At 48.4% G+C, this 57,671-nt stretch carries 56 protein-coding genes (1 of these 56 cut by a window edge); 12 read left to right on the forward strand and 44 right to left on the reverse strand.

Going from position 1 to position 57,671, the window contains the following annotated elements; all coding sequences use genetic code 11:
• From BUE76_RS23975 to BUE76_RS10535, 10 genes are all read right to left on the reverse strand, one after another.
• Window positions 1–1,453 (reverse strand): recombinase family protein (locus BUE76_RS23975; RefSeq protein ID WP_216820656.1); only part of this gene is annotated, 1,453 nt, incomplete at its 3' end.
• Between the two features lie 372 nt (window positions 1,454–1,825).
• The gene (locus BUE76_RS10485) at window positions 1,826–2,062 is read right to left on the reverse strand and encodes a hypothetical protein (RefSeq protein WP_073045906.1); all 237 of its coding nucleotides are present in this window, start codon (window positions 2,060–2,062) and stop codon (window positions 1,826–1,828) included.
• Complete coding sequence (locus tag BUE76_RS10490) at window positions 2,059–2,472, reverse strand: hypothetical protein (RefSeq protein WP_073045909.1); 414 nt, start codon at window positions 2,470–2,472, stop codon at window positions 2,059–2,061. The genes BUE76_RS10485 and BUE76_RS10490 overlap by 4 nt, the downstream gene beginning before the upstream one ends.
• Before the next feature lie 62 nt (window positions 2,473–2,534).
• Window positions 2,535–2,783: a hypothetical protein gene (locus BUE76_RS24475; RefSeq protein ID WP_158069951.1), complete on the reverse strand. Its 249-nt coding sequence runs from the start codon at window positions 2,781–2,783 to the stop codon at window positions 2,535–2,537.
• 688 nt (window positions 2,784–3,471) lie between these two features.
• Complete coding sequence (locus tag BUE76_RS10505) at window positions 3,472–5,910, reverse strand: primase-helicase family protein (RefSeq protein ID WP_073045916.1); 2,439 nt, start codon at window positions 5,908–5,910, stop codon at window positions 3,472–3,474.
• Between the two features lies 1 nt (window position 5,911).
• Window positions 5,912–6,277 (reverse strand): hypothetical protein, encoded by a 366-nt coding sequence (locus tag BUE76_RS10510; RefSeq protein ID WP_073045919.1) that lies wholly within the window; start codon window positions 6,275–6,277, stop codon window positions 5,912–5,914.
• 20 nt (window positions 6,278–6,297) lie between these two features.
• The gene (locus BUE76_RS10515; protein WP_073045922.1) at window positions 6,298–6,558 is read right to left on the reverse strand and encodes a hypothetical protein; all 261 of its coding nucleotides are present in this window, start codon (window positions 6,556–6,558) and stop codon (window positions 6,298–6,300) included.
• On the reverse strand, window positions 6,548–6,946 hold the full coding sequence (locus BUE76_RS10520) for a hypothetical protein (protein ID WP_073045925.1): 399 nt from the start codon (window positions 6,944–6,946) through the stop codon (window positions 6,548–6,550). Before BUE76_RS10520 ends, BUE76_RS10515 begins: the two co-directional genes overlap by 11 nt.
• A gap of 28 nt (window positions 6,947–6,974) precedes the next feature.
• Window positions 6,975–7,187 carry a hypothetical protein gene (locus tag BUE76_RS10525; RefSeq protein ID WP_073045927.1) on the reverse strand — a complete coding sequence of 71 codons (213 nt, stop codon included), beginning with the start codon at window positions 7,185–7,187 and terminating at the stop codon, window positions 6,975–6,977.
• 299 nt (window positions 7,188–7,486) lie between these two features.
• Window positions 7,487–7,729, reverse strand: coding sequence for a hypothetical protein (locus BUE76_RS10535; RefSeq protein WP_143157397.1), 243 nt, complete (start codon window positions 7,727–7,729; stop codon window positions 7,487–7,489).
• A gap of 126 nt (window positions 7,730–7,855) precedes the next feature.
• Between BUE76_RS10535 and BUE76_RS10540 the strand changes: the two genes are divergently transcribed.
• The 3 genes from BUE76_RS10540 (at window position 7,856) to BUE76_RS10555 (ending at window position 10,531) form a co-directional block, all read left to right on the forward strand.
• Window positions 7,856–8,323, forward strand: coding sequence for a helix-turn-helix domain-containing protein (locus tag BUE76_RS10540; protein ID WP_073045935.1), 468 nt, complete (start codon window positions 7,856–7,858; stop codon window positions 8,321–8,323).
• 355 nt (window positions 8,324–8,678) lie between these two features.
• On the forward strand, window positions 8,679–9,680 hold the full coding sequence (locus BUE76_RS10550; protein WP_073045939.1) for a serine protease: 1,002 nt from the start codon (window positions 8,679–8,681) through the stop codon (window positions 9,678–9,680).
• Between the two features lie 89 nt (window positions 9,681–9,769).
• The gene (locus BUE76_RS10555; protein ID WP_073045941.1) at window positions 9,770–10,531 is read left to right on the forward strand and encodes a hypothetical protein; all 762 of its coding nucleotides are present in this window, start codon (window positions 9,770–9,772) and stop codon (window positions 10,529–10,531) included.
• A gap of 433 nt (window positions 10,532–10,964) precedes the next feature.
• Here BUE76_RS10555 and BUE76_RS10560 read toward each other — a convergent pair whose 3' ends face one another.
• From BUE76_RS10560 to BUE76_RS10570, 3 genes are read right to left on the reverse strand one after another with little or no spacing between them, the layout of a single operon-like run.
• Window positions 10,965–12,554, reverse strand: coding sequence for a hypothetical protein (locus BUE76_RS10560; protein ID WP_073045944.1), 1,590 nt, complete (start codon window positions 12,552–12,554; stop codon window positions 10,965–10,967).
• On the reverse strand, window positions 12,535–13,158 hold the full coding sequence (locus BUE76_RS10565) for a hypothetical protein (protein ID WP_073045945.1): 624 nt from the start codon (window positions 13,156–13,158) through the stop codon (window positions 12,535–12,537). The genes BUE76_RS10560 and BUE76_RS10565 overlap by 20 nt, the downstream gene beginning before the upstream one ends.
• Entirely contained in the window at window positions 13,136–13,792 is a 657-nt protein-coding gene (locus BUE76_RS10570; RefSeq protein ID WP_143157398.1) for a hypothetical protein, read from the reverse strand. The genes BUE76_RS10565 and BUE76_RS10570 overlap by 23 nt, the downstream gene beginning before the upstream one ends.
• Before the next feature lie 60 nt (window positions 13,793–13,852).
• On the opposite strand from BUE76_RS10570, the gene BUE76_RS10575 reads away from it, so the two are divergent.
• Both BUE76_RS10575 and BUE76_RS10580 read left to right on the forward strand, forming a co-directional pair.
• Window positions 13,853–14,596: a hypothetical protein gene (locus tag BUE76_RS10575; RefSeq protein ID WP_143157399.1), complete on the forward strand. Its 744-nt coding sequence runs from the start codon at window positions 13,853–13,855 to the stop codon at window positions 14,594–14,596.
• The gene (locus BUE76_RS10580) at window positions 14,593–14,820 is read left to right on the forward strand and encodes a hypothetical protein (RefSeq protein ID WP_073045953.1); all 228 of its coding nucleotides are present in this window, start codon (window positions 14,593–14,595) and stop codon (window positions 14,818–14,820) included. Before BUE76_RS10575 ends, BUE76_RS10580 begins: the two co-directional genes overlap by 4 nt.
• Here BUE76_RS10580 and BUE76_RS10585 read toward each other — a convergent pair.
• From BUE76_RS10585 to BUE76_RS24200, 28 genes are all read right to left on the reverse strand, one after another.
• Window positions 14,817–16,604, reverse strand: a complete 1,788-nt coding sequence (locus BUE76_RS10585) for a hypothetical protein (RefSeq protein WP_073045956.1) — start codon at window positions 16,602–16,604, stop codon at window positions 14,817–14,819. The genes BUE76_RS10580 and BUE76_RS10585 overlap by 4 nt on opposite strands.
• A 2-nt stretch (window positions 16,605–16,606) precedes the next feature.
• Window positions 16,607–18,748: a hypothetical protein gene (locus BUE76_RS10590; RefSeq protein ID WP_073045959.1), complete on the reverse strand. Its 2,142-nt coding sequence runs from the start codon at window positions 18,746–18,748 to the stop codon at window positions 16,607–16,609.
• 3 nt (window positions 18,749–18,751) lie between these two features.
• Window positions 18,752–19,270, reverse strand: coding sequence for a hypothetical protein (locus tag BUE76_RS10595; RefSeq protein ID WP_073045962.1), 519 nt, complete (start codon window positions 19,268–19,270; stop codon window positions 18,752–18,754).
• Window positions 19,270–20,064 carry a hypothetical protein gene (locus BUE76_RS10600; protein WP_073045964.1) on the reverse strand — a complete coding sequence of 265 codons (795 nt, stop codon included), beginning with the start codon at window positions 20,062–20,064 and terminating at the stop codon, window positions 19,270–19,272. Before BUE76_RS10600 ends, BUE76_RS10595 begins: the two co-directional genes overlap by 1 nt.
• Window positions 20,061–21,071 carry a DUF6712 family protein gene (locus BUE76_RS10605; protein ID WP_073045967.1) on the reverse strand — a complete coding sequence of 337 codons (1,011 nt, stop codon included), beginning with the start codon at window positions 21,069–21,071 and terminating at the stop codon, window positions 20,061–20,063. The genes BUE76_RS10600 and BUE76_RS10605 overlap by 4 nt, the downstream gene beginning before the upstream one ends.
• Window positions 21,071–22,483 carry a hypothetical protein gene (locus tag BUE76_RS10610; protein ID WP_073045969.1) on the reverse strand — a complete coding sequence of 471 codons (1,413 nt, stop codon included), beginning with the start codon at window positions 22,481–22,483 and terminating at the stop codon, window positions 21,071–21,073. Before BUE76_RS10610 ends, BUE76_RS10605 begins: the two co-directional genes overlap by 1 nt.
• The gene (locus BUE76_RS10615; protein ID WP_073045972.1) at window positions 22,480–22,803 is read right to left on the reverse strand and encodes a hypothetical protein; all 324 of its coding nucleotides are present in this window, start codon (window positions 22,801–22,803) and stop codon (window positions 22,480–22,482) included. Before BUE76_RS10615 ends, BUE76_RS10610 begins: the two co-directional genes overlap by 4 nt.
• A gap of 146 nt (window positions 22,804–22,949) precedes the next feature.
• Window positions 22,950–25,973 carry a hypothetical protein gene (locus BUE76_RS10620; protein ID WP_073045974.1) on the reverse strand — a complete coding sequence of 1,008 codons (3,024 nt, stop codon included), beginning with the start codon at window positions 25,971–25,973 and terminating at the stop codon, window positions 22,950–22,952.
• A 1-nt stretch (window position 25,974) separates the two neighbouring features.
• A complete protein-coding gene (locus tag BUE76_RS10625; RefSeq protein WP_073045979.1) occupies window positions 25,975–26,364 on the reverse strand; it encodes a hypothetical protein in 390 nt (129 codons plus the stop codon).
• A 91-nt stretch (window positions 26,365–26,455) separates the two neighbouring features.
• Window positions 26,456–26,644, reverse strand: coding sequence for a hypothetical protein (locus BUE76_RS10630; RefSeq protein ID WP_073045982.1), 189 nt, complete (start codon window positions 26,642–26,644; stop codon window positions 26,456–26,458).
• Between the two features lie 58 nt (window positions 26,645–26,702).
• Window positions 26,703–27,248, reverse strand: a complete 546-nt coding sequence (locus BUE76_RS10635) for a hypothetical protein (RefSeq protein WP_073045985.1) — start codon at window positions 27,246–27,248, stop codon at window positions 26,703–26,705.
• A gap of 63 nt (window positions 27,249–27,311) precedes the next feature.
• The gene (locus tag BUE76_RS10640) at window positions 27,312–27,827 is read right to left on the reverse strand and encodes a hypothetical protein (protein WP_073045988.1); all 516 of its coding nucleotides are present in this window, start codon (window positions 27,825–27,827) and stop codon (window positions 27,312–27,314) included.
• Between the two features lie 96 nt (window positions 27,828–27,923).
• On the reverse strand, window positions 27,924–28,898 hold the full coding sequence (locus tag BUE76_RS10645; RefSeq protein ID WP_073045991.1) for a hypothetical protein: 975 nt from the start codon (window positions 28,896–28,898) through the stop codon (window positions 27,924–27,926).
• A gap of 68 nt (window positions 28,899–28,966) precedes the next feature.
• Entirely contained in the window at window positions 28,967–30,256 is a 1,290-nt protein-coding gene (locus BUE76_RS10650) for a S49 family peptidase (RefSeq protein ID WP_073045994.1), read from the reverse strand.
• Between the two features lie 112 nt (window positions 30,257–30,368).
• The gene (locus BUE76_RS10655; protein WP_073045996.1) at window positions 30,369–30,935 is read right to left on the reverse strand and encodes a glycoside hydrolase family 108 protein; all 567 of its coding nucleotides are present in this window, start codon (window positions 30,933–30,935) and stop codon (window positions 30,369–30,371) included.
• Entirely contained in the window at window positions 30,935–31,447 is a 513-nt protein-coding gene (locus BUE76_RS10660; RefSeq protein WP_143157400.1) for a hypothetical protein, read from the reverse strand. Before BUE76_RS10660 ends, BUE76_RS10655 begins: the two co-directional genes overlap by 1 nt.
• Window positions 31,448–31,569: 122 nt before the next feature.
• Window positions 31,570–32,037, reverse strand: coding sequence for a phage holin family protein (locus tag BUE76_RS10665; protein ID WP_073046001.1), 468 nt, complete (start codon window positions 32,035–32,037; stop codon window positions 31,570–31,572).
• Window positions 32,038–32,159: 122 nt separating this feature from the next.
• The gene (locus BUE76_RS10670) at window positions 32,160–35,063 is read right to left on the reverse strand and encodes a phage head spike fiber domain-containing protein (RefSeq protein WP_073046004.1); all 2,904 of its coding nucleotides are present in this window, start codon (window positions 35,061–35,063) and stop codon (window positions 32,160–32,162) included.
• A complete protein-coding gene (locus BUE76_RS10675) occupies window positions 35,051–35,986 on the reverse strand; it encodes a hypothetical protein (protein WP_073046007.1) in 936 nt (311 codons plus the stop codon). The genes BUE76_RS10670 and BUE76_RS10675 overlap by 13 nt, the downstream gene beginning before the upstream one ends.
• Window positions 35,983–36,525, reverse strand: a complete 543-nt coding sequence (locus tag BUE76_RS10680) for a hypothetical protein (RefSeq protein WP_073046010.1) — start codon at window positions 36,523–36,525, stop codon at window positions 35,983–35,985. The genes BUE76_RS10675 and BUE76_RS10680 overlap by 4 nt, the downstream gene beginning before the upstream one ends.
• The gene (locus BUE76_RS10685) at window positions 36,522–37,046 is read right to left on the reverse strand and encodes a hypothetical protein (RefSeq protein ID WP_143157401.1); all 525 of its coding nucleotides are present in this window, start codon (window positions 37,044–37,046) and stop codon (window positions 36,522–36,524) included. Before BUE76_RS10685 ends, BUE76_RS10680 begins: the two co-directional genes overlap by 4 nt.
• A 20-nt stretch (window positions 37,047–37,066) precedes the next feature.
• Entirely contained in the window at window positions 37,067–39,142 is a 2,076-nt protein-coding gene (locus tag BUE76_RS10690) for a hypothetical protein (protein ID WP_073046015.1), read from the reverse strand.
• 14 nt (window positions 39,143–39,156) lie between these two features.
• Entirely contained in the window at window positions 39,157–39,975 is an 819-nt protein-coding gene (locus BUE76_RS10695) for a hypothetical protein (protein ID WP_073046018.1), read from the reverse strand.
• Window positions 39,976–40,032: 57 nt separating this feature from the next.
• Window positions 40,033–40,578 carry a hypothetical protein gene (locus BUE76_RS10700; protein ID WP_073046021.1) on the reverse strand — a complete coding sequence of 182 codons (546 nt, stop codon included), beginning with the start codon at window positions 40,576–40,578 and terminating at the stop codon, window positions 40,033–40,035.
• A gap of 261 nt (window positions 40,579–40,839) precedes the next feature.
• Window positions 40,840–41,610 (reverse strand): hypothetical protein, encoded by a 771-nt coding sequence (locus BUE76_RS10705; protein ID WP_073046023.1) that lies wholly within the window; start codon window positions 41,608–41,610, stop codon window positions 40,840–40,842.
• Between the two features lie 191 nt (window positions 41,611–41,801).
• Window positions 41,802–43,142 carry a hypothetical protein gene (locus BUE76_RS10710; RefSeq protein ID WP_073046026.1) on the reverse strand — a complete coding sequence of 447 codons (1,341 nt, stop codon included), beginning with the start codon at window positions 43,140–43,142 and terminating at the stop codon, window positions 41,802–41,804.
• A gap of 492 nt (window positions 43,143–43,634) precedes the next feature.
• On the reverse strand, window positions 43,635–44,612 hold the full coding sequence (locus BUE76_RS10715; protein WP_073046029.1) for a hypothetical protein: 978 nt from the start codon (window positions 44,610–44,612) through the stop codon (window positions 43,635–43,637).
• A gap of 208 nt (window positions 44,613–44,820) precedes the next feature.
• Complete coding sequence (locus BUE76_RS24200) at window positions 44,821–45,120, reverse strand: hypothetical protein (RefSeq protein ID WP_143157402.1); 300 nt, start codon at window positions 45,118–45,120, stop codon at window positions 44,821–44,823.
• 116 nt (window positions 45,121–45,236) lie between these two features.
• On the opposite strand from BUE76_RS24200, the gene BUE76_RS10725 reads away from it, so the two are divergent.
• Complete coding sequence (locus tag BUE76_RS10725) at window positions 45,237–47,735, forward strand: PAS domain-containing sensor histidine kinase (protein WP_073046034.1); 2,499 nt, start codon at window positions 45,237–45,239, stop codon at window positions 47,733–47,735.
• Window positions 47,736–47,930: 195 nt separating this feature from the next.
• Here BUE76_RS10725 and BUE76_RS10730 read toward each other — a convergent pair whose 3' ends face one another.
• A complete protein-coding gene (locus tag BUE76_RS10730) occupies window positions 47,931–48,764 on the reverse strand; it encodes an MBL fold metallo-hydrolase (RefSeq protein ID WP_073046035.1) in 834 nt (277 codons plus the stop codon).
• 264 nt (window positions 48,765–49,028) lie between these two features.
• On the opposite strand from BUE76_RS10730, the gene BUE76_RS10735 reads away from it, so the two are divergent.
• The 4 genes from BUE76_RS10735 (at window position 49,029) to BUE76_RS10750 (ending at window position 52,847) form a co-directional block, all read left to right on the forward strand.
• Window positions 49,029–49,460: a MerC domain-containing protein gene (locus BUE76_RS10735; RefSeq protein ID WP_073046038.1), complete on the forward strand. Its 432-nt coding sequence runs from the start codon at window positions 49,029–49,031 to the stop codon at window positions 49,458–49,460.
• 77 nt (window positions 49,461–49,537) lie between these two features.
• Window positions 49,538–49,825, forward strand: coding sequence for a hypothetical protein (locus tag BUE76_RS10740; RefSeq protein ID WP_073046041.1), 288 nt, complete (start codon window positions 49,538–49,540; stop codon window positions 49,823–49,825).
• Window positions 49,826–49,871: 46 nt separating this feature from the next.
• The gene (locus BUE76_RS10745) at window positions 49,872–52,190 is read left to right on the forward strand and encodes a TonB-dependent receptor (RefSeq protein WP_073046043.1); all 2,319 of its coding nucleotides are present in this window, start codon (window positions 49,872–49,874) and stop codon (window positions 52,188–52,190) included.
• Between the two features lie 87 nt (window positions 52,191–52,277).
• The gene (locus BUE76_RS10750) at window positions 52,278–52,847 is read left to right on the forward strand and encodes a hypothetical protein (protein ID WP_073046046.1); all 570 of its coding nucleotides are present in this window, start codon (window positions 52,278–52,280) and stop codon (window positions 52,845–52,847) included.
• Window positions 52,848–53,163: 316 nt separating this feature from the next.
• Here the strand turns inward: BUE76_RS10750 and BUE76_RS10755 are convergent, their stop codons facing one another.
• Window positions 53,164–53,934, reverse strand: a complete 771-nt coding sequence (locus BUE76_RS10755; protein ID WP_073046049.1) for a response regulator transcription factor — start codon at window positions 53,932–53,934, stop codon at window positions 53,164–53,166.
• Window positions 53,931–57,092, reverse strand: coding sequence for a ligand-binding sensor domain-containing protein (locus BUE76_RS10760; RefSeq protein WP_073046051.1), 3,162 nt, complete (start codon window positions 57,090–57,092; stop codon window positions 53,931–53,933). The genes BUE76_RS10755 and BUE76_RS10760 overlap by 4 nt, the downstream gene beginning before the upstream one ends.
• 233 nt (window positions 57,093–57,325) lie before the next feature.
• Here BUE76_RS10760 and BUE76_RS10765 point away from each other — a divergent pair, with 233 nt between their 5' ends.
• Window positions 57,326–57,508, forward strand: coding sequence for a hypothetical protein (locus BUE76_RS10765; protein WP_073046054.1), 183 nt, complete (start codon window positions 57,326–57,328; stop codon window positions 57,506–57,508).
• Window positions 57,505–57,671: the 5' portion of a 3-keto-disaccharide hydrolase gene (locus BUE76_RS10770; protein WP_073046056.1), read on the forward strand. The gene runs 1,663 nt beyond the window's last position; 167 of the gene's 1,830 nt are visible here — the first part of the coding sequence; the start codon lies at window positions 57,505–57,507; its stop codon lies off the right edge, out of view. Before BUE76_RS10765 ends, BUE76_RS10770 begins: the two co-directional genes overlap by 4 nt.

The following is a 57,671-nucleotide window of genomic DNA, read 5'->3' on the forward strand; positions in this document are numbered from 1 at the left end:
GTGTCAACAAGTTATGTTCAAATATCGGTAACACAAAAGGGGTTCGATAGGTCTTGTCTTCATAGTACAACTCGTTATCGAACCCCAATCGGATCAATTCCTGTTTCTTGAGGGTATCAGCTTGGTTATAAACGTATTGTAGGTCAGTAAGCTTTGAGAGGTGATCAGAAAGCAATTTCCAGGTACTATCCCCATTCTTACTGAACCGCTCTATTCGGGACTTAACCTCAACACGGCGTCTGGTAAGGTCTTTCAACCAGCGGTGGTAGGTTTCCGCTGCCATTTGGTTTTTGATATACTTTTCTTCAACTGAATAAAGTTGCTGCTCCAATTCTTCCATATCACGTTTTGACCTGGAAAGATTAGCGCGGTTATCCTTCATCCGTTCTTGTAACATCTTTTCGCTTTGGTCCTTAATAGCAGCAACCAATCGCTGTGGGAGGCTCATGTACTTCAGAATTTCATGAAGCTGCTCATGTGCCTTGGTAGCACTTATGTTGTTGTGTCCTTTGTGGCGGCATTTATAATACAGGTAGTACTTGCCATGCCGACCACGGGAAGGTGCTCCAGTCAATGGTTTTTGACAATGGCATTTCAACACTCCCCTGAGGGGAAGGTTGTCATCAATGATCACTCTTTCCATCCCACCTCCCTTCAACCTTTGCTGAATCATTGACCAGGTCTCCATATCAACAATCCCTTTGTGCAGCGCTGGGAAAATACCACCAGGAAGATCCTTGTATGGCTTCACAACTTGGTGACCAGCATAAATGGGGTTGGTAAGGAAATCTTTTACCACACTATTCCCCTTGTGCTTTAGTCCCATATGGGCGGCTCTTTCCCTTATGATGTAGTCCGGGGTATTGGTTAGGTAAGCATTGAAGATGTATGTAACAACCTTTGCCTGTTCTTCATTTATTACTAAATGGCGGCTTTTACCTTGCCCTTCGAACTTGTAGCCAAATGGTGCATGCCCATATATATACCTTCCTTCTTTTGCTTTAGCCGTGTAGATACCCGCATTTATTTTTGACGCCCTATTAATATTGTCCTCTTCAGCCAGTAAAAATTGGAGGCCAGCCCGAAAAAAGGAACCAGGTGTGTGGTAATCGAAAGTGATACCCTCAGTTGCTGATACCACCTGTATGCTGTATTTAGACTGAAGTTTTTTGATCATGGACAACGCTTCACCGGCATCGCGGCTGAAACGGTCCATCTGGTCAACAATTAAGTAATCAACCGATCGGTGATGCTGCTTGATGAAATCCTGAAGCTTTTGAAAGTCAGGTCGGTCAAAGGTTTTTGCAGAATGTCCAGCATCTGCGAAAGTATCAGTTATCTCCACATTCATCCTTTCAGCCCATTGGCTTGTAATAAGCTCTTGCCGTTCGATGGATGAATTGGATTGCCCTTCATGACTGAACCGTAGGTATGATATTGCTTTTTTCTGCATGCTGTTGGATGGTGGAATCGACAATAATGTTGGCAATCAAATCTACGAGGAGTTTTTCCGTAGGGGAAAGCAAAGCCTTCACCGGTGCCGGCTCTTGTGCCGGTACCAGGTGAAGGGGTGATATTTTCTGCTTTGCTTTCAATGGAATGTGATTTGAGTTGATGCTGTTGCTTTTTAAAGGCTAAAAGGGCAGTTCGCCGTTCATGATCATTCTTTTGGTTTCATTATCCGTTTTAACACGCCACATGATTCCCCTAACGATGGTGCGTGATCTTCTTTGGCTAGGTGGGTGCCTGTGGGCAAGCCTAAAACGCTTATCTGTATTGTGCAGATTTCTATCCACTGACCGGTGGTCACGACTATTCCAATTTTTCATGCTGCTGATTTGAGTTGATTAGGAGTTTTGATTTCTGAGGCAAATTGGTTGATGTTGCCATTCATCTTGCTTTGAAGCACCAGTACTATTTCCCAGGGTTTGTACCCAATGGAGTACTTATATGCTGTGTACAGGCTTTGCGATACTGCTGCAATTGTGGAAGGCCTTGGAGGTTCCTTGCGCTTCCGTTCGGCATGCAGCTTTCCGTCTATCCACAATTGCAGGGTAATCATGATTGCAGGTTGAAAAGTGAAGCCTGTTGATATACCTGGTTAGGCTGGTATTGGAAAGGGGTCCAGTGTAGAATTTTCCCTTTGTAGTTGCAATTGAACCAGGCAAAGAAGTCGCTGGTGGTGAGAAAGCCATCATTGTGCACCAGCTGCTTGAGCATCACCAGTGTTTTAATGGGGTCTTCGTCAATGGCTACAATCTTCTTTCCCTTTGGATAGTGCCTGATTTCCACCTTCTGAATGCTCCGTACAACTTCAAGGTTGAACTGCTCATAATCCCGGGTCCGTACACCGGTTGCCATGTGCATCTTCATCCCCTGGCGCCACCGGTTGTGAGGATCGGTGCGGATCGTGTGGATCTTTATTCCGGAAAGGATATAAGGCACAAATTGTTGTTTGAATCCTATTACCATCTTTGTAGTGCTTTTTTGGATTTTTGATTGGCCTGGCTGTTGACGCAGCCAGGCTTTTTGTATCAATCTTCTTCAGTGAAGGCAGCCATTTCGAAGTACCATTCACCATCCTTGCCTCGGCGGATCACTCTGGAGGGGGTGGCTCTATGGTGCCTGGGTCTACGCTGGTCCTTTGAATGGTTATCAAAGAAGGTGAGGCCAATGGATCCGGTAAGCACTCCAACCAGGGCAGCTCCGGCAATGGCGGCACGTGCCTGGGTGAGCATTCGGTCAGCCTCGTACTGTTGTCGGGGTTTGTTTTTTCTTGACATATAGTGTGGGTGAGTTGTTTGAGTTCTTCGGCATCAGTCTGGAAGAGCATACCGTTTTGGTACTTTGTTTCACTTCCATACTTCCGGTTGGCTATGTGCACCGCCCGGTCATGGTTAAGGTGGCAGCGCTGGCAGAGGGCAGCCAGATTCCAAAAGCGGTTATTCTCCCGGTTCCTATCGATATGGGCCACTGTCAGGATCACCCTGCTACCGGTACCAGGGTGCGGATGGCCGTTCCTGGCACCGCACCATTCGCACCTGTTATGAGCCCTGTACACCCGAATCATGCGGCTAATGAGTGACCACTTTGGGTGATAATTCTTGTAATCGATTGGCATTTGGGGAGCTTTTAAATATTTCAGACTTTTTGTCCAAGTTGATTATTGCTGTTACATCTGTTACAAGGTCTGCAACTCTTTGATTTTCATTCTGTAACAGTGTAACTGGGGGATGTAACAGATTTTTTACTGTTACATCCATGTTCAAACATTTATGTAACAAACCCTGTAACAGCATGTAACAGTAAAGCCGTTTTTGTCATATACTGTTACAAAATAATGTGTATTCATTTTCATATAGTTAGCCCCTTTTTGTAGGGTATTATTTACTATTTGTAACAGTGTAACAGTAAAAAGTAGAAATTGATTATAATTTGAAGCTGGTCGCAAATCAGGCGGAACGGATGAGTTTAAAAAGGCACATCATCAGGTTGATCATCACTGTTACCTACTGGTTTTGGCGCCGTGGCCATGGCTGATTGGAAAACCGCTTCGACATCGAGATCATTCATCCGGAGTTCGTCTTCAGATAGGTAATCTTCCCTTTTGAATACATAAGGCCGACCTACCCCAGAAACCTCCACCCGCTTAACTGTCTTTTTAAGAGTCACATGGTCAATTGATTCCTCCCAACGGGGGTAATTGTAGCGGCAGGTGACATACTTTTTACCTGGCTCCCCATCTACCAGGTTGGTAGGATCAGGCCTCCAAAACTGTTCAGCCTTCAGGTGTTGCTTCAACAGTTTCTCCAGGTAGTTGGCATCAAGTCGGCCTTTGAAGCATTCCTTTTGAATATCCTGGCGGGTCATATACAACTTGTCAATTCCAAAATCCAGGAAAACATCTTTGAGGAACAGGCGCAGCTCTTTCTCTTGGTTGTACCTGCTACCTTCCCGAACCTTGTTCAATGCTTCCGTTTCTATGAGCCTAGGATGGAACCACATTCGGCCTTGCTTGGAGGTTGCCAGCTTGCGGTGACTTAGGAAGGAGAGGAAGGCTGGCAACTCCTCAATAAAGTCGTCCATGATGTTTGGGCGATCGGTTTTGAGCTTTGGGATTTTGAGCACCCAAAACCGGATATCCTCTTCGCCAACCGTGATGAAGTTGTCTTCGTTGTTGGTGATCATTACAAACTTGATAAAGCAGTCGATTTCGGCGTGTGCTTTACCCTTACTGTTGATCATGATCTTTTTAGCAGTGGAAAGCATCTTTACCTTTTCTACCACATGCTGCTTATCAATTTTGGCCTCGTCCAGTACTACTACACATTTGGTTGCCCAGTGGCTGTTGAAGTCGCCGGCTAGATCCTGATTGCCCACAATGGCTACATTGGCGCCCAGCATCAGCCTCAGGAAGTTGCCCAGGGTGGATTTACCGGTATTGTTCTCTTTACTTACCAGGCAAAGAATAGGAAGCTTTTCAGCGGGTTGTTGATAGAGCAGCTGCAGGTAGTCCAGACCCATTTCGAACATGGTAGTTTCAAATTGCTGCCCTTCAATAATGGCTTTGCATTTGGAGTGGCCGAAAATGTGATCAACAAAGGCAATGATAGTTGGGCAATCTTCAGCAGTGCACTCCTCTTCATCTGGGAAAAAGTCCAGGGGGCTGTAAACATTGAAGCAGTTGTTTACCGTCTGCTGGTAGTTTACGTGTTCGGGAACGTTGCAGAAGATCTCGTATTTGGGAATGTGCTGGATGAAGTTCTTATTGTGATCATCCATGATGGTAGTCTTCTTCCGCTCCACGAAAATGCGCTCCAGCTTTTTATGCTGGTTGGGGATCATCACATACTTGTAGTAGTAGTCACCAACCCGGAAGTAATTTTTGCTGTCACCAGGTACCACCACAATGCAGCGGTTTTCTTTTTCGTCGAACTTATACTGGGTACCATTCCAAACAAACTCCGTGTCTTTCAGATCCTTTCTGCGATCAGAGTGGAAAAGGTAAAAGTCGGTGACATCACCCAGGTGAAAGTAGTTGCGCACCTTGGTGATGCCTCCAGCTGTAATGTTGAACCGCTGCGCATACTGGCTGGCTTTGCTTACACTGGTGAGATCAGCCACTATTTCTGCAGTGCGGTTGGGAAAAGCAATTAGCAGATCATCGAGGCCTTTGGGTTTGCCTTCAATGTTTTCGGTATCAATGTGCATGAAGTACTTGTCGACATCATAGTCATCGAGCAGCTGCTTGAACTTCTGGATGGAGTTAAAGAAGTTGGCAGGGCGCCGGTACAGGTCTTTTAGTTTTCCATCGCTTTGCTTCAGGCTACCGCTTATGTCAAGGCAATCGCCATCAGTAAGCCAAACCACCCGCGACACATTGCATGTATTGATGAGCCGTAAAACATCAGGGTGAAGGGATCCTTTTGTTTTCTCCATCAGGTGGGTGATGGACGGAAGGCCTACAATATCCATCCCATGCATGTAACCCTTGAAAGCTTTGAAAAATCCCTCTGTCAAGAACAAACTTTCAATCTTTTCCTTTTTCTCAAACTTATCTACCAGCCCAGGAGGAAAGAAGGGAAAGGATCCAGCGCCTTTGGGCATCTGGTACTTCATTACAGATCCATCTTCCTTGGTGATGGGGTTCTCCAGGCGAATAATGCTCCACTTCTTTTTCCACCGGGCATTTTCTGGGGTGTAGGATATGAACAGGCGTTCCAGGTCATACACCATTATTTCGATCCCTTTTTCGTGGGGGCGGAAAATGCGCTCAGGTACCAGAATGGTTTTTTGAGCATTCTTGATATCAGTTTGTTGGATGGCAATGGTGTTCCACTGGTCGGTTATGCCCAGCTGTGCCATCCGCTCTTCGAAGTATTTGTTCTCTATTGTATCAGATCCTTTCATACTACTCTTGGTTAATGGATGAAGCACCCTGGAAGTTTGGAATGGTCTTATTGGCAAAGCCTGGTTGATTCATCTTGTCAATGATGAGTTGAGCAAGGGCAACCATTTTACTCCGCACCAGGAAGGAACAATCATTGTCCTTCAGCGTAGTGCCTTTACCAATCATGAGGCTGTTCCTGTTGTCATTGAACAAAAGCAGAAGTTCATAGCCATCCAAGCCAGAATAGTAGTTGCGCAGCTTTTCCATCAAGTCACCACTAAAAATGATAGCATCAGTGTACGGTGATTCGGCTGCGATTTCTTTTATTATTTCTTCCCTGCTATTGTTCAGGAAAAGCGAAATGGAGTCGTTTATTAGGTAAGGCATCGTTATCGATTTGAAAGTGGTTAATGAAGCGCGAAGACCCAGTGGCGCCGGGCGTCCCAGTATTGGTCCCGCCATTGTTGCATTGCACGTCGGCCTTCGCGGTTAATCCGGAGGAACCAGGGACTGATGATCTTGTAGGTTCCTGTTTTAAGGCGTAGCCAGTAATAGTACCGGGCAGCGCCATATCCCAAGGCTTCGACTTCATCAGGGTGCTGTTCCTCTTGTAAAGGGCCAATGTCCAGCACCTCCAGCACCGGGAGATCATAATCATTAAACCGCATGGCTAACCGTTTGTTTGGTAGGTAATGTGGCCCGCCGTAGCAGTGCTTCGCTTTCAATTCGACAGTCTTCCAACTCCATTTCCTTTTCGGTAAGGATCATAGACATGAAGCGGAGGCCAGCTGATTCGCCAAAGAGGTGTTGGAGTTTACGGCGGCATGGCTTTGCATCTGCCTTGAGTGAAGCGGCAAGGCGCTGGCTTGCTATTGCAGCTGCATTGTTTTCTGTGCAGATTGTGTTGTTATGGATTTCCATAACTACCGCCACAGTGCAATCGTCCTGCACCAGCCAGGTCATAATTCGTTTGATGTGAGCAATCTGGACATGAAGCACTTTCATGCGGTCGTTGATGGCGGTGAGTTGATCTATCTCACAAGTTGTCAGGTGCATATCGTTATGTTTTGAATTGAGGAAGTGATTAGAGTAATGGTTCCGGATGGTACCGGCGTTCCAATGGGTTGCGGAGTTTAGAAATCATTTGTTGGGCTTCGCCATGGCTGTAAAATGTGAAGGCTTCCTCCTGGCTCTTGGTGTAGATAGGGATATAGTGGAGGCCTCCAATCATCGTCAGCTGCAGGTGAAAGATGTACACTGTATGTCCATCACTCACCGTGGCAATCACCCAGGTCATGGCTGGTAGTTGCGGGGTAAGCCAAATAGGGATTGAGCAAGGCGCCTGAGCCTGGAGGTTTTGTACTTGTATCTGCTGGCGCGGGGAACGCCATGAAAGTCCTTGATGAAGCGGTGTAGTTCACGCTCTGCAGAAATCCATAACCAGAAAGTTATGAGCATGCATAGAACAGCAAGGCCAGTGGCCAGGTACATTGATTGATCCGACATGATGTAGTATTTAGATGTTGTTAAAGCAGGGGTGAGGAAAAGACCCTTTAACAAGCTATTAGGTGGGGGAGTAGATGCGGGATGCTTTCTTTACGCCATCGCCTTCGTGAGTTCTTTATCACGAGCAGCAATCCTTTTCTTGAAAAACTTCAGCAAGTTCATTGCTAGTTCAATATCCTTTGCCTCACCCTTCAGGTAACTGTTTACAGTGTACCTGGAAACAGTTAATTCAAGTTGTGCAGCCTTTTTGTCTTCAGCAGTAACGTCACTGCTTATTGCTATAAAGGCATTGTTTACTTTGTCCAGTTGGGTTTTTGGCTTATTTTGCCTCACTCGTGTCATGTTGATTCTTTGTTTGTGTTATGTTGATTGTTTGTTGATACGAAGTTAAGGAACAATAGTCCTCAATTTTTACATTTAGAGGAACATTATTCATATTTATTTTAAACGACTATTCTTTTGTCTGAAAATCAAATTGATAAAAGCATTGGTGGACGAATACAGGAACTGCTTTCCGTATTAGGCATAAGGCAAAGACCATTTGCGTTGGCTATAAGGATGGATCAAAGCCAGTTGTCAAAAGTGATAAATGGTGAAAGAGGCCTCACAATGGAAAAGGCTGTGGACATATCGTCAACTTATAAAGTTTCCTTGAACTGGTTAATTGCAGGAGTAGGTCAAATGTGGATTCTTGATAAGGACAAAGGTTCAGATGAAACATCCCGCCAGGAGCGGGATGAAGATGTGATTATAAAATTGAAAAGAACTGAGTTGGAAGCACTCCAAACTAGTTTCGAAATATTGGCTCAAGCCTTTTCAGGGCTTCTTCACTCAGGTAAAGAAAAGTACGATCCTTCCGTTGAGGTGTTGTCCTTGGGCAAAAAAGGGGCTTCAGGTTCGAAGAGTAAGACTTTAGGGGGCACTTGATCAATTGATTGCAGCGGCTGCAATTCGTTGTGGTCTTCATAATAAGCCCGTAATTGTACTACACCCATGTAGTATAAAGAGTACAAAGCCAAGCTATAATACCAAACTTAAAGGGTAACCCCTAACTGCTTATGAATACATCCTTTATCTCCGTTACTACAGCCAAAGGGCAGGAAATCTTAGTCAATATGGCTTACGTGAGAAGTGTCCGGCAAGTAAGTCCAACCTCAAAAGATTCCTCATTATCACACTGGTGCGAATTGCAATTTGAAAATTCCATGCACATGTCCATTATTATAAGAATGGAAATGGAAGAATTGTACAAGCAAATAAAATCAACACCTACTAACTAAATATGAAGCAAATTTTTTTTGCATTGATGATAGCCTGCCCGTTTTTACTATTTGCCCAAAAGAAACAACCATATACACCATCGGAACTTGCAAAATCTGTTGTTGGGTTAGAGACTGTAAGGGAATTCGTAGATGATGATATAGAATCAAGAAAGCAAGTTGTGCTTCAAGAAAACTTAAATGGAAAAATTATAAAGGATTCTTTGGATAAGGCAATAAAGAAAATAATGTCTGAAACTAAAAGGACTCTTGCTTCTTCCGTTTTTGTTATTTACCAATCTAAAAGGTACTTAATTTCTGCACTTCATGTTTTTAGATATGATGGAAGCGATCCAATGTATTCAGGTGCACCATTTCCAAGATTTATTCGAGTGCCAAGTATAGGTGATTCAATTGATAGGGAAGTGCATTTGCAATTTGGCATTGCAGAGGGCAGAAAGGGCGCTTGGGAGTTTTCAGATTTAGATACTGATTTAGCGGTGATAGGTTTAGATGAAAAAGAAAGGGTTGATAGTGCATCTAATTTTGTTAAGAACCATAGTGAATTTGCCAATTATTTAGAAAAACATGGCCATAAGCCTTTACCGGTTGAGATGATCGATGCAACACTAGATATCAAAATTGGTGAGGAAGTTTTCGGATTGGGATTTCCAACCCAGTCAATTGTTGCAACATTTTCTGGGAAGAATGTTTCTAGTATTTTCCCAAAAGGTTCAATGGTTGCAGAATTATATTATATAAATGGGGTTGTTTCTAATATTGGGAAGAATCAGCCTCTAATGGTCTTAAATATGAGTAGTCTGCCCGGTTGTAGTGGTGGACCAATCTTTAAAGGACATAAATTAATCGGCATATTGTCAAGCATGACTGTGGGTTACATATACGATAATAATAGAAATCCAATACCTTATTTTTCTCCAGTTCCACTAGCCAAGGCTGCAAAGTCAACTAGTATTCTACCTTTAATTGAAAAACTTAGAAAGAGACTTGATAGTTCGAGATGAAAAAAACAGCTTGTCAACTATGAATCTTTAACCTAGTTATTTTCTTTATCATGTTTCCAAATTTTTTTTCATTTCCAATTTTTTTGTTGATGTCAATCAATTGTTTTTCTCAAGGTACATTCAAGGGTTCCTTTACTTTCGTTCTGCCTTCACAAGATGGAATTGCTGTGGTTTCTGATACAAGGCTTAGTTATGATTACCCTGGGACCGAAAAAGGATTAGGATATTTTGATCCGACTCAGAAGGTCTTTATCATTCATGATTTTGTACTGTCTTTTACAGGCGCAGGCATGGTAAATACAACGTTTGTGAAATTCTTTATCGATGCATACAAAAAGGAGAAGTATACTCCAAAACGTAGTTTAGATAAGACCTTTCAACATTTTAAAGAATATATTGAAAGAAAATTTCCTGCCGAAGCACCTGTAATCTTTTCCAATGTTATTTATTTAGCCAAATATTTTGATGGAATACCGTATAGTGGTATTTATTTTAATGGAAGGTTTCAGTCGGGTCCTTATGCTGTACTCTCATCATCTGATCAGGTTTTGAAAACCGGATTGGTTAACCCTGAAAACACTTGTGAACAAAATATATTCTATGCAAAGAAACTTATATCAGATTATGCAATTAAAAATAATCAGCAGCACCTAATAGGTGGCCCTTTCTTGATTGCTAAAATATTTCCAGATAATAAAATTATTTGGATGGAAAATAAACCTATTAGTTCTCCATCAACCTTAAGTCAGTTTGCAGACAATTATTTTAAAGGTTTTTATCAAAGTCATTTTTTTTCAGCTGAAAGCAAGTTAGTTTTCGAGGATATCATGCATAGGTTCAAGTCTAAATGAGTCTAAATTGTAAGGATAAAGAATGCCATATCCATGTGGACTAACATATAATTTGTACTTCATCTTGGGTGGATTTTGCCGCGAACATGAAGTCACGATGAATAAGATACCACAAACTAGGAGATGCATTCCTTTGACTTTCATTTGCATTTGTTTTTATTAAGGATGTTCTAATACTTAACCTCTTTATACGTCTCTAAAAATTAAGGTGTCCGGCCACCGCATGGCTCGTGCTTGGCGCTCTATATGGGCTATTCTAAAGCGATATGGGGCGCATCATATTTCTATAAACTTGCATTGTCCGGCCGCCGAACGGATAGGGCCCGCCGTGGTTTTCTTCCCAATTCCGGATTTTTTGAACTTTTTTTTCAAGTCAAACCCGCTACAGTACTGCATCGGACTGGAAAAGTCCTGTACTAGATTTTTCACCTTTTTACCGGGCCAACAGGTCAATTCCACCCGTATCGTACATAGGTACCAGCTCCAGCTCCAGTGCTCCCCAGACTATCATATCAAACGTGTCCGGGTAGTGGGTCGCCTCTTCCGGAGGTATGCGCTTGCTCCGCTCGGACCTCTTGTCTTTCTTGGTTTTCCCATTCACCAGTTCGGCATCCGTTTTTTCGATTGACTTTTTCAGGAAGGTGTTTCGGGCTTCGTTCATTCGAATGGCCTTATCTGCCTGGCAGCGGAGCCACTTCCTGATTGCTTCATACTTCACGCCATGATCCGGAGCATCTCCGGTGAAAACTTCCACAACTGCCCAATCTCTGGCAGCCAGGTAAGCGCATACCATATCCTTGTACGTGCTGCCATAAGGGCTCCGTGCAATTGCTGTGTGGTCATATATGTAATACACCAGCTTTTCCTGGTGATCTGCAAAGGCTTCGCACCACATTTCCATTGCCCGGTTCAAATCGCCTGGTATTGAGTGGAGCGACTGCACAAAGTTGAGGGTAGTCCATGGTGATCCGGGCAGCTGGTCGAATTGAGCCGTCACAACCGGGGTAATGGAGTGCTGGTAATCCAATGAAATAATCAGCCCTTTGTTGGGGTTCACATCATAAGGGAAGTTGTACAGGTGTTCTTGAGTGAAATCCGGGTAATAGGGCACGATGGCCTTGTCCGGATCCATGTTCTTAACTGCAACATCGTATTCAAACTCGCTCAAATCCCGCTTCAGGTCACGGAAGAACTTATCACCCAGCGCTTCCTGGTTCTCATATGGCTGTGCATCCCGGTAATACACCAGGTCTTTTCTGAGTTCGCGGAGCAAGGCTTCTATTTCTTCCAGTTCCTTTTCATACCGGTACCTGGTGCTTTCACTTTCGCAAGCCTCCGCTTGCTGTTGCAGGGAGATTGCATACAACTGCAGGTCGAACACAGTTTGAACCGCATCCCAATCAACATCCGCTTTCTTCTTCAATACCCAGCTGATGTCAGCACCCTTGCTGGGGTACTTGTCAGAAAAGAACCATTGGCTTTGGAACTCTGGCAGGTGCCCAAAGTGCTTGCGGCCACCGCGGATGGCTGGCTTTACTTCGCTTTTGAACTTGGCTTCATCCCAGTATTTCACTTCATCACCAATTACTGCCTGCAGGTTGAAGCCGTTTGCGGAGCCATTCACCGCCAGCGATATCTGGCAAACAATAAAGCCGGTTTGAAAAGCAACAACCCGTCCCCAGTCCTTTGGAACAAACAGGGGTTTGGTCCAGTGATCAGGCGGCCGCTTGCCTACCACGTAGTCGATGTCTTCCAGCAGCCCCAGCTCTTCACCCCAATAAGCTTTAAGGCCAGGCAACAGGCTTTTGTCGATCCGCTCGAAGGTGTCGCAGATCAATCCGATCTGGGAGCGGGGCATAGTCTCGGACAGGTGAAGTATGCGGGGACCAATGCCTCCGGAGGTTTTGCCACCGGCACGGGGCCATGTGTTGTAACACACGTTGGCATTTATAATATGAATAAGCGCCTGGCTAAGATTAAGGTTCGCCTCTTTAACATTGGGATCATGCGCCGAAGCTTCCATCTTCCTTCCTTTTGAGTTCTATAATCTGCTTTGCTTTTGCCATGGCATCTTTGCCGGCATCCTTTACTGATTCGGGTACCTGGCCACCAAAAACATTGAATACGATCTTTTTGGGAGAACGTGCCGGCCTGATATCGGGATAGATGTCATAGTACTTCTGCAGCACCTTTTCCAATGCCACCGCCTGGTTGATGTACTCTTCGTTGTTTTTGCGCTGCATGGCGGCATCGATCACATCCATGTCTTCGCCAACTGTGGAGGGTTCAACCTTACCGTACAGTTCATCAATCTTTTCTTCCAGGAACTCAATGCGGGTTTGGACCTTGTACCGCTTGTTAAGGGGAGTAGAGGAAGCAAAGACGTGTTCTGCATTCACAATGTCCTGGTAAGCCGTAGTCCGGCTCACCTTGAACTTGAACATGATCAGCTTGGCAATTGCTTCCCGCTTGCGGATCTCCTTTTGCCGGATCAGTTCATCGGCATACTCCCAGCGCTGCAGCAGCTCCTGCTGCTTATCGGTCAGGGTGACCGTTCCCTCTTCACTCACCAGGTAAAGCTCGATGGCTTCCCGCTGGCCTTCGCTACTGCTTTTTAATTCCTTCATTGGATTTTAGTTGGTCGGTGATCTTTTCCAGCTGTTCCTGGTACTGCCTGGCCAGCGCTGGGTAAGTTGGATTATCCGGATGCTTCTGAGCCTGGGCTTTGTTGCGCCGGATGTTTCTTTTCAAGGTTTCCACCATGCGGCCAAGCTCCAGTGGATCCGTTGGTACCGGTACTTCCCTTTGTTGTACTTCAGGAAGGGAACCATGCTTTTGGTAGTAGTCGCGCCGCTCCCAAACCCGCATACATTCCTGCTCGAGGGAAAGAATTTCAAATGCCAGGTCTTTGCGAGTTTCGGTGGCCTCCGGGCCGTTTCCTTCCTGTTTATCCAGCTGGTGGCGCAGATAGTTCATTCGCTGGTAAAGGGGCTGCCATTCTTTGCGCATGGCCTCCAGGACAGCATCATTGCTTTGCGGCATTTCCTCCGCTTCAGGTTTTGTTACCTGCTTATCCTGCAAAACAATTTTAGGTTGCTCCAGGAGGGCAGCCAGGGCGCCTTCCAGCATAGATTGCAGGTGTGGCGTAGGTTTTCCGGACAGCAGCTTCAAAAGGCTGGTATCGCTGCCGAATTGTTTGTACAGGGCAGCACCAACATAAAAGTTGCGTTTCCCTTCCATCCATTTCTTTATTAGCTCCATTGTACGAAAATGGGAAGATGTGTCCGGACATGGAAGGACAGGTAATTATATTTGATCCTTATGAAGATGTATCTAGTATTCCTAATTGCCTTTTTTTACCAGTTTAATCATGCTTTATGTCAAACTACAATTATTGCAAAAAGAACGACAGATGCAATATATGTGGCGGTAGATAGCAAAACTCAATTGGTAAGTATTGGAAGGAAAGGTGATGAAGTACATATTGATACAGTGAACATCTGTAAAGCATGGCATAATGGTAAAGTAGGTTTTGCCCTAGCCGGTAGGTATTTGTTTGAATCTAAAAAAGTAGCATTACAACTTTCCCATTTAACTGATCCTGTAGAGTTGTACAATGCACATGCACCTTTATTTGGAAGAATGTTATTGGATTCCTTGAAGAAAATAAAGGAAGGCAACCCTGAATATTTCAATTTGCAATTTGGAAAGGACACAGGCGAAGTAGCCAGCATTATTGCGTTTGGATTTCAGGGAGACTCTTTATGCATGGTGCAATCCACATTCAATATTGTTTATAATGAGAAAGGCGAACTTGATATTGAGGTAAAGCCAATTATAGAAGATTATGGTGTTTACGCTGCTGGTTATTACGATCACATTGAAGAGGATTTGATAAGCCCAGAATTTTGGAGAAAGAGGAAAAGGATTGACCAAGGTTTGAAGGAATTAATAAATAGAGAAGCTAAATACCATCCTATGCATGTTGGTGGACCTATTAATATTATCAAAGTTCAAAATGGAACAATAGAGTGGATAACAAAAAATGACGTTTGTATCGAATGATGGCTATCCAAATCAATGATGAAGTCTTTCTCAATACCAACGTGTTTGATGATGCCACCCGCTGGCGTAATCACCACATTTATAAACGCATCCTGGAAGAGAGCCGTTTGGGTATCGTTCAGGGGTGGGTTAAGCAACACAACCAGTGGTGGGTAAAGTTCCCAGGTGTCACGATCCGGGTGGAAGAAAGGAACCTGATCAAGGTTGAAGCGGAAGCTGATTAGCCTATCCGCTTCAACCTTGCTTTTACCTGTCCGTTGTAGGGTATTACATCCGTCATCTGCTCCACCAAAAAGGGAATGTTCCGGAGCAGTATCACATCATCCCAGCGGAACTCCATCAGCTCAGGCCTTGGCAGTAGTAGCACTCCGCTGCTGATTTCCCCCCTGCTCATGTACTCGAGGCTTTCCCGGAACCAGTAGGAGACAATGCCCATGTCACTTCCATTCAATTCGTGCTTATATACATTGCTCCAGGGCAGGTCCGGCTCTTCCTGGGTAATAGTGCTGGCAACAGAAGTGAGGCAAGGATATTTAATCTGGCCTTTGAACCCTGCCTGGCCAGCCTCCCATACCCATCCGCGATGAAACAGCAGGCGCATTGTCCAGGGCACAAATTCTCCCTGCTTGCCTTCCCAGTTGCCTTCCTGCTCACACATTGGAAACAACCCGTAGAAGTTGCCGCCATTGGTGCGCCATAGGGTACGGTAAACCGGCATGGTACTGATACCGGTGGTAATGGTTTCATTGAAGTCTTTGGGTTCGTATGCATGGACACCATCGGCAAAGTGCCCCCACTCATACCGCTGCTCTTCCTCATTGTACCTGCACTGCCAGTACTGGTTTTCCTTCCAGCAGTAAACAACCTGGTTGAAGTTGCCTTCTGCAGGTCCCATTAGCTCGGTATAAGAAAACACCGGGAGGCCAAACTGCACCTTTTCAAAATCGGGTGCAGATGAAAGTCCATCGCTGCCATCCCCTTCATTCTGGAAGGCAAACACCTTCACCTCTTCGGAAAAGTCAGAATCCCAAAGTGCTGCCATGTACCGGGTCCAATCCTTTCTTTTACCATAAGCCAGGCCTTTGAGCGGAAACATGCGGCACACCCTGGCATTGGAATCAAAGGCAAACCCCCAGTTGTACCTGTTCCGCAGATCGATGATCAGGTTTGCGATCGGGTATTCCGGTGGAACATGGTTGCGGAGATCCATCTTGATTGTAGGCAGCGGAGTGTAAGAAAAGTAGGGCTCCTGCTGGACCTGGATAATCTTCTGCCATGTCACACCGTAAAAGGAAGGCATGAACAGCTTTTCCCAATGGGTTCCTTCCATGGCAGAAATATCCATCTGCCAGCCTTGTTCACTGAAAACACAATCCAATACATACCTGAGCGACACCTGTGGCGCCAGTGTGTTGAAGTTGTTGCTGTAATCCAGGGTGCCCTGATTGTTGAGCCGGTTCATCCAGTCGGGAGTGCCTTCCTCTGAATTGCCCGCCCACTTTTCATTGCGGATGGGACCAAAGGAATAATCCATGGTACCGGCCAGGGTTTCATGGATATGCTGCCAGAAACCTTTGAAGCTGCTGGCGGGGTTGTTGTTTGTCCAGGCAAAAGTCCGGACGCCTCCCAATTCCAGATCCTTCAGCTTCTTGCCTTTGATCCGGGTGAAAAAGGAAGAAACACCGGTGAGGAAGTAAGCGGTGATGGTGCTCTTGGTGATATCGTTTACGTTCAGCTGGGCTGCCTGGATCACCAGCTCACCGGTGTAACTGAAGTTGAACCCGTCATAAAGTTTTACACCCGGGATCTTTAGTTTTTCCCTCCTGGTATAGAAGTGGTTTGGAAGGCCCAGGGCTTTTGCATTTTTGGGAGTGTAAAGCAGGGTGAGCGGCATGCTGTGTTCATCGGCAAGGCTATCCATACCAAAGAATGGGGACTGCCGCTCCACCTGCGCAGATGTACCTGGCGCCAGGTCTAAAAAGGTTCCGCTGATCTCTATTCCAAGCATCCTTATACGTTTGTATTGAACTCCGGTCCGTTAATGAATTGGGAGAAACCGCCACCGGTGCAATTGGTACGCACCCGCCACTCCCAGTTTCTATTGACTAATGCATTGCCCATCATTCCGCTTTGCACGTTGTTCTGAGTCAGCCATGCGCCGTTGGTTCCTTTTTCCCGCAGTTGCCATTCATAGCTGGAGGCAGCCTGAGCTGCTGTCCATTGGAAGATGGGAATGAAGTAACCAAGGATCTGTGCCCGTGCTTTGCCAATGGTTGAACGATCGATGGTAACAGATAGATTGGTAGGAGGTGTGCAACTGCCCAGCAGGTTGGAGGGAACAAAGGTTTCACCGTATGCGTAGCCGCTGTAGTCACCTGCAGCATTGCACTTGGAGCGCACCCGCCACTCGTACCCGCCATCCCGAAGGAAGCCGGCTTGTATGGTTGTGGGAGGCGCCGCCTGGGCAACAACCTTGCTTTGCCAGTCGCCGCTGCCGCTCTGGCGCCATTCCAGGACATATTCCAAAACACCTGGTACCTGCGACCATTTGAACTGCATTGTGGCTGTGGTTTGATCAATGGTCACCAGCTCTGTTTCCAGATTAATGGGCGCACTGCAGGCTGGAGCAGTGGAAACGATATCGATGCCAGGACCTACCGTATAAGCACTGTAATCTCCATCGCCGCATTTGGTCCGAACCCGCCAGCTGTACTGGTTGTCAATCTCCAGGAGGATCAGTGCGGTGTTTGTCGCTGCAAAGATGGGAGCGGACCAGGTAGATCCATTGTTCACTTCTAATTCGTAGCCTTCAGCTGCAAGGACTTCATTCCAGGTAAACCGGTACCGGTGTGCCAGTTGAGCTGGTACCGCTTCAATGTATTCGAACTGGAGTCCGGAGGGAGGCGTACAAACGGAAAAGTCATCCGGAGGCGCCACCTCTACTGCAGCACCCAGGTTTATGCCCAGGGGTGTAAACTGACTGTTGTTGAAGGTGTATCGCCACTGCAGGGGAAAGCTCCAAACTGTATCATCGGTGCCACCCATGGGCTGTGTTTTCTGCATGTGCATCACCCGCAGCCAGCGGCCGGCGATCTCCCGAAGGACAAAATCGGAAAGCAGCATATCCTGCATGGCTTCCTGCATGCGCGGGGTATTGAGCATGCCGGCATCGCCTTTGTAAACTTCGTACTTGCTGATGTTGATGACCGCCCTTTCGGTTGGCAAAAGTTCGCCGGCGTAATCGCCACCGGCTTTTTCAACTTCGGTGTACTCCCGCTGGATCTCAATATCATAATCGCCACGCACCCGCATGCTGTCAATGCCACCTAGGCTATTGGCATAGATAAAAGAAAAGGCATTGTAGTAGGGCCGGTAATCCGCATACAAGCGGTAAGGCTTTGCATACACATTGCCGCCATCATCTTCCACGCTCACATCATAGAACCATACCTTTTTACCAGGCTGCAATCCGAACAGACCCAATTGCTTCAGGCCTGCAGGAAGATGAAAAAGCAGCGAAGCGGAGAGTGGAGGGAAAGCCTTGGTCACCGTATCGGTTGCACCATCCTGGTACACAACCCTGGCTTTTAAGCGCAGCTCCGGAGTGGTGTCATAATGATGAAAATAGGTCAGGTACCGGCGCTCTTCCAACCCTATCAATTCATCTGCAGGCTGCCAGGTAAGGAAAGGCTTATTGGCAACCAGGTAGGAAACAAAGAAGTTGTTGCGGTCCCATTTTTCTTTTGCCACTCCACCTTTAAGAACGGTGAGCAGGTTGGCGCTGTCGCTATTCCAGGCGGGTGAGGTGTTCCCCTTTTGTATCTGCCGGTGCCGGATGTAATACTTCCGGATCTGGGTAGTAACTGCCACCACTTCATTGCTCGCAAGTTCGGCAACATGCCAGTCCATGTAGGAGTTGAGATAGTCCTGGCAGTAGAAGTTAACCACACCGTCCGCACCAGGGTAAAGTGTTTGCCTGGAGATCAGTACACCCCAGTCGGTGTCCGTTACGGTACCGGTGATGGGAACGGTGCGCAGTTCTATTTCGATGGCACAGCCAGGCGCTTCCGGGTTGGCCACATCAAAGCGGTACAACACAGGGTTTGCAGCATAGGAGAACTTGTAAGGCCTTTCAAGGATACGGTAGGACATAGCTTAATCAAACCATTTACTGGTGTCGGAATTGGTGATATCGGGGAAGGCATCATCTTCAATGGTCAGCTGCCAGCCAAAAAGGTTTCCATTGAATGATACCGTTGAAAATGAAAACCTGTTCAGGTCAATATTGGAGAAATTGCTGCAGAAGCCTTTCTCATGAAACTCCCCCAGCATGAAAGCAATAAAGTCTTCCATTATTTCCATGGTCAGGTCGTAACAGGCCTCCCTACTATCCATATTGGTGGGGTGATCCACCTTTGAAAGGAACATCAGCTGGTTGGTAGTCTTGCGCTTAACCAGGCTTTGCTTTCCTTCTGTGTACCTGCCCGACATGCCGGCATGCACCACGCAAGGGAAGTGGGCCCAGTTGACACAGGCAGCAAGCAGCTCCTCTTCGTCATTCATCCGGTGAAAGCTGTTTTTTTCATGCTTGCCTTCAATCCGCTTGTGGGCAACCAGCTTGTGCTTATTTGCCAGGCTCTTGAAGTAATCGGACCTGTCTTTAAAAAATCCCATTATGATTGGTTTTGTGCCATCTGGCTTTCATAATACTCTTCCTCTTCTTTGATCAGTCCCAGCTCCAGCATGGCTTGTTTGATCTCCATGCATTCAATTCGGTCAACTGGTCCCAGGCGCTCGCCTGCAAGGCTGCGCATCATGCCGTAAAGGCCTGTGTCGAACTGGCTTTCAAAACCATTTACTACCGGCTCTTTAAACACCTTGGGGTTGTTATCAATTAGGGTGGTGCGGCATCCGTCATACCAAAGGAAAATGGCTTGCTTCACTGACTCCGGCCACTTCGCTACAATGGCTGCATGGTAGTCCATTTCGTTATGGTTGAAGGGAACCCGGATATCGCCATCGGGATTGCGCCTGCGATCGTAACCCTTCTTTGCAGGGCGGTACAGGGCTGCAACCAGGTTGTTGATGGCGCTGTCATCCGGGCCGTCACTCACCAGGACACGGTAGTGCAGTTCTGAAAAATGGAATTCCTTCATCCGGAGGTTTTCAAAGTCCGCTGCAGGGCCATGGTAGCCGCGGTACTCCGGGATCCACTGGCAGGTAAAAGGCTTGTGCTCAAAAAGCCAGTCGGTATAGGGCAGGGCTTTTGTCAGCACTTCAGCCGGCAGGAGCTTGAATGAGATCAGCCCCAGCCCTGCAAGTATTTTAACTGCCAGGGCTTTGCACTTTTCTTCATCGCCACCCTCAAACATCAGGGGCGCCAGGGCAATCGCCTGCTTTGGGGTCAGTTCCTCAAAGTTATCAGGCATCAGCAGCCTTCCTTTCCTTCCATAGCGGAGGATGATCATAGACCAAAGATTTTACGGTGGGCGTTTTTGCTTGGCTCCGGGCAGGTGGGGTTGGCAGGTGCTTCGTAATAGGAGCTGGTGAAGTACTCCGCAAACATGGCATCCGAAGCCATGCTATTGAGGTAGTCCTGGAGCTTCAGCAGGTAAGCATCGCCGCTCTTGGAGCAACTGTCGTGCAGCATGCTAAGTCCTGCACTCAGGGCCGGAGTATCACCGGCATTAGAGCTGTCTGCGTTTCCTGCACCCATCAGCAAGGTGAACCCCTCTTCAGTAATTGCAACCGAGCGCTTTTCCACGGCCATGGCCATGGTGATCTGGGAGACTGCCTTGCGGCAGAAATCCAAAGCAGTGCGCTCTTCCTTTGATGGATCCACTTTGCCTTTCAGTACCTGGTAGAATTCATTTCCGATCGCAGCTGCTACATAGAAATCTTCAGCCTCGCGGATCAGCGGCCGCAATTGCCAGAAAACCCGGTGCGGCTGATGTAAGCGGAAGTACTTGTTGAACTCTTCTCCGGTGGCAAACAACAGGTTTTCAAACTCTCGGTACTGGGTGCTTTCCGTCCATGCAGGATAGTGCTCCTTATTATGGATCAGGAAACGGAGCAAAGCTTCAATGCCGTAGGATCCTTTGTCTGCCAGCTGTTGCAGCACGTTATTATACTCCCAGCGGTGGGCAGCCTGCATATTGTCTGAACTAATGGTCCGAAGTCCGGCATCAGTCAGCTGTGCTTGAATCAAAGGCATTTCCAGCATGTAAGCCAATGGCGCCACCACAGTGCGGCATAGCCTAAGCAGTTCGGCGTTCCGCTTTTCGTCATCAGTAAGAGGCCCACCTGGTTCAACTTCAGCAAGGGCCTTTACCTGGTTGTGGAGGTCAAAGCCCATCACCGGTACCAGGTACCGATCCTCGGCTGCATCCCAATCAGGAAAGGATGAAAGCTGGTTTATGAAGTTGATTCGGACAAAGTCGCGTACCAGGTCTTTGTCGTTGGATAGGATTGCCATTATACTACTTCTCCTTTTGTGCTTTTACCGGTGTCGAGTGTGGTGAGTACGCCTGCAGGATATCGGAACACCAGGCGGGGTTTCAGTTTTGCAGGCGCAATGGTTGCAGTATTGCCACTGGGTGTTGCTGCATAGATGTTGCGCTCTACTTCCAGCCGCGTATCCCACCCGTTGAAGCGCTTCACAATGTTTAGCTCTTTGGTTGCCTGCCGGCGCTCCCGCTCCATCAGCATGATCTGGGTGAGGTAGCTTTCCCGGATGTTGGAACCTCCGGCATTGCCGGCATAAGCGCCACCGGGCTGGCCAGCACCCACCAGGGCAGGATTCACGCACAGGGCAAACAGGATTTCACTGTTGGCAGCTGCACTATCCACCAGGCCTTTGCCTTCTTTGGCCTTATCATCAAGAGCTTCAATCTTGATATCGGGTATCTCCGTCTTTGTGATGGGATCGATATAGGAAGAACTGAAGATGCTTTTGTAGGTGGCTTCAATACCAGTCAGGTACTTGTCTATTTCCTCCAGCTTATCGTCCATGATTTGCTTACGCGCCTCCGGGGTGTAGGTATCCCACTTGGTATGGATGCGTTTCCAATAACCCATGCTGATGGTAACCAGGTACTTCACAGACATCTGGTTGCGCATCATTGCGTTCTTCATTAAGGGGATTGCTTTGGCATGATCCACCCAGGCCTTGGCACTATACCAGAGCGGGGGAGGGTAGTACCCGCGACCGTTGCGCAGCTGGCGGGAAATAACGGCAAACTCATAACCGGAGGTCCGTTCAATGATGTCCAGGCCTTCGGCACCTTCCTCGAGCACGGGAATTTTCTTTACATACTCGCTGCCCAGGCCTGGGTTGGATGGCCAGTCAGCACACAGGTGAACCTCTTCGATCAATCCTGAATCCTTTTTTTTACCCAGCCTGGCTGTTACCACATCGGTGCGCCGGATCCGGTTGATCTTACTCCGGTTGCGGGAAAGAAGCAGTTGGGACACGCTCCAACCATAAGCGCATACATCGAAGATCTTATCAGTGGTGAAGTTGAAGCAGTCGTTCCATTCCAGGAAGTCGTGAATCTCACTATCCGACACCCATTCCAGGTCTTCCTTTCCTTCCTTATCCACGTTGAGCAGCAGAAAAGGTTGCAGGCCTTTGCCCACGGCAATACGGGGCTTTGCATCGAGGGCAGCGTTTAATACACCGCATTCCTCAATATCCCTGGCCATTTTATTGGGCAGGTCGTTGTTGTCACCCCAGTTTGACCAGGGCTTGATATCGCCGGCAGCTGTCTTTTCTTTTGGTTCCGTGAATGGCTTACCCACAAGAAAAGAGCTGCCGGCTCCTGCCAGCATGTAAGCAGTACGGGTGCGGGTGCTGTAGCCAACACCATCGGACATGATAATACTCATAGGACGGTTTTTCCGTTGAATTTTCGGATTAAGCGTATGTGCACCTTCCTGATATCGTTGTTGGCAACGATGCGGATGTTACGGGTGCTGTTTTCGTAATGGTTGGGGGCTTTGCGCACACCTTCGGAAGGCGCCTGCAGCTTCTCCTGCTTTTTTCGGTCTTCAGGCAACTGCCATCCGGACTTTTGTCCCTCAGCGATCTCTATGAGTTCGCCACCGGTTTTGGTGCGCTGGTTGGCAGTGATGAAAGCAATGGAGAATGTGCTGCCGGAGTCCATCCAGGATAGTACTTCTTTGAGTGTGATAAAGTCCCCGTGCATAGTACAAACCTATTTTGCAGGGTCCGGAAGTGAAAGGACAGAAGTCTGCAATAAAAACCCCGCTATTGTGGTAGCGGGGTAGTTCAATGTGCAATTAGTCAGGGTCGGAAAAAACGGGCGATTGCCTGCTAAAGAAACGGGATGATTTATTGTTTTCTAAATGTGGAATCGCTTTTTAACTGATTATACTGGTCTTGCACTGCCTGCGCTTCTGAAAGGACCATGTAGGCCTTGGGTGGTATGCCCAGGTAGGTGCGTATGTCGCGGAGCAGATCCACCACTTCAGCCGGCATGGCTGCCACCACCTGCCCGGTACCACCGTTGCCGGGTTGGGCTGCAGGTTGGGTAGGCAAAGTGCCGCCGTTGGCATAATACCGCGACCGTTGTATGCTGCGGGAAAGTCCTCCATAATCAATGCTCTGGTAAGTCCTGGTGCGGAATGCCGGCACGATCGGAGCGCCGCTGCGGTTCATGCTACTGTATAGCAGGGCGCCAACCAGGTCGGGATTGTTTCTTACCGTCTTTCGGCTCAGGATCACTTCCCCACCTTCCGCTTCTCCATAGTATGCGCCGCTGCGACTAAAAAGGGGCACCCCTCCCTGCTCATGTGAGGGACCATCCAGCAGCTGGCCACCGTCCCTGAATTGTGGCTTTTGCTTGGTGATCAGCGCCACCTGTGTAGCTGTAGTTGCAGCAGCCAACCCGATCTGGATGGCAGTGGCCACACCGAAGTCAAACTTTGGAGTTTCTGCCAGGATCTTGGTAACAGCCATGGCGCCATTTGCAATTGCCTGGGCAATGTTGATTTTCTTTTGCCTTTCAAACTGCTTCTTTTCAATCTCCGCTTTCCGTGCATCCAGGTCGGCATCCATCTGGGCGATGCGCCTGTTATATTCCTGCTGGGAGACCAGCTTGTTATTGAGCAGGGTGCGGTATCCACTTTTCCTGCGGTCGTTTGCCCTTTGTTCCTTGGCCAGCTGCTGGTCTTCCCGTGCGGACATCAGCTGGTCGAACATTGTGGCCAAGGTCAGCACCTGCTGGGCATAAGCAAAGTAGCTTTCCGCAATGCTTGCGTAATAGTCAAATTCGGCCTGTTTTCGGCTTTGGCGGTACTGTTCCTCAATAATCAGCTTTCGCTCCTCTGTGAGGCCTGCCTGGGCCAGTTCCTGCCGTTCCTCTTCCTTCAGCAGATCCAGTTTTGCCTGTAGCTGTTCGCGGCCGCTGGTTTGGATCACCTTCAGCTCCGCAGCATCCAGCTTGCGCCGGTCGGCCTTGGCCAGTCCGTTGGATATAGCTTCAGAAACACCACGCAGCTGCGCCATGCCTCCGGCCATTGCAGATTTGGACAGGTCTTCCATGCGCTTGATGCGCTCCTGCTGCTTCTTTTCAAATTCAGCGGTTTGCAGGCGGCCGTACTTGGTTTGGATCTGGGTTATTTCCTGCCAGTACAGTTCCTCGAGATGCTTCAACTGCGCCTGGTTGCCATGGGCAAGCAGCTTCTTTTCCTCCCAGGTCTTATATGCCCTGTCCAGTTCCTTTTCCTGCTCGGTAGCATCGAACTGCGACAAGTCAAAAGCCTTTTGCTTCAGGTATTTTTCCAGCTCTTCGGCATCCTTTTTCGCCTGCTCAACTTTTGGATCCTTTTTGTCCTTTTCCTTTTTGGTTTTTCCGGTACCGCCAGCATTGATACCAAGGGTCTCAGTATTGGAAAGGGAATCCTGAAGCTTAAGCAATCCGTCAATTTCCAGCTTCAGCACCCGTACTGCCTGCTGCGCTGCAATCACCTGGTCTTTGGGTGTGTACTTGCTGGTGGCAAGCTTTTGCTTTGCCTGTAGGTTCTGCTGCAGCTCTATAAGGGCCTTGCTTATTTCTTCCTGCCCTTTGCCATCAAAGGATTGTATGAACTGGCTGGAGGCCTGCGCTTCAAAGCCTGCCTGCCTTTCAACTTCCCGGTTGCCCCTGTTTGCCAGGAGTCCGGAAACGCCACCGGTAAGCAGGGCCTTTACATCGCTGAAGGTGTTGGTTGCTTTGTCCTTCATGTAGCCCAGGCCCGTGATGATCTTATTGAGCCATCCCAACAAAGTGGCAAGTACCGGTATCAGCTGGGTGCCGATATCTTCCTTCAGGTTGTCGAACTGCTGGCGGGCTTCAGCCACACCACCAGCTGCAGTATTCTGGAACGCTTCGCCGGCACCTTCAACTTTTGAAGCCAGGTCGGTCATTACCACGTTAAAGCGTTCGGTTGTGGTTTCTGCATCCTTGATGTCAATGCCGTAATCCTTCAGGGCCTTGCCGTTGCCTTCCAGAGCCTTGATTACAACAGATGCCGATTCCTCCAGGGTGATGCGCTGCTTTGCCGCAAAGTCGATGATTACCGGCATTAGGTCATTCATCTGCTTTTCAGTCAGCTTGCCATAGGTCACCAATTTGTCGAACACGGCCAGCACATCGTCATTATCCAGGTACTTGAACTTCTCGGCCATTTCATCTGCCTTTGCAGATAGCCGGTCAAAGGCGTCTTCCCTGCCCAGATTGGCCATAGTGCTCTGGAAACGGGCAACACCGGCCTCGGCTTCCATGGCACCGGTAACAGCATCGGAAAAGAAGCCTTCTACCAGGCTGCCTACTTTCATCACGGCTCCAGCTGCCAGGTTGCCGGCAAAAGAGGAAAGCCAGCTGGATCCGGCTGCAGTGCTATCCTGCTGCACCTTCCGGACAGAAGCCACCTTTTCGCGCATCTGGTCCAACACCCGGGCCTGGTTGGCATACTCCAGAAGCTTCTGTTCTGCCTCTTTGGTATTGGTACCAAGGCGCTGGTATTCGTTATATAGCCTTTGCACCAGGGCTGCCTGGCTCTTTAAGCTTGGACCGCTTTTGCTGTCCAACTGTTGGGCAAGGGCCTGTTGCTGGCTGGTTACCTTGGCAAGAGCCTCCCTGTTTTTATCAAGGGTTTTGTTTACCGAATCGAGCTTCTTTTGGATGGCATCACCAGACTTCCCGCTGTCGAGTGCTTTCTTCAGGTCCTTGGCCAGCTGTTCAGCCCTTTTGGAGCCCTCGGCAATTTTGGTGTTGTAGTCATCCTGCTTTTTGGAAAGCCGGTTGTAGGCCTCAATACCAGGCGCATCATCAATGTATATACTGACGGTTTTTGGTTGCAGGTGATCAGACATTTTACTTAATCATTAAAGCGTTAACGATCATGGTGCCCTGGTGATCCGCTACGAGTTCAGCCAGTTTGCCAATGTTTTGTTCAATAGGAGGGTTTAGGAATGGCTTTGCCTTTCGGTTGGTAGATCCGGCCTGGCTTGCGGTAGTACCGCGGCCAACACCCTTGTGCAGGAACACCGCATGTCTCGGGATTTTGAACGAGATCCGGTTGGTAACACCTCCATTCTTGCGGAGGGCGGTTTTCAGTGCCTTGCGAAGCGGTACCGGGCTTTTGCTTTTTGGGCTGTGCACCACACCGTGCTTATCCAGTTCTGCCAGGGCAGCGTTTTTGGTGTCCTTTGTCCAGGCTGCAACATCCTGGTTGTATTTATCGATGTCTTGGGGTCGGAACATAGTTTTTAAATGAAAAAAGGTTTCCCGCCACGCGGGGCGGAAAACCTTTTGGTTTTCAGGATATGGAATAATCACAGAGAGAGAGCAGAGATCAGGGAGTGGTATCCTCTTCCTGGGGCTTTTCCACCAGGTAGGAAACACCACTCTTTACCAGGGCAGCTGCGCCGCATTCATTGATATTGCTCAAAGGGCCGTTATAGCAGCCAATATGAACAATGAAATCTTCCGTTGCAGTGCATTCGTAGCGGTCTGCTACTACCTGCCTGTTAAGCTTCAACATGGTAAATGCTTTAGAGGTGAACTATTCGGGTAAAGGGGGCAACTTATAGGTTGATTCCTTAAGCCATCACTTCCAGCGCACCGGTGTAGAAGTACTTGTCGAAAGCCTCCAGGGTGAACTCGAACTGCTTGCGGCCATCGCCTTGGGTACCGCTCTTGAAGGAACCTTCAACAACAGTGCAGGGAGTGCACTTGGAACCAAACTGTACGAAACCAGAACCTGTTTCGCATTTTTTCACATCTTCAATATGCAGGATAAAAGAGCCATTCAGCAGGTTCTGCATCATCTCGAGCAGTTCAGGACCATCACCGGCAACGATGATCTTGGGCGTCCAGCGGAACACCTTGCCCAGCACTTCACCGCTCATCTCGCCATCACCAGATACGGTTTTGGGAACGCAGTACACTTCGATTGATTTTTTGCCGGTCGCATAAACGTGGCTGGTTGCGATCGTCACCGCCTCACCCAGGACAGGGGTTGGGGAGATCACCGGTGTTTTGAGGTCCGTGAAGTAGTCCACAGGGGTCAGGAACGCATTGGGGCCGTAACCGGGAGCAGCGTTCTTTACATCGCCGGACTTGTAGTTTTTATAAAGCGAACCCATAGGATCGATTGTTTAAGAGGTTTGAAATAGGATAGTGGATCTCGAGGCTGGAAGACAGGATGGTTACTTCACTTCCTTGATCACGCCGGCGCCTTGTGCAACCAGCTTCTCCAGGAGAGCTTTATCAGCAAGTGCGGTTTCGGCCACAATGCGGTTGCCACCAAAATGGAAAACAGGGGCAATGAAGGCGTACTTCTTTTTGTTTACCAGGAAAGTCGCTTCCGGAACTTTCAGCACTTCAGGCTTGCCAGCTTCGGCAGCTGCAGCAGGTACAGATAGTTCCTCGATCTTTTCGGTCAGATCTTCGTTTACACGCTCCAGCGCTTCATTGGTGGATTGCAGTTCGGTGTTGCCGGCATGCAGGGAAGCATTCTCATTTTTGAGGTGTGCCACTTCCTCATTGATTTTGGCATAGGCTTCTTTCAGCTGTTCCAAAACAGATTTCAGTTCAGCAATCATTTCATCCTTTGCTGCACTGTTTTGCTCTTCTGCCTGAATCTTGGAGATCAGTTCTGCTTTCTCCTTTTGCAAATCAGCAATGGATTGGCCTTCCTGCTGGGCATTGGTCTCTTTTGCCACGGTAATGAGTTTTTATGAAGTGGGGCCTAGTATCCCGGAACACCCGGCAGCAGCCCCGCACTCAATGAATAATCAGTTTACTGGATCAGGGCTTGGTCATACCAGGTCCTGGTCGTTGGTGAACACAAACTCCGGCACTTCGAAGTTGAGCGACTCCCACCAGTCGGTGAGCAGGTCCACAACACGCTTGGCACTTTCCACTTTCATGGTGTTGCCCAGGACAGCTTTCTTAGTGGCACGGATGCGGTTTTCAGGAAGGCTGGTCCATACCAAGCCGGATCCTGCATGGCTTTCCAGGCCAACTACCTTGATTTTAGGATAGTCTTCCAAAGACTGCAGGTCGTTGGTTTGCGCATAGTTCAGGTTGTATTTTTCCCGTTTGCCACGCTTGTAGCGGATGGCTACTTCAGGAGCCACAAAAATGGCGTCCAGCTTGGAGCGAAACACAGAAGGAATGCCATCTGCGAACTTCTCCAGGTAAGTAACGCATTCAACAGGATCGGTGGGGATTGCACCCAGCACTTGGGGACCGTTTTTCAGGTTCAGGCGGCCGGCAGTGTTATAACCACGGATCACCTTGCGGATACCGTCCATAGCGGTACCAGCAGCACCAGCAGTGTTCGGGGTAGGCGCGGCATATACACCCTTGAAGTATTCGTTCAGCTCAAGATCCTGCTGGATCTTGGCCATAACGTGTACCTCGATCAGCCAGCGGATGAACAGCCATTGAGCGCGATCAGCTTCGGGCTGTGATGCCAGGAAGCCCAGGTAAGTGGCCTCCAGATCATCAGGGGTTTCGCTCATATCAACCTTGATCTTGAACAGCGGGAACTGGTTGGGCTCAAAGGTGATAGTGCCGATGGGGGTGAAGGCCTTTTGGAAGGGCTGCACGATACGGTTCAGGGTAGCCAGTACACCACGGTAAACGGTATCGTCACCTGGGCGCTCCTGGAAATAAGTTGCCGTGTCGGCAGGGAGATACAGCATGTTGCGCAAGCGCTTCATGTTGTCGGGATTATTGATGTAGTATGCGCCAAACTGGGTTACTACAGCTGCAACAGCAATTGCCATCTTCAGAGGGGTTTAAAAAGGATATTGAATTTTGTTTATGGTATTCGAAGGATCGGATTAGTGAAGCCTTATACTTTGGACAGAAGCTCTTGTTGGAAGTCCATCGCAGCAGCATCAACTTTTGAGTCGTTGAACTCGTCACCATCTTTTTTGGCTTCGGTGAACTTGCCGGCATCCAGTTTACCCAGACGCTCCACTTCAGCATTGGCCTTGGTGAGGTCAGCATTAGCCTTGGTCAGGTTGGTGTTGGCAGTTGCCAGCTGGCCTTCCAGTTCAGTGATGCGGGTTTTGTCAGCTGCCTGCGCAGTCTCCAGTTCTTTTACACGAGCCTGGGCTGTGGTCAGTTCTGCAGAGCGGGTTTCAGCATCAGCCATAGAGGCTTCCAATTTGTCCAGGTGTTCGTCCTGCAGATCAGCAGACGAATTAAAGGCGGCCAGCCCCAGGATGGCTGAGATTTTTGCCCACGTTTTTTTCATGGTTATTTGAGAGGTTTTAGATGAATGTTTGGAAATAAGTGCATTGATGGTGGCATCCATGGAAGCCACTTCGTCAACCAGTCCCAGCTCTTGCGCCTGGGCGGCCAGGAAGATCTCACCGGTGAGGGTCTTTTCTTCATTCAGGGCCTTACCACGGCCGGTCCGTACGGCAGCCAGGAAAAGCTCATTTAATGGATCGAGCAGGTTTTGGATCAGCGCTTTGCCCTTGCCCTTTTGGGCTTCGGTGAACATCCTGTTTTTATCCGTTGACTTGGTGGCGTAGTATTCATGCACGATCACTCCCATCTCTTCCATGTAGGAAGACCGGTCCTGGATGGTAAACATGGTACCAATGGAACCAATAAGGTCGGTGCCGGAAGTAGCAACAATGCGATCGGCTTGCGATGCAATCCAGTAGGCTGCGGAGGCGCATACACCATCCACCATGGCAACAACTTCCTTTTTGCTGTTGCGGATAGCTTCAGCAAGTGCCTGGGTACCGTCAACGGATCCACCAGGAGAGTCTACATGCAGCACAATGGTTTTGATGCTTTCAGCAGCTTCCATCTTGCCCAGCTCACCACGGAGGGAAGCAGTGCCAAACCATCCGCAGAAATCACCCTTCATAAGGGGACCGCTAACGGGCAGTACTGCAATGGTGCGGCCTTCGTATCCAGGATGCTCTTTTGCTGCGTACCTGTTATCAGGAGCGGCAATGACTGTAGATGATAAGGCATAGGCAGCCAACTTTGCACTGGGCCGCTTAACAAATGAAGCCTTACCCTGACGGATGTTTTCGAGCAGGCTGATATATTCAACAGCTGCTCCCTGTTCAATCAACCAGGGCTTGCCATAAATGCTACTTGCTACTTTGTAATCCACAATACAAACCTATTCCGGAGCATCTGGAAGTGAAAGGACAGGTAATGAGGTAATAAAAAGCCCACTGTAAAAACAGCGGGCGTCTAACGATTGCTTGCCTGAAAAAGGTTGATTATGTGAGTGATACCCGCTTAAGCCATCCGGAGGTAAAGGTCTCCTGTGTTTCGCGGGCCTCGCAGATTTCGATATAGCGGTTCCCCTGCAGGATGTTCAGCACTTTAAGTACATCGGCTGGGCTGCGGTGAACATTCAGGACCGTAACTGTTTTGGGGCCTATCTGGCCGTCAACAACCAGGTTGGGATAGTCGCGGCCGGTTCGGTTGAGCACATTCAATGCTCTTTGGAGGAACTGGCCTGCAACAGCTGGACCACAATTTACTGCAGTATCAAACATCTCGTTTGCAATGCTTTGGTCTTGAATATTTTCAAGGGAGAGGCGGTTCCAGAATTCCTTTTTATAAAACATGCGCACCATCTGCTCGAGGGCCTGGTTGGTCTTCAGGTTGGCGGGAAAGCTTTTTTCGCGCTTGCATGCATCGATAATTGCCCACCCGCTCCAGGATGGATGAAAGTTCCGGGCAACACCTTTCCAGGTTTCTCCGCCACGGTCTTTGGGGTTGTCGCTATGTGCGCCTTCATGCCCCATGGTTGCATTGTAGGCTGTAGTAAAGTTCGCCATTAGGATAGTGGATTGTTGGCTTTTACTACACGAGTGGCCACAAAGCCAATCAAGGCCAGCAGGACCATGATCCCCACCCCAATGCTAAAGCCTGAGAGTAGTTTTTTTCTTTTGGTGTCCTGGTCTTCTGTGTTGTCAGCCTTGTGGGATGAATTGTTTTCCTGTGCCGTTGTATCGCGGCTATGTTTTAAGGATCCTTGCAGTTTCGCAGTGCTATCCTTGCCAGCCTGCTCGGAGGTGGAATTGGATCCTGATTCGCGGCTGTAGGTGATAGTTACTGGTTTTCCGGTGCCTTTAATCATGTCTTCATCAGGGGTGTAGAACCTGTTATATCCGGGCTCATTATCTGAGCGTCCGAAATACCATTCCGGAATTGCCAAAGTCAATGATTCGCGGATAAAATCGGAGGTCGATTGCTTCTTTCCTGTATCCCGAACCTGAGTGAGGGAAGAAAGATCAATTGCAGTTTGTTCGCTGCCCTTCACAGCTTTGCCCTCCTGGGTTGCTTCCATACTGGAGCTGCTTCTCTTGTTCTTTTCAAGTATGGAACAGGAAGAGTATGCCGTTGACAGGGCAATAAGGATTGATACAAGCAGCAAGGAGAACAGCCTATTGGTTGTCTTTATAGTCATAATTATGGCTTTACCTGGTCAAGGTTTTCAGCGGCCTGAACAGCGGGGCTCCGCTTGATCTGAGCCGTCAGTATCTTATGTGCGGGAACAAAGAAGTATTTAGCAATCGGTGATTCACTGTCAATGGCAATCAGGTTTTCGAAGATGCTGGTGATTTCGATATATATAATGAACACAACCAGGGCATCACCTAAAATGCTGGCAAGCCGCATTGCATCTTGCATCTTGTGCTGTTCGGCCGATTGGCTAAGTACAACACTTACTGCTACGGCGCCACCATACTGCACAAACTTGGTGATGGTTTTTCGCAAGCATCCGGATGTACGGGCTTGGTTCAGCACAACTGCTTTGCTGAAGCCTGTCAAGAAGTCGAGTGTCATAGCAAGAGCCATCCAGATTAGCAGGTTTGTGTTCGGTAAAATGCTCACTTTGATGAAAAGCAGGGATACGTAAATAAGGGCGGTTTTCATTTAAAATTGGATTAGTTGGATTTTTAATACATGGCAAAGACCGAGAAATTATCCAAAAAGTGAAAGGACAGAAGTCTGCAAAAAAGTTGAAGAAAAAAGGCTCCGAAATGGAGCCTTTTAAATTATTGTTTTGGTGTTGATGTGGTTTTTGTATACCCTCTTTTTTCGCCTGTAGCATACTGCGCTCCCCACAGGTACAGGGTAGTTGCAGTCGGGGAAACGTAGAAGCGCGCCCTTGCTGCCGTTGGATTGTCGATCAGGTTGAAGGAGTTATTTACACCTGATGCAGCAGCTGCAGTGGCCTTGCCTGTTATCCAGCACTCATACCAGCCATTCTTTTTGGCCATAATGCCTGAAGCCAGCACACCGGTACCGGTGAAGGTCACTGTGCCCGTTTGCAGGTCGAAGTTGCCGAACACAGTAGGACCAAACCCGGTGGTACCGGTGTAAAGCTGCAGGTACCGGTGTGTACCTGTCTTGGCATGTACCGAGATAGTATAAACCGTGTCCAGCTTTGTGGCCCCTGGCTGCCAGATGTTGTGCTGCAGGCTGGAGGCGCTTACAGTTGTAGTAAAGGCTTCAGCAAACAAGCTGTCGTTGGGAGCCTGGGCAGCATTGGCCGCAACAGTTACTGCAGCACTCCGGTTGAAGGCTTCCAGCGCTTCAGAGTTGGTGAAAAAGTTCTGCCGGTAAACGGGCTCGTATTTCACAACCAGGTAAGGACCATAAGTAACCCGTTTGCCTGTCTTTGTTGTAACTGCATAAGGGCCGCGGTAGCCTACGACATCGGTTTCACCTGGTTCCACCGGTGGCGGTGGTGGTGGTGGTGGCGGAGGTGGTGCACTTGCCTCGTACCTGAATAGCATCACTGTTTCCCAGGGCTTCAATATCAAGGTGCCAGGGTAGTTTATTTCCCCGCGCTCGTTCTTGTAGCTCTTTGTCAGATTGATCACCGTGTCCTGGGTGCCAATGTTGTAGTAAAACTTCACTGCAGTATCCGGCTGGGTAGTGCCTGCAAACTTAACCGGGCTGACTTTGGTGGCCTTGTCGTGTCCGAAGGTTTCCGCCCACTTTGCAATGCTCGGTTTCGCTGCTACGTTGGCGGTCGTTCCTATGTAATTATAGATGGCATAAACCCACTCCGTTGATGCGTGGAACGGTTTAAAATAATAATTGCTGTCTATGCCGTTGTAGTTATTTTGTCCAATCCAAGGCGCCTGCTCGTCTAAATTGGTCAAGGCGGCCGGCGTATTGGCAACGGCGAAAAACTTAACTATTTCATCCGCGTTGGCCGTGCTGGTGCTTAATAGCTTATTACCATGGCTGTGTATGTTGTGAGCTGTGTCGTCGCTCTTGTACGTGTTCCGGGTGGCGCCTAAATCAGTAATTATCTGCATTTGGCTTTCCTTGTTATTATAGAAGGAATTACCCCGAAGGTGGATATCGTGGTTGTTGTGCAAATAAACGCCGGAGCGGGGGGCGTTCACAACTATGTTGCTATCGATCCAAATTTCCCGCCCTGGAGAGCCGTGGCCCTCATCGTCTATGTAAATGCCGATTTTTGCTATAGTATTTCGCACGCCCGCCCCTTGCAAGGGGTTGCCAGCATTGGCACCATCCACATAGTTAAACTTGATCAGTGTGGCGTCCTTGCTGGTAGTTTTTACGGAGTAAATGGCGCCGGTATCATCAAGCAAATAGCAATAGTCCCAAAACTTGTTATACATGATGCGGGTGTCATCACCGTTGAACCTTATCGCGCTGTAGCCGATCACCCGAAATTCATTGTTAATATAGGCATGACCGTCAGCGCCAAGGCCGCCGCCCCTTATCGCGCAAGACTGATTGGAATTTTCTACCACGGCCATACCTGGCAGATGGCCAATACGGCGGAAGTCACAATCTTTCACTGTCCAGAATCTACCCGCTTCCCGGTGATCAATGCCGAAATTGCCCAGGTCATACAGCTTTGAACCGATCACCATGATATTGGCTACGGAGTTCTTTTGGTGAGCGTTGACTGCTTTACTTCCGCAATATTGGATTTCACCGTTCACAAAAGTGAGATTTGAGGCTGTGCCTTCCAGCTGCAGGCCGGCATAGTTGGCGCCTTCCAACCTCAGGGTGTGAAAGTTCACCCAATCAGCATCGATCACAGTCAGGATGTTCTCTTCCTTTGCTGCCCTGATATCGTATTGGGTGGAACTGTTTTGCAGGTAAACGGTCAGGGCACCACCTTCATAGGTCCATTCCTTATCCAAGTCCAGGTACTCCTTTTTGCCAGTGAATATTGCTCCGTACCCTAATGGGTGGGCATACTGGGTTGCGCCTTTGCTGTAAGTAAGGGTCACAACACTATCGGTGCCTACACCTTCTGAAACGGTGAAGCTGCCAATGCGCACACTATCGATGGTCCACCGGCTGGTTCTCACATGCGCAGTGGAGCCAACCAAAGCAGCTGCACCAGCACGGCCGCCAATACGGCTGAAGGTTGTTTTAAAGGTTGTAGTGGATCCAGTTGCAGAGGAACGCAGCCAGCCCCATCCAATAGCGCTGTCCACGGTACCGGCATCGTTTGGCCATCTTCCTGGAGGGATCAGCTCACCGTTCACAACTACCGTCTTGCAGGCTGGCAAATTGGAAAAGCTGAGGCTGGTGTACTGATTGCCCACCTTTCCAGGGAAAGCGGTAAGGTTTACAAAACCAGATATCACCGGCAAAGGTCCTGAGCCATAAGCACCCACGTAAATGGGTGCGCCGGCAGCTCCGGACACACGCCATACCAAGGTGCCGCGGTAGACCTGCCCACGATTGAAAAGTATTGAGTCGCCAGGCACGATCTCGGAGCCGGCCGTTTTATTGGCTTCCGCCTGAATCTTGGAAAAGTCCCATGGCGTAGCAAGGGTACCGGAGCCTGTTGCAGATCCAGGATTGTAAGTTGCGCTGGTCGCGTTTACAAAAATCGTCCGAGCACTGCCACCCAGCTGGAGCAGCAGGATGGCAATAAATAGAATTACTCGAACCATATAAGTCGTTTGTCTTTGTTCACGCTGAGGGAGGAAACCTTGATGAATGCCGGGAAGGTTGTGGTGCCTGTGAGGTGGTAGGCAAAGGATAGGGAGCCTCCCCACCGCTCCGGAACATCACCGTCACCGGTATCGCCACACATGCTGGGAGGCATGACAGCTGCCGTCCTGGTATGGATGTACCCAGCATAGTAGGCGCCTGCTTTGAGGATAACGGATGCAGTGAGGGGTTCTGTTACATCCGTCCGGTTCACGCCTTTGTAGAGGTCAGGGTTGTTGTTGGTGTTTGCAACCAGGAAGAGGGTGTCAAGGGTGGAGTTAAGGCGGTATATACCCATGGCGTTCATGGTGCCGGCTGTGTAGTCGCCCTGCCGGTACTGCCTGAAGCCGATCTTCGATACAACGGTATCTCTGTCCAGGATAACGGCATGCAGCCTTAAACTGCCCTCTGTGGCCATCGTGGAGTCACCGCTTTCCCATAAGCTGCAGGTGAGGGTAAAGGCCTTCACCCGGCTGCCTAAATACCGGAATGCCTTAGCAGAAAAGTTGCTGTGCAGGCCAATGCCATACAGGCTATCCACCGGTACTGTGTTGAAGATGCGCCCTGCGTCCAGGAGATCAGTCTTGCGCTGAACACTGTCAGCAGGTACAATTTTCAGGTTCTTCAGGTTTTCAATAGTTGCTGAATGCTCCTGGGTAAAAGGGATCTCATTAGGATCAATGTCCTTTTTGCCATCCATGCGGGTATTCAGATCAGCAATACCAATGTTTGCAGCCCTGATAGAGTCTCTTTGCGCCTGGGTAAGGCCAGATCCACCGCCCCTGCCTATAGGGACAGGAAATTCTTTGATTGCAGGTACTGTTCCTGCCTGGGCTAATGCCAGGAAGGGCAAAAGAAGGAGAAAGAAAAGAAAGGGTTTCATATTTCGTTGAATATTGGATTGTCAAAAACTGTTTGTTGGTCGAACTCAGCGCCACTGGCCAGCCAGGCCTGTGGCAGGTTGAAGCAGTTGAAAAGGAACTCAAAGCATTGCACCTTGCCTTTTGCATCCGGTCCTGTGCGGCCGATCCATGGACCGCCGCACCGGTAAATGAGCTGGTGCACAACCAGGTTGATGTGGTCGTACTTCAGCCCCAGCTGCAGGGAAGCTGCCTTAAGTACATCAGTGCGGGAGAGCGGGCCGATGTACGGCCGGATTTGTATCCTGCTCCCTTTGCGGTCGATGCCTATTTCAGGCTGCTCTGCCAGGACAGCCGTGCAGCCACCCTCAGCACTTTCAAACATTACCCATGTGCCCATGATGTTTATGAGCAGCCAGCCATGGTTGAAAGGCTTTTTGGTGAAGTAGCGGACTGCAGGAGCAGTGAGCCTTGCAATGCCTTTTTTCTTCCATCCATACCGCGCCACACCGACATACACCTTGTCCGGATCCAGCTGGATTGTTTTACCTCGGTATTTCATTCGTCAAGCATGTTGTCTAAAAGGATGGAGCGTTTGTGTTCCAGAAGCAGTCGGTAACCATCCTCCAAGGCCTTTTGCCGAAGTGCCGCGTACTTCTTTTTCAGCGCATCAACCTGTAGCAGAACCCATGGATGTCGGGCCGCATCAGGAAATACCTTCAGGAGCAGGGCATTGTTGAAGTCTGCAACCATGCCATCGGACTTTGATAGCAGCCGCTCATAGGTGTCAATGAACTGGCCATAAGTCGTTACCACTTTGATCGTCTGGAAGGTGTCAACACCATCCCACTTCTTAGCAACCCGTTTCAGGTATGCGCTGTTTTCAGGTGTGGTATTGGGTGCCACTACACCGATGTATCCAAATTGCCATGCTTGGATGTTGTTGAAGTGGATGGTGTCACTCTTATAGTCGTGCAGGTCAACAGGTGGCACTGGTGCAACACTGGTGTCCTGATCAGGAGGTTGAGCCTCTGTAAATAGGTGGCAAACTGAAATGAGCAAAAGCGTGAGTAGGTATTTCATGAATAAAGGGTTTTATTGGATTAAAGAACACGGCGCCAGAAGGATCCATCCCTTATAAACTTCATCCCTGTTCTTGCGGGAATACTTGTTAAGGTTTGATCGTGGTTTTGCGGCTGGTTTGCGTTTACTGATATTGCTGAAGCCGTGGTGTTTGTCACATTTAAAATGACATTGTCCACTACTGCCGGAAAGCTTACCCCGGTAGCGGTGCCGCCCAACAGAACAAAATGTTCAACGGCAGCCTGGTCAATCAAAATTTCAGGTGCCCCTGAATTATATACCTGTTTTGAAAACCCAAGTTTCTTAGTGGATGCCATTAGTGCCCCACCTGCTGAGACAACTGCAACCCTATCACCATAACCACCGGCAAGACCAGGGAATATGATAGACCCGGACTGCGTTATGTTCATGCGCTGCGTCGAATTGGTGAACAGCGAGAACCCGCTTGCTCCATCACCACCTACTGTCACATTTCCACCGAACTGGAGTCCGTAACCATAGGCGCCGGTTACTGAAAGGAAACTACCGGGAAGGGTTGCTACACCATTAGGAGCTGATGTCAATAAAGTATGATCCCCGTCTATTCCAACATGATACTTACTGTCAGCTCCCCACTTGATCTCCCCATTGAGTATGCCTGATGTTGTGGCTGATGCAGCCATGATTAGTGAAGAACCAGTAATGTTTCCTTTCACCCACAGGTTGCCTGAATTATTTAGGGTCATGTTGTGGGTTTCACCTGTTGGAATGTTACCGCTGCCGGAAGTACTCCACCAGGCATGGCCACCAGAACTACCCAGCTGTGTCCATTGGGTTCGCCCGTTACCGGTGCCATTGTAAAAGAGCACACCGGGCAGGTTACCAGGAGTGCCATCCCTTATTGATCCAATCTCACTACCCGAGCGCAGGTATCTTTCCAGAAGGCCGTTTTGGGTTAACCGCATACGGAGAATGCCGTCATTGTTCCATACCTGTATTGTATCACTTCCTGTATTACTTACATGCGCAGTGTTTCCATCACCGGGTGCTGAATAAATGAGTGGCCAGCTACCATTACCCGAGGGTGGAGCATTAATGATTTTACTCCAGTCCAGGCTGGAAATCCATGATGGGTTTGCATAGCTACCAGAAAGGAGTGGATACAGGGAGTCAGCGAGTGTTTGGGTAAAAGCATCAGTGATTCCATAACCTGCAATGGTTGTAGGCAAACCTGTGAGCTTTGCCCAGGCAAAAGAGCTTAACCACACAGGGTTGGTATAGGATCCGGAAAGCTGCGGATAACGTGCATCAGCCAGCGTCTGGGTAAATGCATCGGTAATGCCGTATCCGGCAATGGTTGTGGGCTTACCAGTTACATCTGTGCCCCACGGATGGGTGTGTGCTGATGGTGTGAATGAGGTTGGAACCCCAGTAAGCTTTGACCAGGCAAGGGAACTTAGCCAGGCAGGATTCGCGTATGATCCGGAAAGAAGTGGGTACCGTGCATCTGCTGTTGCTTGGGTGAATGCATCTGTGATCCCGTACCCGCCAATAGTTGTTGGATGGTTGAGGATTTTGGACCAGCCCAGTCCGGTGAGCCAAAGCGGATCATGGTAATCGATGGCCTCCAGGTATTGTTTGCTGTTGCCTGTTGTGTCGAATAGCCACCGGAAGTAAACATTGCCATTTGCGTCCTTAAAGTCAATGCCGGCAAGCTGTCCGTTCACCATATATGGATCCTGCTGGGATGGCAATGCTGCAAGTTGTTGCTGTGCCCACCATCCGGATGCAATTGCAGGAAGACCGTTGGCGGATGTGGTATCAGTTGAATTGATACCGCTTCTCCGGACTTTTAGCAGGTTTGGACCTTTTTTCAGATAGAGGGTATCACCAGTGGTCCAGGCATCATCAACAACGTAATCGAACTCAGTGAGGCCGTTACCCTTGTTCTTCAGGACTGCTCCAGTCCTGCCCTTGGTGCTGTTCTCCAGTTGAAGTTCAGCCGGAGCGTTACCATTTTGGTTCATGCGAATGATGTCGCCCTGGATCCGGTTAGTTACCTGGGCTTGTGCAAAGCCCGTAATAAGTAGAAGGAGTAAAAGGATTCTTGTTTTCATCAGGATATTGGTTCTTACATTATTTCGATAAAGCCAGTAGGATTGCCGCCAAGCCTCACCGTTAGTTCGGTAAAAGCTGGAGGCGGTGCATCTACCTCGATGCTGCCGGCATTTGCCTTGTACGGAACCCCGCCGTCTTCAATGAGCCATACCTGCACGATCGGGAAGTTGCCAAACCGGTTCTGCCGCAGCGGAGTCCAAGGAATAGAAATGGTGGGTTGGTTTTGGAAGGGGATCGTTTCTTTCTGGGCCATGGTATTACCTCCATTGCCGCTGCCATCGCCAGGGCCATTGCCTGGCAAGCCAGAGGCAATAGCATCAGCCGTGAATTGTGGCAGCACATAGGCTTTGCTTATATGATTGGTGGAAAAGGAAAACAGGTTTTGAGCAATGTCACCAGGACCAAGGCCGCCCCTGAACTCCGGGTTGAAAGAAAGTGGGCTGTCTTTTGTACCCACCAGGCAGTAAAAGCCTCCAGCCCTCATTTTGCCGATGGCCAGGTACTTATGATAAGGCAGGTTTTCGAAGTTAACCCGGCTCTCTGCGCTTTCGCCTGGGTGGATTCCTTCAATCTTGTGTACATAATAATGACCTGCAGCAGTGCGCTTGAACTCTTCGGAAAAGCCTATGCGGTCACGAGGGACAGCAATTGGTCCAAGCCACGCAGCGCCGGGACGGATGGACGGTTCATCCACCAGGTATTGGGTTGCTGCATTGATACGCGGCATAACCAATACCTCTTCAACCGGGATAAACCAGAAACGACAAAAACCACCGTTGTAGGCGGTATTCCGGTGCAATGGTTTTATGCCTGTGTAAGATGATTGGAACATTTACGCAAATGTTGCGCAAGGGCTCCGGGAGTGAAAGGACAGCGGAAAGGGGGATTTTTAGCAGAATGCGAAGGCTGAAGTGCCTCTTTGTGGCAGGACAAAAGTCTGCAACTTTCTCTCCTCCTTTTTTTTGCGGAACCGCCATTCAGCCTTCTTTAAAGCATCCAGGGAGATGTCTTCATCGATGATGATTCCACAACCTTCGGCAAAGCTCCGGATACCATCTTCAATGCCTGGGCGCCATTCCCTTTTTTTAAGGGATGACTTGCAATGAATGTACAAGTCCTCGATGAAAGCGTTTTCCAGGAAGCGGTTGATGGCAATGATCTTGGTAGGGGTGAGCGAGTAGCCCTTATACCGCATTGTCTTAATGGAAGACACCGCTTCGATGCAGTCATCAAAGCTGGTTAGGCGGGTATCCTGCTTGACCAGGTTCATGTTCACGGAAAAGGAGTCCATTTCCAGAAGTGACAAGATGAGGGTTCCTAAAGTGGAAGAGTAGTTGAGTGCAATGGGTGCACCCAATGAAGCAGTTACATATTTCCGTAGGTAAGTCTTGGTGGGCACTTTAACTGTGTAGTTGCCCTGGGGCGCTTTAGTCATAGTGAGGGTTGTCACAATATAACAGCCGCGCTTGAAAAAATATGGACAATTCGTCCAAATAGATAAAAAGATTGGTGAAGTGTATAAAAAGAATGAAATATGCAGGATAGGGGTAATCTTCTTAGGGTTAACAGCTTGCTGCAATAGCGGCCATAGCATTCAGTCAGCTGAAATATATTACTAAAGAACATTAGAATTATTGTTGCTGAGCTAATATTCATCAGCCGAATTGAAGCAACCTGATATTAGCGGTAGGCTTTATCATTTACCACCTACAACTAAAACGATACAAGGTGTTGCTGGAAATTCACCCATTTTATTCCTTGGTACTGTAACTTTTTGAACCTTTATTTGAGCTTTCTCGAACGCTTTTAATAATATATTTTCTGCTTCTGGAAAATTATTGTCAGGAAATGAGAAAATACCTACTCCTTCAAAGTCAATTATTGAAGTCATTGCTTTACTAAGAAAAGCCGGCCATCTAGCTTTTTCTATAACATTGTAAATTTGTTCAGCAAAGTGTAGACTTTCAGTGTCCATCATTTTGCTGCTAATGAAAATTGGGAACCTTTTCTCTTTAAGGGATGAATAAAGAAGGCTTTTTTGATCTTCAGACAGTTCTCTCGGTTTTACTTTATTCTCTAATTCAGTTGCTTTCTCTTGTAGTTGAACTGTCTTTCTTTCTATTTCAAAAATATGGTTCTGAAGTTTTATAAGACCTTCGTTCTCATTAAGATTAGGGTATTTGGATTTTGCTATATTTTTAAATGGTTTAAGTTGGTTATTTAGTTCACTAATTTGATTTTTTAAAAGCAAAATCTCAGAAAGGGAAGTATCAGTTTTAACACCAATTTTCTCCAAACTTTTAGAATTTTCAGTGCTAAAGTTTAAAATTTTATCTGACTTATCTGATGAACTTCTATCTTGTTTTAGTTTAGCCCAAGCAATGAGAATCCCGCCGATAAATGCAAATGATAATGAGATCAATGTGCACCAAAACACTATTTCCATAGGTTTTTTACTTTTTTTCATTTTCTATTTTACAAAATTTTGTTTATATCGGATTGACGTATAAGTTGGCCGCTAACGTCCGATGCTTGGCGCAGGTTGGGAAATAGCATTCCATCAGTTCTAGCCCATTCATTGATGTACCATAGAATTTTTTGCAGATGAGCACTTGTAAGTCATGCCCCTTTTGCGCCAAGTTCAAGTTTTGGGCAGTCTTACAAATTGGCCTCAGCTGTCGATAGCTCACTTACTGTGCCTACTTCCTTAGGCTCCGGCTTTTTACTTTGCTCTTTTTCTACTTCTTGAAACAATTGCTCAATAAGCTTTTTAGGTGTCTCAATTGCTTTGTAATCCTCTCTAAATACATCCTTATAACAATTAATAAAACCATCTGTTTTTCGAAAACTTGCAAAAAGTGGCCACACTTTATAACTCAATTTTTTCACATCGCCGTCCGGACCTATTTTTCGCATAAGCCTCTCTACCTCCTCAAAATTGTCGAGCAATGCTTCCTTTGCAATTTTAAACTTATCACTACACGCACTCCAGTCTTTATTATTAACAATATCATGGGCTTTATCAATTTTTCCACCTAGTTTTAGTGAAAGCGCTTTATTAACGATGAAAACATTTCTGCTCTCTTCATTGTAATACTTTTTTAGAGTATTAGTAGCAAAATCAAGCAAGATGTCAGAAAGATCGAAATGCCCTTGTTTGAGCAACTCGAAGCAAATGTCATTTAAACTTTCGTCAGCTTTTTCAAGATCTTTCGGCAACAACTTCCTCCAAATAACCTGAGTTAGCTTAACTGCTATTTCATACAAACATTTGTAAGCTCTTACAAAATAATCTGGAGAAACCTCAAACTTTGTTCCTACTCCAACTTTCTCGTCTAGCTTAATTTTGTTGTGTCGGCAAACACTGAGGTATTGACTTGAAACAATACCATCACAATGAACAAATAGATTTCTGCGTTCAGTGATTTCAACGAATGTTTCCCATATTGGCAGATCTTTTCTTAACACGATTCCAAGCTTATTCTCTAGCCAGCCAAAATGATCTATGTGACTTTCACGAAGAACCGCCTCTACCTCTTTCTCAATTAGATATTCTTTGGCTTCTTCTAAACTGGCAAACTCCAATAAGCGAGAATATGTCAAGTTCTTTTCGCTAGCGTTGAGAATATCTGGCTTGACATTAAATATTTCCTTTATCAATCTACCCAAAAAAGAATCGAATTGACTTATTAAAGTTACAAATAGACTTTCGGGAACGATATCCGTTGCATTCGTCGCTTTTTCAATATTTCTTTTATGGAAAAAGTAGTTTTGTGAATCTTCCGGTGAAAAAGTATAGCTCTCCTCACCGTCTTCACCTACGCTCGAAACACCCTTATCTTTGACAAAAGTGGCAAAGTCGTTATTTGCTTTTCGATAATTATATCGAATGAAAATCATTACGAATGGCAATGTCTCATTAAGGCTCTCGATTTTGCCTAGGAAGTCTTTTACAATAGTGTCGAAATGATACTGGGTTATTTCTGTCTTTTGTTCCATAGTTAGTTAGGTTTTCAATTGCGCATTACGACTTTTATACGTAATTCTCAGTTTTGATTTGTTACTCAATTTAGGCTCAGTTCCTTAAAAACAAACATTTTCAGTTGCGTTTTTCAATATCTGGTACTCCAAAAACGCAATTACCAAAATCTGGTTAGATACCCAAAAAACGCAAGGATTTTGATCTTGACCCGATTTAGATGTTTTTATTACAAGATGGAAAGGACGAGATTTACCAGTTCAAATCAATTTGATTGTGGAAATGAATTGCAAAAACATTTCAAGTGATTGAATCAGGAAAACTTTACCTCCAAAAATATAAAACGCCTTGAAAATCAAGGCGTTTTATATTTTACCTATTTTCTATCACTTAAAGGATTGCTGTCAAGTATGAACTTGGAGGAAGTTCTTTAAAAAAAGATACATTGATGCTGTATTATTCGACTACCTTATGGTAATGTATCCGGCAGCAATGCATTGATAGGAGTAAGGCTAAAATTCGTCGTCAAATTGTCCAGGAAAGTAGTGGGGAGAATTCCAAATTCTAAATGTTCTATCAAGCATATTAGGATTTGATATGTAGATTAGTTTTTTAATTAAAAGATTGTAAATGAAAATATCTTTTAAGGAATCAATAGTTGCCTCAGTAAACACCGGAAGAACTTTTGTATAATAATATTTGCTAAAAAAGTTGCGTGGAACTAGTTGTTTAACCAAGAAATTATAAACATTTAATTCGGAAAAATTATTGCCAAGTTTATATTCCTCCAGGTACTCAACAAATCCATTAATAAATAATGGAGTTTTAACTCTATTTGCAGCTCTTTCTATAATTTTTTCTTCGTAACTTTTTTTAGCATATATCAATGGGATTGCAATCAGAATAACAAAAATAATTGTGTTTAAGAATTTTTCCTTTAAAGGAGAATACTTTGAAATCAAAACTGCTATCTCGTCAATCTTTGAAAGAATTCCAAACAATAATGTCACTAAAAATGTCAACCCTAATGAAAATAGACTCTTTTTTGTCGGCTTATAGTGCTTTACCAATTCCTGTGTCTTTTCATCGGCTTTTTCATTTCGCAGAAGTCTGATTTCTTTTTTTAGTTCTTTAAGTTCATAATCCTTTGCAGTTATTGTACTTTCCAAACTCTTGATTTTTTCTTCGATTTGTACATTTGTTTGCTTAATCGTTACAATTTCATATGAATCTTTATATGGGATTATTTCTCCTGGCTTTTTTGCCAACTTCTCTTCTTTTATGAACCGTTCCAATTCTGAAAGAAGAGCATTGACTTTCTTGAATTTCTCTTCAGCCTCCTGTTTTTGATCATCATATAAAAATTTATCGGGATGAAGATTTGTTCTATACTCAAAAAGCTGATTATACAATTCAGTTGAAGAAAACTCTCCTTCAAGCCTCAGTTCATCTTTTACCTTTTGAATAATGCTTTGGATTATGTCTGTCATAAGCGGTTTGTCTAAATCTTACTGCTAACGTCTGTTATTTAAAATTTTTTAAAGACTAGTTTTTAGTTCAATTTAAGCTCAAGATTATGAAAAACAAATATTTGTAAGAGCATATTCATGATATCTGACTCTAAAAAAACGCAATGATTTTGATTTTGACCCTATTTAGATGTTTTTATGAAAAATCAAAAACATGGGATTTGCCAATTCAAGCCACCTTGATTGTAGAGATAAATTGCAAAAACCTTTCAAGTGATTCGACCTGGAAAGCCTCACCTCCACCAACAAAAAAGCCTTGCAGCAAAACTGCAAGGCTTTTTTGTTGTTGGTATGCCCACATCTTATTTGCGCATACATTATTTTCCACGCTTGTGTTATTGTCTGAAGTCCCCATTTCGAAGCAAAGTTTTTCAGATGTGTCGCCAGTAAAATGCAAACCAAGGCGGCGCTTTCTTTTTGAGTAAGTGTTATTCCTTTTTCCTGTTAAGGGATAATTGATAATTCTCAAATCCAGTTGCCTTTTGACCTGCCCGATTGAACAGTAACTTGTTTTAATTGGAGAACTTTGGTGATATGAGAATCCCGCAGGTTGTCTGTAACAAATCTGTTGGCCTGTTTAATCCAATGCCCAAAGTTCCAGATCCTTTCATGGCCGATGAAATGCTGGACATGATTTCTGATGCCCTTGTTGTGGTACAGCAGGATGGTATGCCGGTATACTGCAACAGCGCAGCGCGCATGCTGTTACCCGAAGGTGTGTTGTTGGGGGCCGAAAATTTTTATACCCTTTTCCCTGCGCAGGATCAGGATAAAATGCTGCATGCATTTAAACTCGCCCAACTGGGCAACCCTGTGCCTGTAACACCTTCTTTTTCCTCTGCTCAAACATCATCTCAAACAATTTGCTGGACGGTGCGCTGGCAACCGGCAAAAGGGGTGTGGTACTGCATCGGCAGGGGGATTGATGCACCCGCTTCGGGGTCGCGCCTGCAACGTTCCTTGTGCATTACGGGTGTTGCTGGTTTTGACTACGACCGGCTGGCCGATGTTTTCACTTACATTTCGCCCAATATCAATATCCTTTTCGGACTGCCTCCAGCCACAACTTTCGACCTTGCTGCATTCTGGGAGCGGGTACACCCCGATGATGTTGAAAGGATGCGCGGCGAGCTATATGCTACGGAAGGGCAGCCTGCCCGCACACAGCACCAATACCGCATAGTACACCCGGATGGCAGGTTGGTATATATCCAGCATTACCGCGAACTGCATTATGATGCAGCGGGTAAGCACAGCCGAAGCGAAAACACATTGCAGGATGTAAGCAGTGGCATGTTAAGCCTTCAGGCTTTGCTGAAAAGTGAGAAAAGATACAGGGCACTGGTAAGCGGGGGCTCCGACCTGGTGGGCATTGTTGCGCCACAGGGACAGTACATTTATGTGGGTGCCAGCGTAACCCACCTGCTGGGCTATTTTCCCGGCGAACTGGTGGGCCGCTCTGCTTTTGAATTGATTCACCCCGATGATCTCCCGGCACTGCAGCAACAACTTGAAAAAGTATTGCCGGAGAAAAGCATACGCTTTGCACCTTACCGCTTTTGCAATAAGGCCGGCGAATGGCGGTGGATGGATACCCGTGTTACCAATCTGGTAGATGATCCGGATATCAATGGCCTGGTAGTTAACAGCCGCGACATCACAGAGGAAAAAATACAAACGGACAAACTGCACGAACTTTCCCTGATAGCGGAAAAAACATCGCAGGCAATTCTGACCACCAACCACCACCACCGGATCACCTGGGCCAATAAGGCTTTTTGCGATATCAGCGGATATAGTGTTGAGGAAGTGCTGGGGAAAATGCCGCAGGAGCTTTTTTCCAGCGCCAATACGGAGGTGGAACAGCACGATAATATTCAATTGCAACTGGAGCTGGGACAAAGTTTGCACCAGGAACTGTTTTGCCATTCGAAAGATGGTAAGCCTTACTGGATGAACCTGCACATACAGCCCATGTACAACGAGGCCAGGCAGCAGTTGCAGTATATTGCCATTGGCAAGGATATCACCCAACGGAAAGAAGCCGAAGCCGAACTGGCCCGCAGCGAGCAAAAGTTCAAAGCCCTGGTGCAGGAAGGTACCGACCTTATTGTGATCATCGACGAAGTGGGCAACTTTACTTACTGCAGCGATAATGTGCGCAAAGCCATGGGCTACGAAGCACACGAACTTCTGCACAAACCTTTATTGCAGTTTATTCATCCGCAGGATGTTGAATCAACCCTCGCAGGCATTCACCGGGTAAAAACCGGCCAGCAGTTACAAGGCGTGCGGCACCGTTTCCGTCGTAAAGACGGCCAGTACGTGTGGCTGGAGTCGAAGGGTGCCAACCATTACGATAATCCGCTGATCGGAGGTATGATTGTAAATGCCCGCGACATCGACCGGCAGGTTGAATTGCAGCAAAAGCTGGATGCTGCAGAAAGAAGCAAGCAAAAAGCAATTACATCGGCTGTTATCAAAGCACAGGAGTCCGAACGGTCGAAAATGGGCCTGGAACTGCACGACAACGTAAACCAGGTGCTGACCACCGTAAAGCTGTATAATGAAATGTTCCTTAGCGGGTATTGTGAAGATCGCTCCTTGCTGGAAAGATCGTCCCGCTACCTGCAGGAGTGTATCAACGAAATCAGGAGTATTTCCAAGCGGCTATCTGCACCAACACTGGGAAAAATTACCCTGCACGATTCGGTGCACGACCTGGTGGAAAGTATCAACCTGACCAACAAACTCCAGATCAGTTTTCACCCCGTTGGCATATTCGGCCTCCAAATAGCAGAGGACATGCACCTGGGTATTTACCGTATCATTCAGGAGGGCCTGAACAACGTGATCAAATATGCACAGGCAGGTACAGCCGAAATCAGGCTGGAGTTCACGGACGGCTTGTTGCAACTGGTGATAACAGATGATGGTAAAGGTTTCGACACCTCCACCAGGAGCACCGGCATTGGCATCACCAACATGAAAACACGTGCCGAGAGCCTTAATGGTATTTTCCAGCTTCGCTCTGCGCCGGGTGCAGGTTGTACCATCGAGGTAAGCTTTTGTTTGCCGGTGTGAATTTCCATTATTTTCTACCGGGAAGAATATAGCAAAACAGGTCATCTCATCACATTAAGCCTGTAAAATGCTTTCATGTGAGGAAATGGTTACGGCCGGATTGTAAAAACGAGTGTTCTACTGCCAAGAAAGATTCTTTGTAAGAATTTTTATTGGCAGTACTGCATAGGAGACTTGAAAGCTAACCCTGCTTAACTAGAATAAAGCCAACTGTTGTTGGGCAGGAGCTTCGGGCTCGGTACCCCTGATAAGGGTTGTTCTGCTCGCGGTAATGGTATAAACCGGTGACGCTTCAAAGCGGGAGGCCACTTCAACATGGGTGCTGCCGGCGTGTGGTGCAAATAAGCCGGCTACCAGGTGCGGGCAGTTATTGTTTTTGGAAAGGTGGGCCAGCAACAAATGGCTCAAATGAGGAGCGCGGTGGTTACAAAAAACCTGGAGGGCTTCGCGGTTGGACAGGTGTCCGTTACCACCCCTGATGCGGTGCTTGAGGTAATAGGGGTAACTGCCCTTATCCAGCATTTCCTCATCATAATTGCTTTCCAGGAAAGCGGCATGGCACTGGCTGAAATGCTGAACCAGTTGCTGACAAGGCTTACCCAGGTCGGTAAACACGCCAACCGTAACCCCGTTTCCTTTTACGGTAAAACTATAAGGGTCGGCAGCATCATGAAACTTGGGGAATGGTGTGACCGTTAGCCCGCCAATGGCAACAGGCTGGTGGGCTGTAAAATCAAATACCAGTTCCTTATCTACCCAAAAGCTGCCCCTGCGCCGCATGGGCTTGGTGCTGTACACCGGCAACCGCCATTTTTGCGCCAGCACGGCAATACCCCTGATATGATCGGTATGCTCGTGCGAAACAAAGATGGCTTTTACCCGTTCCATCTGCAGGCCCCTGGCCTTCATTCTTTGCTCTACCTCGCGGCAGCTGATGCCCACATCTACCAGGATGGCTTCCTGATCGTTGCCTACATAATAACAATTGCCGTTGGAACCAGAGTTGATGGAGCAGATGGATAATGCCATGAGGCCACAAAATTAACCCTCCGCATCGAGAGCTTTTCAGAAAACAACGATAAGATTGGGAAAGGTGTAGATGGAAGGTGGATGAGGGACTAATGGGACCACGGACGACATACCTCGGACCGAACCACAGAAACGCGGCCACTGGCTGTCGTCACTGGTCCGTGGTCCTGCATCCTTTCTCCTAATTTTTTCCAACCGGCTGCTCAAATCCAAACTCAGGCCTTAAATTTGCTCTTTGCAACGTTGTTGCAATTATCTATTTTTATGAACATGAGCGCAGGCAATGAATACCGTGGACGCATGGATCTGGTGAGTATGGCAATATCTGTTATTTGCCTGGTGCATTGTGTTGCCCTGCCGCTTTTAATGGCCATCCTGCCGGTTGTAGGTATTGCTAGTGGCGAATGGCCCCTTCTGGAGTGGAGCACCGTGTTGCTCACCGCCGGTATCGGGGGCTATGCCATTTGGAAAGGATACACCCAGGTGCACCAGCAGAAGAGCATTGTTGCCGCCTTTGTTGCCGGATTTTTCCTGGTGGCTCTGGCCAACCTGCTGGCAATTGATGCAGTGGAAATGGTGCTGAAAGGAGTAGGGGCCGTGCTGCTGATTTGGGCCCACCTCCGCAACCGGGCCGAAAGCCGCCGCTGTTGCCCCATACCTGTTGTTCAAAAAACCGGCAGCCCGGAAATGGTTTAAGGAACCATTAGTTTAGCAAAAACAAAAACCTGAAGCAAGACAAAACGATACGATCTTTCTGGGCGGCACTGCTGCTGTTGATTGCCTTGCTGGGTGCTACGCCCAGGCAATTCCTGCATAACCTGCTGGCCGACCACGTGGATGCCGATTATGGCTTCCGGGACAGCAACCTGTCCGTAACCACCAAGACTTACCACTGCGGTTTTTACCACCAGGTTATCACCGCCCCGCATCAACCCGAACCCATCTTTTCCTGGACCGCAGGCTTACCTGAGTACCCTGCGGTATACACGATTGCGCCTTATGCTTTTCCGTTGCTGGGCTTTGTAAAAAATGCCGGCAGCCGGGGACCGCCCTCCTGCTAACCCGTAGGAAACATCCCAATTTATTCTTCGTGTAATACGCAATCTCTTGAAGCAGATCTTTCTTTTGCTCCTCCTGGGCAATGCCGCATTTGCGGGTGCCCAGCAGTGCAGCGGCATTCTTACCGGCCATGTACACCATTCGGCCAGCCACGAAAACCTGGCAGGCGCCAGTGTGTATGTGGCGGAACTCAACCAAACCAGGGTCACCAACGACAAAGGTGATTTTAAGTTTGACTCCCTGTGTGCAGGGCATTACACCCTGCACATCAGCCATATTTCTTTTGATACCGTCATCCGCTATGTTGGGCTGCAGGGTGCCAGCCACCTCGATGTGGATATGCCCCTGAATAAAACCACTTTGGAAGGCGTAACGGTTGCCGCCAACCGGCAACCCTCCACCGGCATCCGCAAAGAGCTGGCAGGTGCTGCCCTCGAAGAGGCAAGGGGCAGGTCCTTTAGCGAGGCGCTTGCCCGGATCAACGGGGTTACACTTTTGCAAACGGGTTCTACCATTGCCAAGCCGGTGATTCATGGACTTCATGGCAACCGCATCCTGACCATTAATAATGGGGTGCGGCAGGAAGGGCAGCAGTGGGGCAATGAACACGCCCCTGAAGTGGATCCGTTTATTGCGGGCCGTCTTTCCGTGATCAGCGGGGTGGACCAGCTGCGGTATGGTTCCGATGCCATTGGCGGTGTGATCCTGGTGAGCCCAAGGGCCCTGCGCCAGCAGCCGGGTCATCAGGCCGAGGTCAATACGGTATATGCCACCAACAACGGACAGGCCCTGGTATCCGGGGTATGGGAGCAGGCCTCCAAGAAGTGGGAAGGTTTTGCCTACCGCCTGCAAGGAACCCTGAAGCAGGGTGGCAATGTAACCACCCCCGACTATCGCCTTAACAATACCTCCAACAGGGAAGGCAATTTTTCGGTGACGGCAGGCTACCGCAGGCACCACCTCAGCACCGAGTTGTTTTATTCTTATTTCAACACCAAACTGGGTGTATTTAGTGGTGCCCATATCGGCAACCTTACCGACCTGCAAAAAGCCATGGAGGCCACCCGTCCTGATCCCGCTTTTACCGGGAATAAAGGATACGAAATGATCCGGCCATACCAGGCGGTGGTGCACCAGTTGCTGAAGTCGCAAACCACGGTAGACATTGGCGGGCACAAGCTGGGCCTCCTGCTTTCGGGACAGCTAAACGACCGCGAAGAGTATGACGTAGTGCGCAATGCCGCCAACCGCAGGCCCCAATTGAACCTCAATATCGGCACCCTGCAACAGGAGCTGAGCTGGGAGAGTCCCCGCAAGGGCAACTGGCAGCACAGCGGCGGAGTGGTGAGCATGCAGCAAAACAACAGCTACTCGGGTCGGTACTTTATCCCGGCATACCGCGCTTTTAATTTCGGTGGCTATTACCTGTTGAAATGGAACCGCGAAGCCTGGGACCTGCACGGTGGTTTGCGGTACGATCACCGGGCCATTCACTCCAACAGGCTGCGTGCCGGCGGCGCCGAGTTTGCCAATTACGATTTTAACTTCAGCACCATGGGTGCTTCGCTGCAGGCGGGTTTCCGGGCTACCGAACACTGGAAATGGACCGCCGGCGCCACCCTTTCCAGCCGTGCACCGCATGTAAACGAGCTGTTGAGCAATGGCATTCACCATGGTACCGCCACCTACGAGGTGGGCGATATCAGCCTGAAGCCGGAGCAGTCGCTTTACCTGCATGTGGGCCAGAATTTCAGCAACAAAAGCGGCACCCTGAGCGGGGAGCTGACGGTTTACCATAACCGCATCAACCGGTTTATTTACCAGCAGCCTGTTCCCGGTGAACCGGTACTGACCATTTCGGGAGCTTTCCCCAAACTGGTATATAGCCAAACCGATGCAAGCCTGCAGGGTGTGGATGCTTCGCTTAGCTGGGAACTGCTGCCCCGGCTGGAGTGGACCAACCGCTATGCCATGCTGCGGGCCCGCAACCTGGTGGCCGATGACTGGCTGATCCGCATGCCCGCCGACCGGTTTACAACCGGCTTTAAATATGCTTTGAAGGATGGCGCACGCCGTTCCAATACCTACCTGCAGGTGGAAGGCATGCAGGTATGGCGCCAGACAAGGGTACCTGATGAAAGTGCCGGCAAGCAGGACTACCAGGCACCGCCGCCTGCCTACTTCCTGGTGCATACCGATGCGGCCACTACCGTTCGGCTGGGGCAGGTGCCGGTAACCTTTGGCCTTAGCGTGCGCAATGCCCTCAACCGCAGCTACCGCGATTATCTCAACAACTTGCGATTTTTTACCGATGAAATGGGCCGCAACATCCAGTTGCGCCTGAAAGTGCCCCTTGGCAAATCCTGATGCTCTCTTATTAGGTGGCCTGCGGTGTTCCGCAAAGGTCAACCTGGGAAGTAACCTTATTTAACCTGATAAAAAAACACGACCAACATGAAACAGTTTCAAATGAAATGGCCCGTACTGTTGCTGGCAGCAACCACGCTTTTTACCGCCTGCAATAAAGACGATGATGAGGGAGAAGGCAATGAGGAAGAAGTGATCACCACCGTTACCATGAAGTTGACGCCGGTAGGTGGTGGCAGTACCATCCAGTTTTCTTACGATGATCCGGATGGTCCGGGTGGCGCTACACCCGTCCTGGCACCGGTGACTTTGCCGGTCAACAAACAATACAATTTCGAATTGGAGTTGCTGGATAAAACCAAGAACCCCGTTGCTAATATCACAACGGAAGTTACTGCTGAGGGCGACGAGCACCGCTTTTACCTGATCCCTGCCGCTACCAGCAATTTGACCATTTCGGGTCTGAACAACGACGCCAATGGTATGCCCCTGGGTACTACCGGTGTACTGTCCACCGGTGCTGCCGCTAATGGTACCCTGCGTGTGGTACTCCGCCACTATGGTGGCAACCCGCCCAATAAGGCTACTACCGACCCCGTGGACAGCCCTAAATCTTCAACCGATGTGGACGTGACCTTTAACGTGACGCTGCAATAATTTGGCTTAGGGAAGCATCGCGATTAGAGCAAAAGCTAATTGACCTTACTAAATTCAATGGCATAATTGCTTGTGCTAATCTGGCTGATGCTTTTAAAATTAGCCCCTGACTTTTAATCCATAAATAAAGCCGCACCTAAACAGGTGCGGCTTTATTTATGGATCGTATTTGCATAAAAAGATGTGCATTTGAAAGGATAATAGTCGGCAAGTCCAGGAAACAAAACCCATCAGCAACAGCCGGTCGTCCCTCGGCATGGGTCTGTCGTCAAAGAAGACGCGTCAACGCTAAACCCAATTTTTGCCTGCTGATTTTTTACTCCACCACCCCCCGTACCTGGCCCATAAACTGCGAAGGAGTCATGCCAAATTGCTTTAGAAAATTGCGGCAGAAATTGTTCTGGGAGTGGAAGCCTACTTGGTAGGAAATTTCATACAGTTTCAGGTTGCCGTCGCCCATCAGTTGGGCAGCTTTTTTAAGCCGCGTCAGGTTGATCAGTTCCGAAGGTGTCATGCTGCTCACTTCCTTGATCTTGCGATACAGTGTAGGGCGGCTCATGTTCATCAGTTTTGCCAGGTGCTCCACGTCAAAGTCGGGGTCCGACATACGGCTTTGAATGCCTTCGTTGAGGGCTTCCAGGAACTGGGCTTCCGACCGGCTATGTGCCATGGTGCCAATATGTGCAAGCGGCGAGTTGGCAAAATATACCTGCAACTGGCTGCGGTTGCGCAGCAGGCTGGCCACCTGGGCCTGCAGGTAAGCAGGCGAAAAAGGCTTTTCAATATAGGCATCGGCACCCAGTTCCAATCCCTCGATCTTGGCTTGTAAACTGTTTTTGGCTGTTAGCAACACCACCGGCAGGTGGCTGTATGCCTTGTCTGTTTTTAGCCTGCGGCAAAGTTCAAAACCGTCCATTCCTTCCATCATCACATCACTGATCACCAGTTGCACGCTGTGGGCCGCAAGCAGGTTGAGTGCAGAGGCGCCACTGGTACAGCCATAAACAGTATACTGTTCGCTCAGCTCTTCTTCCAGGAAAGCAAGTATTTCTTCATTGTCATCTACCAGTAGCAGGGACGGTTTCATGATACGGATGTTTGGGTTTGCGTTTGGATGGAATAGCTGGTTGATTGAGGAGGCAAGGGCAATTCAAGCACAAAAACGTTCAGGGATTCGTGGGGCTGCAGCACCAGGCTGCCCCCATGCAGCTGGGCCAGCGACCGCGCAAGGGCCAGGCCAATACCCGTGCCCCCTTGCTGGCCATTTTCCTTCAGCCGGAAAAATGGCTCGAAGATCTGCTCCCGCATAGCTGGCGGCACCAGGGGACCATCGTTTAGTACCTGTATCGTACAGTGGTCGTTTTCCGAACTGGCCACCACCCGAACGGTAGCCTGTGCATACTTGATGGCGTTGTGCAGCAGGTTCGAAAAAATTTTGTTCAGGGCTTCTCCGTCGGCAAGGCCCAAAATAGGTTTGGCAGGCAGCCGTAGGCTCATGTTCAGGTTGCGTTGTTCGGCAAGGGGCTTTTGGGCCGCAAAATGCTCGGCCAGCCGCCGCGAAATATCGGTGTTTACAAACTGAAGCTGGAAGCCATTGGCCTCTGCCTTCCGGAAATCGAGCAGCTGTCCGGTAAGGTCAATCAGCCGGTCGGTATTGCGCTCCATGGTACGGAGGCTTTTTTGCAGGTCAGGCAGTTCCGCTGTTTTATGAAGCACCCTTTCCAGCGGCGCTTTGATCAGCGTGAGAGGTGTCCGTATTTCATGGGCTACATTGGTGAAAAAATCCATCTTGGCCTCATAAAGTTCTTTTTCCTTTTTCAGCGCAATGAGTTCAATCTTGCGACGGGCCCTTTCGCGGGTGTACCGGTGATAATAACGAAGTAAAACCAGCAAGCCGGTAATGGCCAGCAGCAGGTAGGCGGCATAGGCGAGGGGGCTGGCCCACCAGGGCGGCATGATGGTGATGGACAGTCGGCATTCGCCCAGCACCCTGGTGCCCGTGGGCGATAATACCTGCAGGCGAAGGGTGTAAGAACCCGGCTGCAGCGAGGTAAAATAAATTCTTCTGTTGGAAGCCAACAGGGTCCAGGCATTGTCAAGCCCTTCCAGTTGGTAGCGGTACCGCGTCATCTCAGGGGCGGCAAAACCAAGGGCTGCAAAATCGATACTAAAGGTCGATTGGTGGTAAGGAAGCCTGAGTGCTTTGGCAAAGGGCAGGGGCAATGTTGCCGGTGCTTTCAGGTTGCCTCCATACTGCCTGGTGTTATTTACCAGTACCTGCGTGAAATATAGGGGTGGCACATAAGGATTGGTTTGCAACTGAGCAGGCTGAAAACTTACCATCCCTTTCAATGTGCCCAGGTAAATACGGCCACTGCTATCCTGGAAACTGGAGTTGAAATTGAAATGATCTGAAGGCAGGCCATTGGCAATGGAAAAACTTTGCAGCTCACCGGTGGCCAGGTGCAGGAGCCCCAATCCCTTGGTGGTGGTAATCCAGAGCCTTTGCTGCCGGTCTTCCTCCACGCGGTATACCACGTTGCCCGGCAGGCCCTGCTCGGTGGTAAAATGCCGGAAGCGGCCACTGGCTTTTTCGTAGCGGCTAAGCCCGCTTTCGGTACTGAACCAGATATTACCCTGCCCATCGTGGTACTGGCCATGTACGTTATTATTGGCCAGGCTATTGTTTTTCCCGCGGCGGTATTGCAGCACCGCCTTTTGGCCGGTAGTGGGGTTGTAATAAAAAACGCCATTGCCCAGGGTACAGATCCAATACGCGCCATCGGCGTCTTCACAAATGTTTTGCACCTGTCCCTGGTGCCCGAGGAAAGGCTCAAAATCGTTGCTGGCGCGGCGGTAGCGGTACAATCCATTCCAGGTGCCAACCAGCATTTCGCCGGCGCGGTTGCGGTAAAGGGTGACAATAAAATTGGAGCCGAGGCTGCCGCTACCTTTTCCTGCATTGTAATGGCGCAGCACCTTGCCGGTAGGAATATCCAGCACATCCAGCCCATGCTCAAAAGTGCCGATCCACAACTCATTATCTGCCGCCACCAGCCCATGGATATTGGAATAGGCCAGGGCTTCGCGGTTGCCGGTGGGCAGGTAAAAATCCGTTTTGCCGGTTGCCGGGTTCCAGCGGCTAAGGCCTGCATCTTCCGTACCGATCCAGATTTGTCCCCACTTGTCGGCCGTTATTTCATGTACCACATTGCCGCCCAGGGCAAAACCTTCGTGGCCGGGAAAGAAGCGTTCAAAAGCAATCTGCTGTTTGGGAAAATAGTTGAGGCCGCCAAAATTGGTACCCGCCCAGATACCGCCTTCCCGGTCGGCACAAAGGGTATTGATATCATTGTCAGAAAGCGAAAAGGGATTGGTAAACCCTTTGCGCATGTGCCGGTATTGATGCGTCCTGGGGTTCAGGGTATATATGCCGGTCTCGGATGCAATCCAGTATTCGGAGGGTCCATTTTCCAAAAAGCCAAATACCAGCAGTTCAGATCCTTCTTCGTTGTGGGTGAGCAGGTCTTCGTAGCTGCCCTTTGCGATTGAAAATTTTTTGGCGCCCTGGTTGGTGGTGCCCACCAGCAGGCAGGTGTCGGAGGTAGGGTACAGGCGCTGCACTTTATGGGCAGATGCGGGCCGCGAATGGGCAAAAAGGTTGTAGGCCCGGAAGCGGTGGCTTGCTTCAAGGTATTGGTACAGGTAACCATCGGCCGACGAAGCCCATACCGATCCATCGGCAGCTACGGCTACCGAACTGGCCTGAGGCACCTGTACAAAGCTGTGCAAACGCCGCTCCTTAGGATCGAAACATTTTAGCTTGTTATGGGCCACATACCAAATACGGCCTTTTCTGTCGGTGGCCATATGCCCAACGGGGTAGCGGCTCAACACCAGGGGCCGGAACTTTTCCGTAGCATAATCAAAGCGGTACAAGCCTGTATTGGTGGCCACCAGCAGGGCACCATCAGGTGCCGGAACCAGGCTGTTGATATAGTTATCGCCCAGGCTGCCACCGTCGCCGGGGCTGTTTCGGAAAATCCGGAACTGGTAGCCGTCAAAACGGTTGAGGCCATCGGCAGTACCTACCCAAAGAAAGCCAAAGCGGTCCTGTAAAGTGCAGCGCACACGGTTATTGGAGAGGCCCTGCTCCACGCCATAATGCCTGAAATAGGGTTGGGGACTGCCGGCAAAGCAAACCACGGGCAGGCAGTACAGGAATATGGCAAACAGTCGGGTCACAATGCAGATCGTTGGAAGTAACCAAATATAAGTTTTTGTATGCAAGCAGCCTTCCTGCTCTGTAGGTATTGATATTGAGACGAAATGATGAAATTTTGATACGCTTGCTGGCGCATCCTTATGCCGAAGGCACTAACTTTCGCCGTCAATGAACAGTTTCGCGCAAGGCCTTTTGTAGGCAGGAGCAGGAAGGCTGTTCACCGGGCTTTTACCCTTTCCAAAATAGATTGCCAATGCTTGCCCTTTGTTTCACTTTGTTATCGGCTACAGGCCAGCCAATGTTGCAGGCCATCACCCTCGATAAAGCGGAGCCTGCTCCTGATGCGGCGACCGCACATATGCACCTGGTTATTTACAAGCAATTGCCCCAGGGCAGCCTGCCCTCTCAAGCTTTTACCCTTATATATAAACAATGAATCATTCCCCTTCCTTATCGGTACGCGGTTTGGTATGCGGCTGCCTGTTGCTGTGCACAGCACCCGCATGGGCGCAAACGGCCCTGCCGCTTACCGATCTTTCACCCTTCAAACCTGCATCCAAAACCTGGCGTATTGCAGGCGATGTGCAGGCCGACCTTGC

The sequence above is a fragment of the Cnuella takakiae genome (assembly GCF_001953305.1).
In the GTDB taxonomy this organism is placed as follows: Bacteria; Bacteroidota; Bacteroidia; order Chitinophagales; family Chitinophagaceae; genus Flavisolibacter; species Flavisolibacter takakiae.

Excerpts from the sequence above, each read along its gene's own strand:
- BUE76_RS10605 (WP_073045967.1), bottom strand. The coding sequence starts at position 21,071 with ATGGCAATCCTATCCAACGACAAAGACCTGGTACGCGACTTTGTCCGA.
- BUE76_RS10755 (WP_073046049.1), bottom strand. The coding sequence starts at position 53,934 with ATGAAACCGTCCCTGCTACTGGTAGATGACAATGAAGAAATACTTGCT.
- BUE76_RS10700 (WP_073046021.1), bottom strand. The coding sequence starts at position 40,578 with ATGACTAAAGCGCCCCAGGGCAACTACACAGTTAAAGTGCCCACCAAG.
- BUE76_RS10615 (WP_073045972.1), bottom strand. The coding sequence starts at position 22,803 with ATGCACGGGGACTTTATCACACTCAAAGAAGTACTATCCTGGATGGAC.
- BUE76_RS10750 (WP_073046046.1), top strand. The coding sequence starts at position 52,278 with ATGAAACAGTTTCAAATGAAATGGCCCGTACTGTTGCTGGCAGCAACC.
- BUE76_RS10655 (WP_073045996.1), bottom strand. The coding sequence starts at position 30,935 with ATGGCGAACTTTACTACAGCCTACAATGCAACCATGGGGCATGAAGGC.
- BUE76_RS10575 (WP_143157399.1), top strand. The coding sequence starts at position 13,853 with ATGAAGATGTATCTAGTATTCCTAATTGCCTTTTTTTACCAGTTTAAT.
- BUE76_RS10485 (WP_073045906.1), bottom strand. The coding sequence starts at position 2,062 with ATGATTACCCTGCAATTGTGGATAGACGGAAAGCTGCATGCCGAACGG.
- BUE76_RS10715 (WP_073046029.1), bottom strand. The coding sequence starts at position 44,612 with ATGACAGACATAATCCAAAGCATTATTCAAAAGGTAAAAGATGAACTG.
- BUE76_RS10510 (WP_073045919.1), bottom strand. The coding sequence starts at position 6,277 with ATGCCTTACCTAATAAACGACTCCATTTCGCTTTTCCTGAACAATAGC.
- BUE76_RS10635 (WP_073045985.1), bottom strand. The coding sequence starts at position 27,248 with ATGGGTTCGCTTTATAAAAACTACAAGTCCGGCGATGTAAAGAACGCT.
- BUE76_RS10580 (WP_073045953.1), top strand. The coding sequence starts at position 14,593 with ATGATGGCTATCCAAATCAATGATGAAGTCTTTCTCAATACCAACGTG.
- BUE76_RS10725 (WP_073046034.1), top strand. The coding sequence starts at position 45,237 with ATGCCCAAAGTTCCAGATCCTTTCATGGCCGATGAAATGCTGGACATG.
- BUE76_RS10525 (WP_073045927.1), bottom strand. The coding sequence starts at position 7,187 with ATGACCTGGGTGATTGCCACGGTGAGTGATGGACATACAGTGTACATC.
- BUE76_RS10670 (WP_073046004.1), bottom strand. The coding sequence starts at position 35,063 with ATGGTTCGAGTAATTCTATTTATTGCCATCCTGCTGCTCCAGCTGGGT.
- BUE76_RS10705 (WP_073046023.1), bottom strand. The coding sequence starts at position 41,610 with ATGAAAAAAAGTAAAAAACCTATGGAAATAGTGTTTTGGTGCACATTG.
- BUE76_RS10515 (WP_073045922.1), bottom strand. The coding sequence starts at position 6,558 with ATGCGGTTTAATGATTATGATCTCCCGGTGCTGGAGGTGCTGGACATT.
- BUE76_RS10730 (WP_073046035.1), bottom strand. The coding sequence starts at position 48,764 with ATGGCATTATCCATCTGCTCCATCAACTCTGGTTCCAACGGCAATTGT.
- BUE76_RS10565 (WP_073045945.1), bottom strand. The coding sequence starts at position 13,158 with ATGAAGGAATTAAAAAGCAGTAGCGAAGGCCAGCGGGAAGCCATCGAG.
- BUE76_RS10560 (WP_073045944.1), bottom strand. The coding sequence starts at position 12,554 with ATGGAAGCTTCGGCGCATGATCCCAATGTTAAAGAGGCGAACCTTAAT.
- BUE76_RS10625 (WP_073045979.1), bottom strand. The coding sequence starts at position 26,364 with ATGTTCCGACCCCAAGACATCGATAAATACAACCAGGATGTTGCAGCC.
- BUE76_RS10550 (WP_073045939.1), top strand. The coding sequence starts at position 8,679 with ATGAAGCAAATTTTTTTTGCATTGATGATAGCCTGCCCGTTTTTACTA.
- BUE76_RS10630 (WP_073045982.1), bottom strand. The coding sequence starts at position 26,644 with ATGTTGAAGCTTAACAGGCAGGTAGTAGCAGACCGCTACGAATGCACT.
- BUE76_RS10595 (WP_073045962.1), bottom strand. The coding sequence starts at position 19,270 with ATGGGATTTTTTAAAGACAGGTCCGATTACTTCAAGAGCCTGGCAAAT.
- BUE76_RS10675 (WP_073046007.1), bottom strand. The coding sequence starts at position 35,986 with ATGAAACCCTTTCTTTTCTTTCTCCTTCTTTTGCCCTTCCTGGCATTA.
- BUE76_RS24475 (WP_158069951.1), bottom strand. The coding sequence starts at position 2,783 with ATGTCAAGAAAAAACAAACCCCGACAACAGTACGAGGCTGACCGAATG.
- BUE76_RS10555 (WP_073045941.1), top strand. The coding sequence starts at position 9,770 with ATGTCAATCAATTGTTTTTCTCAAGGTACATTCAAGGGTTCCTTTACT.
- BUE76_RS10585 (WP_073045956.1), bottom strand. The coding sequence starts at position 16,604 with ATGCTTGGAATAGAGATCAGCGGAACCTTTTTAGACCTGGCGCCAGGT.
- BUE76_RS10680 (WP_073046010.1), bottom strand. The coding sequence starts at position 36,525 with ATGAAATACCGAGGTAAAACAATCCAGCTGGATCCGGACAAGGTGTAT.
- BUE76_RS10520 (WP_073045925.1), bottom strand. The coding sequence starts at position 6,946 with ATGCACCTGACAACTTGTGAGATAGATCAACTCACCGCCATCAACGAC.
- BUE76_RS10735 (WP_073046038.1), top strand. The coding sequence starts at position 49,029 with ATGAACATGAGCGCAGGCAATGAATACCGTGGACGCATGGATCTGGTG.
- BUE76_RS10695 (WP_073046018.1), bottom strand. The coding sequence starts at position 39,975 with ATGTTCCAATCATCTTACACAGGCATAAAACCATTGCACCGGAATACC.
- BUE76_RS10645 (WP_073045991.1), bottom strand. The coding sequence starts at position 28,898 with ATGGCAATTGCTGTTGCAGCTGTAGTAACCCAGTTTGGCGCATACTAC.
- BUE76_RS10570 (WP_143157398.1), bottom strand. The coding sequence starts at position 13,792 with ATGGAGCTAATAAAGAAATGGATGGAAGGGAAACGCAACTTTTATGTT.
- BUE76_RS10710 (WP_073046026.1), bottom strand. The coding sequence starts at position 43,142 with ATGGAACAAAAGACAGAAATAACCCAGTATCATTTCGACACTATTGTA.
- BUE76_RS10490 (WP_073045909.1), bottom strand. The coding sequence starts at position 2,472 with ATGGTAATAGGATTCAAACAACAATTTGTGCCTTATATCCTTTCCGGA.
- BUE76_RS10590 (WP_073045959.1), bottom strand. The coding sequence starts at position 18,748 with ATGTCCTACCGTATCCTTGAAAGGCCTTACAAGTTCTCCTATGCTGCA.
- BUE76_RS10505 (WP_073045916.1), bottom strand. The coding sequence starts at position 5,910 with ATGAAAGGATCTGATACAATAGAGAACAAATACTTCGAAGAGCGGATG.
- BUE76_RS10600 (WP_073045964.1), bottom strand. The coding sequence starts at position 20,064 with ATGATCATCCTCCGCTATGGAAGGAAAGGAAGGCTGCTGATGCCTGAT.
- BUE76_RS10620 (WP_073045974.1), bottom strand. The coding sequence starts at position 25,973 with ATGTCTGATCACCTGCAACCAAAAACCGTCAGTATATACATTGATGAT.
- BUE76_RS10610 (WP_073045969.1), bottom strand. The coding sequence starts at position 22,483 with ATGAGTATTATCATGTCCGATGGTGTTGGCTACAGCACCCGCACCCGT.
- BUE76_RS10660 (WP_143157400.1), bottom strand. The coding sequence starts at position 31,447 with ATGGAAGCAACCCAGGAGGGCAAAGCTGTGAAGGGCAGCGAACAAACT.
- BUE76_RS10685 (WP_143157401.1), bottom strand. The coding sequence starts at position 37,046 with ATGAAATACCTACTCACGCTTTTGCTCATTTCAGTTTGCCACCTATTT.
- BUE76_RS10765 (WP_073046054.1), top strand. The coding sequence starts at position 57,326 with ATGCTTGCCCTTTGTTTCACTTTGTTATCGGCTACAGGCCAGCCAATG.
- BUE76_RS10690 (WP_073046015.1), bottom strand. The coding sequence starts at position 39,142 with ATGAAAACAAGAATCCTTTTACTCCTTCTACTTATTACGGGCTTTGCA.
- BUE76_RS10665 (WP_073046001.1), bottom strand. The coding sequence starts at position 32,037 with ATGAAAACCGCCCTTATTTACGTATCCCTGCTTTTCATCAAAGTGAGC.